Origin of the sequence: Haloarcula limicola, assembly GCF_010119205.1 — an archaeon.
Classification (GTDB): domain Archaea; phylum Halobacteriota; class Halobacteria; order Halobacteriales; family Haloarculaceae; genus Haloarcula; species Haloarcula limicola.
Genome location: NZ_WRXM01000003.1, coordinates 167,331 through 225,001, shown reverse-complemented (window position 1 = coordinate 225,001; position 57,671 = coordinate 167,331). Strand labels below are relative to the sequence as shown.

The window sequence follows — 57,671 nt, the reverse complement described above, 5'->3', positions numbered from 1 at the left end:
CAGTCCGAGGGCGGCCGAGAGGTCCGCCGGGCCGACGAACAGCGCGTCGATGCCGTCGACGCGAGCGATCTCCTCGGCGTTTTCGAGACCCGCCTCGGTCTCTATCTGGGCGATGGTCAGGATGGAGCCGTTGGCGTTGTCGACGTACTCCTGGAAGTTCCGGCCGTACCCGGTCGCGCGGCTCCCGGCGATACCGCGGATGCCGTCCGGTGGATAGCGCAGCGACCGGACGAGTTCGCGGGCCTCCTCCGCGTCGTCGATCATTGGGACCATGACACCGGCGATGCCGATGTCGATGACCCGCTTCAGTCGAACCGGATCGTTCCACGGGACCCGCACGACCGCGTTCGTCTCGCTCTCCGCGGCGTCGACCGCGCGGGCCATGCTCTCGACGGTTTCGAGGGACATCGTCGTGTGTTCCATGTCGACCAGGAGGAAGTCGAGGTCGAGCTGTGCCAGTCCTTCTGCGACCGCCGGGTGTCCGATGGAGGTCCACGTGCCGAAGGGGTAATCGCGGCCCTCGATCGCGTCCTTGATATGTGTCATAGTTATCGCGTGGGGCCAGTCCCGCCAGTCACCCGCGTGAGAGCAGGTCTGGCAGTGACTGCCTCTCTACAACGAACGATTCATTCGAAGCCATAAAAATATACGGGCCGGATCGCTGTCGGTACGGTGTCGTTCTCGAGCCGGCCCCGTGTCCGAACCGAGTGCTTCCGAGTGAAGGCCAGTCGCGTGCGACCAGTGTCCAGAGAGCCGCCGAACGACGACATGTCTCCGAGTTAACCACATATTTTATAACAGAGGAAAACAACAGTCGGCGTATGGCGTCTGAGAGCCAGCCAAGTGTAGATAGTGATTCGGCCAGAGAAAAGAGTCGGTCGACGCTGAGTCGGCGTCGCTTCATCGCCAGTACCGGCGTGGCGTCGGCGGTCGCACTCGCCGGTTGCGGCGGCGGTGGCGGCGACGGTGGTGACGGCGGCGACGGGGGCGGCGGGTCGACCGGCAGCGGGACGAACCAAGCGGCGAGCGAGCTCTCGGTGGCGGCGGTCGAGGGGTCCGGGCGGCTGTTCAAGCGGCTCATGGACGAGTACGTGAGCGACGACACCGGAATCGACGTCAGCGTCCAGCTGTTCCCGTACGCCAACCTCTTCGAGAAGACAAGCAGTATCCTCTCGGCTCAGAGCGACGCGTACGACATCATGTTCATGGACGACCCGTGGTTCCCGCAGTTCGCGGCAAACATGGACCCGCTGCTGGACTGGCTCCCCGGCGAACTCCCGTCGGACGCGCTCATCGACCAGGTCGAGAAAATCGCTCAATGGCCGACGCCGGGCGCGCCGAAGGTCCCGTCGGCCCAGGGCAAGGAGTCGACCGTCAAGGGGCAGGTCATCGTCGGCAACACGCAGCTCTACGCCTACAACAAGGGCTACTACGACCAGGTCGGTGCCGACGCTCCGGAGACGTGGGACGACGTCCTCAGCGCCGGCAAGAAGATCACGGAGCAGGTCGACGGCGCGAACGGGTACATCATCCGGGGGAAGCGCGGTAACCCCGCGATGGCGAACTTCTTCTCGCTGGGGAACGCCATCGGGGGGGACATGTTCAACAAGGACTGGCGGTACAACTGGGCCGGCGAGTCCGGGACGGCCGCCGTCGAGTTCTGGGCCAGACAACTGCGGGAGATCAGTCCCGACGGCGTCACCTCGTTCAACAGCGACGCCGTGCTCAACGGGCTCGGAAGCGGGTCGGCCGCGCAGGCCCCGGCGTGGCCCTCGGCCGCGTCGCTGCTGCTCGACCCCGAGAAGTCCAAGGAGGCCGACAACCTGGAGTTCATCCCCATTCCGAAAGGGCACACCGGTGCGAAGCGACAGGCACCGACGCAGGGGAACTGGATCATGGGGATCAACAGTTTCGTCTCCGACTCGAAAAAGAAGGCCGCCGGCGAGGTCATCCAGTCGGCGATCTCCGCGGAGGCCCAGTCGAAGTACGTCGAGTTGGGTGGCGTCCCGTTCCGTCACGACACCTTCGAGAACCACATGGACGCACAGACGTGGTTCCCGGCGCTCTACGAGAGCCTACAGAACGCGCAGTGGCGACCCCGGACGCCGCTCTACTCCGAGTTCGGCGTCAGCCACGGCCAACTGCTCAACTCCTGCCTGGCCGGCGACCTCTCGCCCAGTGAGATGACCAGTAAGGCGAAGAACCAGATCGAATCGACGCTCAGCAACGCCGGCTACTACGAGTAACTCGATATGACCCGAAGACGCACCCGTCGATCACGGCGACCAGCGGCACCGGTACCGAGCCGCGCTCACGCTATAGAACGGAGGCCCGACGTCGATGGCCACTGAGACGGAGGCGGACCGCGAATTCACGACGACCGACGTCAGTCACCTCGAAACCGAGCAGTCGACGCGAGAGAAGACCCTGTTGTGGGTCGACGACCACCTGAAGTGGTTGATGACGCTGCCGGCGGTCCTCATCCTGTTCGCGCTGACGTTCTACCCGCTGGTGCGCGCGCTGCAGATGTCGACGATGCAGTTCCTGCCGACGGGGACGACGTTCGTCGGCGCACAGAACTACGTCGACCTGTTGAGCAACGAGGCGTTCATCAACTCACTGGTCGTCACCGCCCAGTTTGTCGGCATCGCCGTGGGCATCGAGTTCCTGCTGGGCTTCGGCATCGCCCTGCTGTTGAACAAGAAGATCAAGCTCCGCGGGCTCTGGCAGACGCTCATCCTCATCCCGATGATCCTCTCGCCGACGGTCATCGGACTCATCTGGCGGCTGCTGTACGCGCCCAACGGCCTGCTCGACTACATCGTCGCCCCGCTGACCGGCGGTGCCAACGTCGGTTGGGTCAGCGAGACGAGCGTGGCGCTGTACTCGGTCATCCTGACCGACATCTGGCAGTGGACGCCGCTGGTCGTCCTCGTGTTGTTCGCCGGCCTGCAGTCGGTCCCGGACAACATCAGCGAGGCGGCCGTCATGGACGGGGCCTCGCGCTGGCAGCGTTTCCTCCACATCACGCTGCCGTACCTCAAATCGCTCATCGTGCTGGTCCTGATCATCCGCCTCGTGGACGCGCTGCGGGTGTTCGCGAAGGTGTTCGTCCTGACCCGCGGCGGTCCCGGGAGCGCGACGAACGTGATCAGCATGCAGATGTACCGGACCGCGTTCCGGTTCAGTAACTTCGGCGAAGCCTCGGCGATGGCCGTCTCGCTGCTCGTGGTCGTGCTGATCCTCGCTATGAGCTTCGTCAAGATCGCAAACGTGGAGTTCGGCTCATGACGACGAAACAAGACACGACGACGGACGCACTGCCCTACGAACAGCCGTCGGGATTCGAGAAGTTCCGAGAGACGCTGGACGAATACGGCGTCTCGAAGGCGGTCACCTACGGGCTCTTGGGGGTGTTCCTCGTCTGGACGCTGTTCCCGATATACTGGCTCGTGACGGCGACGCTGAAGACCCGGCAGACGCTGCTGTCGTTCCCGCCGATGTGGATCCCGTGGAACTTCCACTTCGAGAACTACGTGCAGTTGTTCGCCCAGCGGCCGGACTTCATCCAGTTCATCATCAACAGCGCGATCATCACGATCACGACGACCGTCATCGCGACGACCATCGGCGCGATGGCGGCCTACGCGTTCGTCACGTTCGACTACCCCTACGACCTCGACTTCCACCTGCCGTTCTACATCCTGTCGACGCGGTTCATGCCGCCTATCGTCACCGTCATCCCGCTGTTCGTCATCTTCCGCGGCATCGGGCTGGTGAACACGCTCCCGGGACTCATCCTCGTCTACACCATGTTCAACATCCCCTTCGCGGTCTGGATGATGAAGGGGTTCTTCGAGGAAGTGCCCGACAGCCTCATCGAGTCGGCGATGATCGACGGGCACACCCACCTGGGCGCGTTCTTCAAGATCGTCGTCCCGCTGGTGAAGCCGGGGCTGATCGCCTCGGCGATCTTCACGATCATCATCACGTGGAACGAGCTGCTGTTCGCCGTCATTCTCGCGCTGAACAGCAACGCGATGACCGTCCCGGTCGGACTGGCGTCGTTCGTCACGAAGTTCTCGGTGCAGTGGATCAACATGAGCGTCGGGGCGACGATCGCCCTCGTGCCGGTGTTGCTGTTCGCGTTCGTCGCGCGCCAGCAGCTCGTCCGCGGGTTCAGCATGGGGGCAGTCGGCAAATGACGCGACGGTCGTTCCAGCGACGCACCGCTTCCCCGGTCGGCCGACCGGCGGCGAGAGACGCGGCTACGGAGGGACGATAACTATGGTTACAGTCGAATACGACTCAGTCAAGAAGCAGTACGGCGACACGATCGCGATCGAGGACGTGAACCTACACGTCGACGACGGCGAGTTCACGATCCTGCTCGGACCGAGCGGGTGCGGCAAGACCACGACGCTCCGGTGTCTGGCCGGGCTGACCCAACCCACCTCCGGGACGATCACGCTCGACGACCACGACATCACGGACGTCCACCCGAAGAACCGGAACATCGCGATGGTGTTCCAGAACTTCGCGCTGTACCCGCACATGACCGTCCGCGAGAACATCGGCTACCCGCTGAAAGTCGCGGACGTGAACAAGGAGGACAAGGAACGGCGCGTCGAGGAGGTCGCCGAGATGCTCGAAATTCCGGAGCTGCTGGACCGCGACATCGCGAACCTCAGCGGCGGTCAACAGCAGCGCGTCGCGCTGGGCCGGGCAATCATCCGACGGCCGGCCGTCTTCCTGATGGACGAGCCGCTCGCCAATCTGGACGCGAAGCTCAAAGTCAGCATGCGCAGTCGGATCAAGGTCCTCCAGCGGGAGATGGATATCACGACGCTGTACGTCACCCACGACCAGGAGGAGGCGATGTCGCTGGGCGACAAGCTCGTCGTGATGGACGACGGGAACATCCAGCAGATCGGCTCGCCCGACGAGGTGTACCACGAACCGGCAAACATCTTCGTGGCCGGCTTCATCGGCAGTCCGTCGATGAACTTCGTCGAGGTCGAGACCGACGGGGACCGCATCCGCGCGAAGCGCGCGCCCGACGCGTTCGACGTCGAACTCCGCCCGTCGGTCGCGGAGCGATACCGCGACTACGACGAGTTCACGCTCGGCGTCCGCCCGCAGTACTTCGACGTCCACACGGAACCGACCGACAACGCGATCGAAGCGGAGGTCGAAGTGACCGAGCCGCAGGGCGACGAGCAGATCATCGACGTCCACGTCGGCGAGGACATCGAACTGACCATCGTCGCGCCGAGCACCGTGGAAGCCTCGCGCGGGGAGACCGTCTGGCTCGGCATCGACGAGCAACTCGCCCACGGATTCGACCCGAAATCCGGGGACCGAATCGCCGAGACCGACTCCATCGAGCGAACGAAGCGCGCGACCTCCTCCGCCGAGACGGAACCGCAGTCGCAGTAACCCAACCTCACGTTCCCGCTCCGCTTCCTTCAATAATACTGCCGTCGTTCAGAAAGATTAATGTCGACGCATTTCATTATCAACGGTCATGGGACTCGGTTACACGACGATCATGTACGATCCCAGTGAAGTGATCGAGACCGGTATCGGCGACGTCGCCGCCTGCCGATACGACGGGCTCGAAATTGGCCTCGGGAAGCTCCGAGAGGCCGGACCCAACAGGATAGCTGGTCTCCTCGACGAGTACGACCTCGACCTCTACTGCGTGATGGCCGGCTGGTTGTTGACGGAGGACGACGCGGAGGACGCCATCGACGGGGCGGCGCTCGCCGCCGACCTCGGGGCGGACTTCCTCGGCATCCTGCCGCCGCCTCGCGGACAGGTCTCCGACGACGACTTCGAGACGTGGCTCCACGACATCGCCGCGGCCGCCGAAGACGCGGGCATCACCGTCGTTCTCCACCACCACGGCGGCGCGCACATCGAGCAGCCGGACGAGATACGCGAGTGGCTGGACCGAACGCCCGATAACGTCGAACTCCTGTTCGATACGGCTCACTACCATCCCTACGGCGACGTCGTCGAGGGCATCGAACGGTACGCCGACGATATCGCATACGTCCACCTCAAGGACATCGCATCCCCGGCAGGCTTCGAGACGCACGTCGAGAACCTCACGGCGGGGAAGGTCGACTTCGACAGCATCATCAATTTCATCTGGGCGTTCAGGGACTTGGGCGAGGGCGAACTCGACTTCGAAGCCATCGACGAGGCGCTCGCGGACGCCGGCTACGACGGCCACCAGACCATCGAGATCGAGAACCGGCGAGAGCGCCCGCTCGTCCACGCGAAACAAAACATCGACTCCCATCGAAACGCGACGGAATGATGCCCGACCGGACGGAGATCACCGGAGTCGCGACCGTCGGTTCCCACGCTAACGCGGGCGTAGAACGCCCGATCCATCGGAACTTATAACTGACCGAGCGTGGATATGACGGACGATGCGATTCGGCACGGACTGGGGTCGATGCGGCGATACGTGCCATCCCTACCCCGCCCTTGCCGAGTTGCCGAGAAAGCGCGGTACACCGGCGCGTCCCGCTCCGACGCGGGACCGGGGCCGGTGCCACTGAACACAGGATACGAATCATGTACGAGGACTTCGCTTCAAAACTCGCAGCGACGATGTGGGCCGACTTCGACGAGATGCCTCGCCGGGCGGACGGCCCCGCGGCAGAGATAACCGACCTGAATACGATCGTCGTCGACGGGAACTTCCCGTGGACGATCGTCACCGTCGAGACCGACGAGGGCGTCACCGGCATCGGCGAGGCCTACCCCTCGCCGGGCGTCCACGAGATCATCACCGACTATCTCCGGCCAGTCTTAGTCGGCGAGAACCCGACCGACGTCGAACGGCTGTACAACCTCATGCGCGGGAGCCTCTCGGGTCGGGGCTCGCAGGAGGGCGTCGGCACCATCGCCATCAGCGGCGTCGAGATCGCCCTGTGGGACGCCGCCGGGAAACTGCTGGACCAGCCGGTGTATCAACTGCTGGGCGGGAAGACCCGCGAGGAGGTCGCCGTCTACGCCGACTGTCACGCCGGCGAGGCGATGGTCGAATCGGCCGAGGAGGGACAGGAGGACTCGACGTACGAACCAGAAGCCTACGCGAAAGCCGCACGCGCGGCCGTCGGGGACGGCTTCGATATCGTGAAGTTCGACCTCGACGTGCCCTCGGGCCGCGAGGTCGACACGCTCTCGCGGCACTTCGACCCGCCCGAGATCGACCACAAGAAGCGCGTCGTCGAGGCCGTCACCGAGGAGATCGGTCACGACGCTGAGGTGGCCGTGGACCTCCACTGGAACTTCAGTCCCGAGACCGCAGAGCGCCTCTGCCGGGCGCTCGAACCGTACGACCTCGCGTGGATCGAGGACCCCCTGCCGCCGGAGAACACCGACGCGATGCGGGAGCTGAAGCGCCGCGTCGACGCGACCATTCTGACCGGCGAGAACCGCTACGGCCGCCACGGCTTCCGCGACCTCATCGAGGACCAGGCGGTCGACTTCCTCGCGCCGGACGTGCCCAAGACGGGCGGCATCGCCGAGACGAAGAAGGTCGCCGAGATGGCCGAAGCGTACTATCAGGCGCTCGTCCCACACAACATCGGGAGCCCGGTCGCGACCGCCGCGACGGCCCACGTCGGGGCGACGGTGCCGAACTTCGTCGCCCTGGAGTACCACGCCCGCGAGGTGCCATGGTGGGAAGACCTGCTCGCCCGCGAGGAGGACTTCATCCAGAACGGCCGCATTCGGGTTCCCGACGCGCCCGGGCTGGGTATCGAACTCGACTGGGACGCCGTCGAAGCGCACCGCAAGGAATAGCGTCGAGCCCGTTTTTTCGAGGGGAAGTGCAGACGCGACGAGTCAGTCCGCCGAGCGAGGGCTCTCGCCGCGGTACGTCCGGAACAGGTCGACGATGACCTGCAGGTCCTCGCGCGCCTCGGCGAACGTCGTCCGAACGTCGCGCTCCCCGTCGACGCAGTCGACGAAGTACGAGAGTTCGCGCTTGAACGGCTCCTCGTAGGACGGCGTCTCCACCGAGTCGGTCAGGTCTTCGAGGCCCCGCTTGACCCGCAGCTCGGTCGGCGTGTTCTTGATAAAGGGATTCGAGAAGTCGACTTTCACCATCCCGTCGGGCGAGTCGACGCGGACGAACTCCTCGAACCACTTGCGGTCGGAGTCACCCGTTTCGAGGACGCACTCCACGCCGTCCTCGTAGGTGAGGTGGGCGGTCGCGTACCGGCCTTCGGCGAAGATGTTGACGTGGTCGATACTCTTTACGGCCCCGAACAGCCCTCGGAGAGCGTTCACGTCGTGGCAGACGTGCTCTAACTGGAAGTCGTAGGCGTCGAGGAGCATCTCGTCGTCCGTCCCGATGGCGGCTTCCATGTCGCTTCGCCGCTCGGCGACGCTCTCCTCGATCAGGTCCTCCGGCGGCATCCCCTCGACGAGGTCGTAGACCTCCTTGACGATGCGGAAGTGGTCGGGGTCCACGTCGTAGGCGGTGACGAGGTCGATCTCCTCAAGGTCGGCGACGACCTCCTGTGCGCGTTCGTAGGAGGGGTCGTACCGCTTCATGTACGCGACCATCGCCGTCGCGTCGCTTTCCTCGGCCGCTTCGACCATTCGGTCGGCGTCTTCGAGGCTCGTCGCGATCGGTTTCTCGACGAGCGTGTTGACGCCGGCGTCCAACGTGTCGACGGCGACGTCGGCGTGCGTGTGCGACGGCGTGAGGACGACCACGGCGTCGAGGTCGTCGCCCACTTCGGCGAGGAGGTCCTCGTGTCCCGCGTAGACGTGCGGGACGTTGTATCGATCCGCGAGTGTCTCTGCCCGCCCCTCCGCGGGGTCGGCGAAGGCGTGTAGCTCCGCCTCGGGGAGCTCCGCGAGGTAGGGGATATGCATGACTTGTGCGACGAGGCCACAGCCGATGATTCCGAATCGCATCACCCGAACTTTCTTGCAATGCCTGTTATAGCTTCTGGTGGTCGCCGACTACCAGTTGACGAGGCGTCTCGGCCGCCGCGGATGCTCAGCGGGATAACCGCTCTCACCGTTGAAACGACAGTCACGTAACTACCCTGCACCGCGACGGAAACGACGCGACCGCCGAGACGGTATTGAGCTCAGATCCGTTCGGGAGATGCGAACGCCTCGTCGGAATGGTGGTTTACCGGTCTTCCTTGGGCCGGATGTCCCGCCAGTAGTCGTAGTTCTCCTTGGCGTGGACGAGCGGTTTCTCCGTCCGGTTCTCGATCTCGATGGTGATGTCGCCGTCGTAGCCCACGTCCTCCAGCGTCTCACTGACCGCCTCGAAGTCGATTTTGCCGCGCCCGAGGTCGGTGAAGGAGCGGAAGTAGTTGATCACGTGGTCGAGGTGGAAGTCGCCCGCCGAGAGACTGTCGCGCATCTCGTCGAACCCGGTCGGTGGGGCCACGTCCTTCAGATGGACGTAGCCGATGTCATCGGCGAACGTCTCGATGCCGTCGGTGACGTCACCCTCGGGGAAGTTCTCGCCGTAGGGGTAGTAGTGGGCGGTGTCCCACAGGAGTTCGAGTCCGTCCACCGCGTCGAGAAGTTGTCGCACCTCGTCGTTCCGTTCGACGTGCGTCGCGCCGTGGTGGTGGACGAGCGGCGTCACGCCCGCGTCCGTCGCCGCGTCGGCGAGGCGCGTGAACCACTCCTCGACGGTCGCGTCGTCCTGCCGGTTGCGCTGTGGCGGAAGCAGACCGACGTTGTCGACGTCGAGGTCAGAGAGCATATCGAAGTCGGACGCAACCCTGTCTACCGCGGCTTCCGTCTCCAGCCACTCGCTCATCACGCAGTAGAGGTCGAGGTCGTACTCGTCGACCAGCGCGTCCACCCTGTCGGGACCCGCCTCTCGAACCTTTTCCAGGCCGATCTCGACGCCGTCGTACTGGCACGCGGCGACGTCGCCGATGCCCGCTGCTATCTCCGAACTGTCGTACATCATGGTCGTATACCCGAGACCCATACCAGTTCACGCGCGGGCAACGGTCAAATAGTTTCGGCCGTTTCGCCGGGGTCCCGAACTCACGACGGTTCGTCCGGAACCCTCGCTGTCCACCCCTTCTCGTGCTATTCTTTCGGAAGAGACGAACGGCACCACGCGTGAAATGACAAAAGTACGCTCGTTATTTTAACTGACGTTCCGTGATCCTTGGTAACTGTACGATAGCCCTCTCTGTGCGAGGAGAAATGAAACGCCGTTTCCGCTTTGCCCCGTGCGCGCTACGGCCCGCTCGGACCCGATTCGTAAGGGCCGAACGGCTGGTTAGTGGCATCGACGAACGAACGGCTGGCCTCGTCAGTCCGCGACTCTGCGGGCCGCGCTGTTGCTAGGCGCCTGATTTCCGACATGGATGTCGAGAAACCGTCTGTCACGCGCTTTATGTATGACTAGAAATACCCAATCTGAGAACAAAATAGACTAATATATAATATATAGCTAGAAGATAGAACCTGATATTCAGATTCGAGAGAAAAATAGAGAATATGTGTATACTCGATGCTATTCGGCAAATATATCTCCTTATTGATGGACTATACGGGAAGAAGTATCGATAAGAGTCAAAATAGGGACAATATATGGGTGGATATCTCTGGTATTGAAAGATATTAGCGGTGATGAAAATGCGGACACGGAGAATCGACCGAACGATATGAGCGACGCGAGCGAGTCGGCGGGTATCGCGTCGCCGGTTTGCAGAGTCCGTATTCCACCGACGGCGGGACCGCGATAATCTACCGTGTACGACTGCACTAATACGTAGTGATAGATAAACTCTGCATTCGGCAAACTACAGCAGTTGCGGACGCTAAACCCACTGAAGGCAAACCGGCTCTGTGACCGCCAATCGCTCGTCGATTCGAGTCAGCTCGCCAGTTTCGATGTCGATATCGAAGACGACGATCCCGTTAGTGTCCCTATTCTCGACGAAGAGAAATTCGCCGGTCGGACTGACGCTGAAGTGCCGAGGCCACGCACCGCCGGTCGGTATCTCGCCGATGTGACGCAGCTCGTCTCCAGCAACGGCGAACGTCACGATAGTATCTCGGCCTCGATTCGAGGCGAACACGTATCGACCGGAGGGGTGAACCTCGACCTCCGCGGTCTTGTTTTCGCCCTCGAAATCGGCGGGAAGTGTAGATATCTTCGACTGCTCGCTCAGATCCCCATCAGGGGCTCGCTCGAAAACAGTAACTGTCGAATCGAGTTCGTTGATGAGATATCCGTACTCGCCATCGGGCCCGAACGAGAGGTGGCGTGGACCCGACCCGGGTGCAACATCTACCGTTCGGTGTACGGTGATATCGTCCTCTGCGGGACGAATCTCGTAAACGATGACTTGGTCGGTTCCGAGGTCTGGTACGTAGAGGTAGTCGTTAGCCGGCCCGGGATTAGCCGAGTGCGGGTGTGGACTCGTTTGCCTGTCGGGATCGATACTGTCGCCGCTGTGTTCTACTACCGCAGTTGGTGCAGCCACGGTACCATCGGATCCGAGCGGGAGCATCGACACGGACCCACCCTCGTAATGAGCGACGAACAGATACTCTCCGGTCGCGTCGACGCTACAATGGCACGGGCTAAGCGCCCCACTCTCGATACTACTCACGAGAGATAACTCGCCGGTATCGTTGTCGACTTGGAAAGCCTTGATCAGGCCCTCCGGTTCAGTCCGAACTGCGGCGTAGACGTACTCATCGTGTGGATGCGAGGCGACAAATGTGGGGTTCGGGCCGGCGACGACGGAGTCGAGTTGGGTCAATGCGCCGGTGTCCGGATCAACTGCGACCGTGTGGACTCCCGTACTGGTTGCTGCGCTATACGTTCCGATAGCCGCCACGTGAGATCTACCCGTCACGTGTCCTAGTATCGAACCGTCGTATTCATCTTTTCTGGTTCGGGCGTTAGGACTCGATGTCGCCCTGCTCGGTCGCGGGGGGTTCGTCCCACGTTTCGCCGTTATCCTGGGGTTGATAGCCGAGTCGTTCGCGTGCGTTCTGGATGGAGAACCAGCGGCGGTCGTTGTCGCTGACGCCGTTGAATATCCCGTAGGTCACGTCGGAGTCCTGCAGGCAACAGTCGATCAGATGAGCGAAATCCCGCCGGGAGTGCCACGTGGCTTTCGTTCGGTTCACCGATCGCTGATACGCGGCTCCGCCCCGAGCGATCTCCCCGTTCTCGACGCGTCGCTCTGCAGGGCCGTATGGAGAGTCGAACGCGGCCGACTGGACAGTACAGATCCGTAGGGCGTAGAACCGACGTGGCCACTCCATCGCTTCCGCGTAATATCGGCCGATATCTTCCCCGAAGGATTTCGTCGCACCGTACAACGAATCCGGTCGGACGGGGTCAGTATGGTCGAGTACTAGCGGGTGGTCCTGCTCGTAGAGTTCGGGTGCCAGTTCGGCCTCGTAGAGCCCCTGTACGTGGTTCGTAGACCCAAATACGAAGGATTCGATCCCCGCGTCTCGGGCAGCCTCTAAGACGTTGTACGTTCCGAGCACGTTCGGTTCGAAGACGTCCGACCAGTCTCCGTCGGTGTAGGGATAGGCCGCCAAATGGATAACAGCGTCCTTCCCGTCGAAAGCGGGCCGAATTGCGTCGTAGTCGGATACGTCGGCTACGTACGTCTCGAAGGCACCGTACCGGTGATCGTCTGGCCGGTCAGACCGGTTCAGATACGTGAAATCGTAGTTCGGATTCTGGTGCAGGTGGTCGATTATGGCGGTTCCGCACCGACCGTACGCACCGGTGACCAACACGTTCATAGAACACACCTCGGCTGAGCTATCAAATAAACTTGCGATATGTTCCCACGAATCTCTTCACCGTCGACCGATCACCTTCGGATGCGGCCCGCCAACGGCCGTTACTCCCGTTGGGAGCACGCGAGCAGACCGTTGAGATATGCGATGGCGTGGGCACGAGAGCGGTGGCCCCACTCGGTGTCGTCGACGATCTCCGGGACGTGATCTGGGACCATCACGCCGTCGAACCCGACTTCCTGTAGCGCTTCGATAGCGTCTAGCGCATCGAAGTTGCTCTGGTCGTCGTCGACGAACGTCTCCGTGAAATTCGGCCAGGTACCGATGACGTCTCGGAAGTGGACGAAGACGATGTCGTCGTTGGCGCCGAAGTGCTCTATCACTTCGGTGACGTCGGTATCAGGCATCTCGGAGAAGCATCCGAGACAGAGCTTGAGCCCGTGATTGTCACTGGGAACGAGCTCCATCGCTCGCTGGAACGCCTCGAAGTTACGGAACAGGCGGGGAATACCGCCGAGCTGTTCGACTGTCGGTGGGTCGGCCGGGTGAAGCGCCAGCCGGACACCCGCCTCCTCGGCGACGGGCAGAACCGCTTCGAGGAACCGTTCGTAGTTCTCCCAGAGTTCCGCCTCTTCGTACTCCCGCTCCACGCCGGGGGCCCGCTCGTACGGGTCTGCGATATCTTCGATGTCGAACCCCCTCCCTCGCGCGTCGCCGCGCAGGCGGACGGTCTGTGAGGTACGCATCGGTACGACGCCCCGCGGGTTCCACTGGTACCCCAGTATCGGGATATCCGCCTGTCCCACGTTCCGGATGAGGTCCTTTATCGTCTCCAGCTGGGTCTCTTGCCCGTCTTTCCCGAGCATGATCTTGCCGTAGACGTTGTAACTCAGCGACTGGATCCCCATCAGCCGTAGCCCTGCGTCTTCTGCTCGCCGGCGTGCCTGTACCAGTTCGGAAACGGACGGGACGACGCCCTCGTCGATGGTGATCGTCTCGCTGTCGTCGCTACCTTCGTCTTCGAAGACGTCTCCACGCGGGTCACGGTGGTCGAGGAAGATATCTTCGACGCCGATCTGTCGACAGAAGCGGAGTCGTTCGTCCGAGAGCGTTCGCGTTCTGAGTCCACTCCGCAGCGGGAGCGAGTCCGTGTCAGTCGTTTCGTTTCGTGCCATGTGTTAACTTACGTATTTCGTCTGTCTTAGTTCTTCGTCTCGAACTCTCTCAGGCTATCAGCCGGGCGATATTGTCGTCCAGTTCGTTGTAGATGTCCGTCGCTTCCTGCACTTCCGACGAGGAGAGCGGGCGAATCGGTTCACGCACGCTCCCGCCGTGCATCCCCGCGAGGTCGAGCCCCTTCTTCACGGCCGGGACGCTGATAGCGCCCGCGATCGAGTTGTCTTGGCCGGTTCGATCGCGGAAGTTCTGATAGGGTAAACAGATGTTTCGCAGCGTTCGGGCCCGCTCCCAGTTCCCGTTCGAGAGGGCTTCGAACAGTTCCAGACCGACCTCCGGTCGGAAGTTGCTCACTCCGGCGGAGAAGCCCTCTGCGCCCTCGGCCCAGTAGGAGACCGCGTAGGGTTCCGCTAGGCCGTCAACCCACACGACGTCGTCAGCACCCCTGCTCGTCGCCGCGCCGAGCTTTATCGGGTCTTCGAGAGCGTACTTGATGCCGGCGATAGCGTCGATTCGAGACAGTTCCACGAGATACTCGACAGACGGGTCGAAGCCCCGGACGTACGGAACCAAGGGTGTTTCCGTCACGTCGGCCAGTTTACGATAGTAGTCCAGCAACCCGCGTTCGTGTAGATACGTGTGGTCCGGGGGCATTACCATCATCGCATCGACGCCGAGACGGTCGTAGGCCCGAATCAGATCACGGGCCGCCGACGTGCTTCCACCGACGCCGGCGAGTACACACGCATCGGACGGGAGCGCGTTCACACTCGCTTCGGTCACGTCGACACGTTCTTCCTGTGAGAGGGAGTGATACTCACTGATGTTCGCGGCCGCGAGGTAGGTGCGGATTCCCTGTTCGTAGTGCGCCTGTGCGTTCTCCTCGATCTTCCAGCGTTCGATCTCACCTTGCTCGTCGAAGGGAGTCAGGAGGCCGACCGCCACACCTCGCAAGCAGTCTTTGACCTCGTCTCTACCGAGTGGCATTATGTAGCCTCAGCAACTGCTGGTATAAATAACTGACTATACGCTCCGTCACAATCTCTCAGCGACGACGAGAGTCGGCGAGGCGGAGCGACTGCCGAATCGCTCGACCGACCGCAGCGAACTTCAGTAGTTCCGGTAGACGGTCTTGGTAGCGGTGAAGAAGTCGAGCCCGGCGTCGCCCTGCTCCCGATACGTGTTCGTCGAGGAGTCCTTGTAGCCGCCGAAGGGAACGTGCAGCTCCAGTCCGGTCGTCTTCTCGTTTACTTTGACGACGCCAGACTCGACGCGGTCGACGAACGCGTCGGCCTCGGAGAGTCGATCGGTCACGATGCTCGCAGCGAGTCCGTAGTCAGTGTTGTTGGCTAACTCCACGGCGTTGTCAAAGTCCTCGGTCTCGATGACAGACAGCACCGGGCCGAAAATCTCTTCCTGTGCGATACGCATGTCGTTGCTCACGTCGGAGAACACGGTCGGAGAGACGTAGAACCCGTGTTCGAAGTCGCTATCGGTCAATCTGGTCCCGCCGGTTTCGAGGGTCGCACCCTCCTCACGCCCGACGTCGACGTATTCGAGCGTAGAGTCGAGTTCGCTCTCCGAGACGTGTGGACCCATGTCCGGGTCGTCTAGACCGGCACCTACATCCACCGCTTCAGCGTGTTCGACGACTTTCTCGACGAACGACTCGTAGACGTCCTCGTGGACGATAGCTCGTGACGCGGCCGTACAGGACTGGCCGGTCGTCCCGAACGCGCCGTTAGCGACGATCTCGGCGGCTTCGTCGATGTCCGCACTCGGCATGACGACGGTCGGGTTCTTTCCGCCCATCTCACACTGGACGCGCTTTCGCTCCGTCGCGGCGGTCTCCGCGATGTCCGTCCCGACTGCGGTACTCCCGGTGAACGAGACGCCGTCGACGTCGTCGTGTTCGACGAGCGGCGTCCCGACTTGGCTTCCGGAGCCCGTGACCATGTTTGCGACGCCGTCCGGCAGCCCGGCCGAATCGAGGCACTCGAAGAGTATCCGCGTCGGCCCGGGTGCGGCGGTCGCCGGCTTGATGACGGCGGCGTTCCCCGCCGCGAGTGCCGGTGCGAGTTTCCAGGCCGGAATCGCGATGGGGTAGTTCCACGGCGTGATGAGCCCGACGGTCCCCAGGGGCTCGACCTTGGTGTAGAGGTCCGTGTCGCGGCTACTGGAGGCTTTGTGCCGCCCACCGAGATCCCGCGCTTTCTGCCCGTAGTACGCGAAGATATCGATGGCTCGCTGTACTTCGCCCGCTGCTTCAGACCGCGCTTTCCCCTCTTCTCGCACCAGCGTCTCGATGGCCTCCTCTTTCCGGTCCGCGAGCGCGTCGCTCGTCTGCTTCAGCACGGTCCCCCGTTCCGGTCCGGGCGTCGACGCCCACGCGTCCTCCGCAGCAGTTGCGGCCGCTATCGCCGTTTCAGCGTCCGCTTCGCTGGACTGCTGATACGTCCCGACGACTTCGTCGGACTGTGCAGGATCGATAACGTCGAACGTCGCTTCTGACTCGGCGGTGACCCACTCACCGCGCACGTAATTCTTGTAGCTCTCCGACATCAACGAGAGATACCCCATACCCACTTACAAATGTTTTGATAAGCCGAGCCGCTCTCTGCCGAGCCCGATTTGAGACGCGAGGTTACGAGTACATCGAATTGACTTCGATGACGTTCGCGGCCTGTGCGATCTCCTCGGAGAGTTCGTTCTCGATTCTGTCCTCGGTCATCCGCTGGGACGGTCCAGAGATGCTGAGCGCACCGAAGACTCCCGCTTCCGGGTCCGAGACGGCCATTCCGATACAGCGGACGCCCGGGATATTCTCCTCGTCGTCGATGGAGTACCCGCGCTCGTGGGTATCGCTCAATTCCGTCAGTAGCGCACTAGAGTCGGTGAGTGTGTGCTCCGTCCGCGCGGTCAGTTCGTGCTGTTCGATGATCCGTTCGGCGTCATCACGCGGCAGTTCGGCCAGTATCGCCTTGCCCAGCGACGTTGAATGCATCGGCATCTGTTTGCCGATCTTCGAGGCGGTCTCGACCGCTGAAGCCCCTTTCGACTTCGCGAGGTAGACCACTCGCCCATTCTCCTCCGCGCCGAAGTGAACGACTTCACCGGTCTCTTCTGCGAGCGTGCGGACTTGCTCTCTGACGATCTCTCGCTTCGCGATCCGATCCTTGACGGACTCGGCGATGTCGACGAACTGCAGGCTGAGATAGTACGAATGTCCCTCTTTCACGACGAGGCCCTCGTCTTCGAGGGTCGCGAGATGCCCGTGCACCGCACTTTTCGAGAAGTCCATTTCCTCGGAGATGTCCGTTATCCCTGCCTCGCCACGTCTCTGGAGGATATCGATGATCCGGCAGGTCTTGTGGACCGCCTCTATCTTCCGCGGCGTGTTCGTTGGCATAGCATACACAACAGTACAGAGTCACTTAGGTCTTGTTCTCCTCTGTCGAATCTTACGTTTCATGGCTTCTAAAGGCTATAAAATTGGGGATAGAAATAACGGAGCGACTTTCCTCGGAATTTTTGCGCCTCGCTCGGCCGATCGTCCGGGCCGCCAAACCCGGGTCGAGCCAGGTAAACTATCGCACCGAAAAGAAATAACGGATGTACTTGCATTATTTAACGGCGGAGATCGTCGTCATCTGGTCTGACGTTCGTATCGGGGTTCGGTCGGATGGGTCACCGCTACGTTCCCGATCGCACTTCCGACCGACTCGTTCGATAAACGAGAAACAGCCGTCCAGCGGGCTGAAAGTGCTGTAATTCTGCGAAGTAGCCTATCGACCCTGACCTCTCGACACCCTATCGAGCAGAGATAGCTTCTCTGAATAACTACTGTACACCTGTCATGCACAGCTCCCCTCGTCCGATTCTCTCCTCGGTTCGACGCTGGCGCCGCCGAATGAGACGGTAATTCGCTCTTCGAGAACACGAGGCTATTTTCAGTATTCGGTTATCGAGCCTGGACCACGAACCGGGTAACGGTAACCGAGAGATCGTACTGTTGAAACTGTTTACTCGGCCCGTGTCACGCGGGCTGCGGTCGATAGGGCTTCTCTGACACCTGATTCGCTGCTGGCGAATCTGTCTGTCGTAGACGAGGGGGATGCAGTCGTCCGGGCTGTCGTTAGATTTTTATGTGCGGATCGGCGAGTCGAATACATGGGCTTCGTTGATGACAGTTACCTCCTCGAGTCGGGGACAGCTGCCGAACTGTACGACGGCATCAGAGACCTCCCGATAGTCGACCCTCATAGTCACGCTGATCTGACCGAAATCGTGACCAACGACGGCTGGGACGACATCTGGGAAGTGGAAGGGGCGACAGACCACTACGTGTGGTCGGTGATGCGAAAGCGCGGCGTCCCGGAGCGGAAGATCACCGGTGACGCTCCGAACAGGGAAAAGTGGATGGCGCTGGCGGATATTTTCCCCGAACTCGCCGGGAGCCCGACTTACGAGTGGATCCATCTCGACCTGCGGCGACAGTTCGGTATCGAGAAGCCGATCTCGTCGGAGACCGCCGAGGAGATCTGGCACGAGACGGAGGCGCAGCTGTCCACCCGCGCCATGCATCCCCGACAGCTACTCGAATCGATGGACGTCGAAGTCCTCTGCACGACGGACGACCCGACCTCCTCGCTCTCGGACCACGAGCGCGCTGCCGAGAATATCGACGGGCTCGACGTGCGGCCGACGTGGCGCATCGACCGCGCGTTCCACGTCGACGATGGGTCGTGGAACGAGTTCGTCGAGGAACTGGCGTCCGCGACCGGCGTGCAGACGGAGACGCTATCGGGTTTCTTGGACGCGCTGGCACAGACGCACGACCACTTCGCCGAACACGGCTGTCGGGCGAGCGATCTCAGCCTGACCGAACCGGTCTCTCGTCCGGTCAGTAGAGAGCGTGCGCGAACGCTCTACCGACGGGCTATCGACGGACAGAATCTGACGGAAACCGGCGTCCGTGACCTACAGGCGTTCATCCTCGAAGAGGTGGGGAAGCTCAACGCCGAGAGAGACTGGGTCACACAGCTCCACATCGGTCCCGTTCGTGACTATCGCGACTCTCTCTACGAAACTGTCGGTGCTGACGCGGGCGGCGACGTCTCGACGCAAGACGTCGAGCTGACCGAGAACCTCCGGCACTTCCTGAACACGTTCGACGACGAGATGGAGATCGTCCTCTACACAGTCGATCCGACACATTATCCGTCCCTTACGACGTTATCACGGGCGTTTCGGAACGTCAGCGTGGGCCCCGCGTGGTGGTTCAACGACAGCCCGTACGGAATGGACGAGCAGCTCCGACAGGTCGGCAGCGTCGACTTGCTCGCGAATCACGCCGGGATGGTGAGTGACTCGCGGAAACTGATATCGTTCAGCTCTCGGTTCGAGATGTTCCGTCGCGTCCTCTCGAACGTGCTCGGAGAGATGGTCGAGCGCGGACAGATGCCGATGACACATGCCGAGCAACTCGCGACGCACCTGGCCTACGAACGGCCGAAGTCGCTGTACGGCTTCGAGTAGTGGCGGCGGGTGCTCTGACCGGGCGATCGGCGCGATCCGCGCCCCGAAGCACCGGGCACGCCGGGGTTTGTCTCCGTTTGTCCGCGTCCGTCGGAAACACAGAACATACATACATCTCCGCTACGATTCGGACTGTAGACCACGATGACTGTCCCAAACGACTTCGACATCGACGGCAAGGTCTGCGTGATAACCGGCGGATCGGGAGTCCTGGGTTCCGAAATGGCGAAAGCGATCGGCGAGAACGGCGGCAAGGTCGCGCTCCTCGCCCGCGGCGAAGAGGAACTCGAGGAGACGCGCGCCGAACTCGCGGAACGGGGGATCGACGCTATCGCTATTCCGGCGTCGGTGCTCGATCGGGCCGAGCTCGACGCGGCCGCCGAGACGGTCGTCGACGAGTACGGGCGCATCGACGTGCTCGTCAACGCCGCTGGCGGGAACCATCCGGACGCGACGACGGGACCGGACACGTCTTTCTTCGATCTGCCGAAGGAGGGACTCGAAAGCGTCGTGAACGTCAATTTCGTGGGGACGGTCCTCGCCTCGCAGGCCTTCGGCGAGTATATGACCGATCAGGGGAAGGGAGCGATTCTGAACGTCTCGTCGATGAACGCGTTCACGCCCCTGACCAAGATCCCCGGGTATTCGGGTGCAAAGGCCGCCGTCTCGAACTTCACGGAGTGGTTGGCCGTCCACATGGCACAGGAGTACTCCCCGGACATCCGCGTGAACGCGGTCGCGCCCGGATTCTTCCTCACCGAGCAGAACCGGTATCTGCTGATCGACGAGGAGACCGGCGAGTACACGGACCGCGGCCAGTCGATCATCGACCAGACTCCGCAGGGCAGGTTCGGCGATCCGGAAGACCTCTCGACGACTGTCCTCTGGCTGCTCGCGCCCGGGGCCGAGTTCGTCACCGGAACGGTGATTCCCGTCGACGGTGGGTTCTCGGCGTTCAGCGGCGTCTGAGGCTATCGTTTTTTCGCAGCGCTATGCTCTAACGCATGGCGTGACGAGCGTATCCGTCGTCGGAAACCGAAGTCAGATCTGAACCTGGGAGCTGATTCCGTTTCTCTGTCGGTAACGACTCTCAGACGACAGTCTAGATGTACGATTGCGCCCTTCGAATACAGCCGAGAGTCACGTCGACCAAAAACTATTAATATTATAGTCTATGTATGTGCCACCGTAGCATGTCCGAAAATAGCGGCGTACATAGGCGACGATTCATCAGAGCAGTTGGTGCGACAGGCGTCGGAGCATCGCTCGCTGGGTGTTCGGGTGACGGCAGCAGTGGGTCGAACGCGAGCGACGGGAGCGGTGGCGGTTCGAACGGTTCGACGACGCTGAAGATGAACTTGCTCTCCCGGACACCGAAGCAGGCCGTGGAACAGTTCGAGCCAGCGTTGCACGAGGCTGGGCTCTCCGAGGACATCAGTATCGAACTTAGCACTAAGACGCCTGGAACGCTGGAAGAGCAGTACCGTCAGTGGCTCAACGCCGGCCGAGGGAGTCCCGACATCCTGACGATGGACGTCGGTTGGTCGATCCCGTTCATCCGACGCGGGCAGTTGCTAAACCTCAGTAAGGCGCTCTCCGATGAGCACATCCAGACTCTCGAGAACGAATTCAACGCCGAGAGCGTCGACTCGAGTCGCGGCCGGAACGGGGACGTCTTCGGCGTCCCGCTCATCATGGACGTTCGCGGAATGTGGTACCGCCGCGACCTCGCGAAAGAGGCGGGGTACGACCCTGACGGCGAGAACTGGGGCACGGAACCAAAGTCTTGGAAAGAGTTCTCTCAGATCGCCGCTGCCGTCCAGAAACAGCAGGGCACCCGGTACGGGCTCACGATGCCGTTCGAACTGTCGCAGACGGTCACCTGCTGTACGTTCAACTCGATTATGTCACAGTGGGGCGGCGCGTACTTCGGCGGTCAAGATTACCTGTTCGGCCCCGTCGGCGATCGACCGATCACCATCGACGAGGAGCAAGTCCTCGATTCGCTCCGGATGCTCAGGACGTTCATGTGGGGACACGACGACCAGCACTCGCTCGACGACGACTCGTTCGTCGGCGGGATCGTCCCCTCTGACGTACTCGGGTGGCGTTATACCAAGGACCTCGACGCCTTCCTCAACGGCAACTCCTTCGCGTACACGGTCGGCAACCCCGCGTTCGCCAAACTCGCGAGTTCGGAGAGCAATTTCGGCGACGCGGTGAGCGAGAAACTCGGGCTGATGCCGAAACCGTACGGAATCCGAGAGACAGATTCGGAGTACCAGAATATCGGCGGGACGATGTCGCCGCTGGCAGGTTACAACCTCTCGGTCAACCCGAACTCTAACAAACAGGACGCGGCGCTCGAGGTCCTTCGAACGGTCATGACGGACGACTTCCTCGTCAAGTGGTTCAAGCTGAGCGGTTTTCTGCCACCGAAACCGAAGCTCCTGCAGACGAAGGGAGTCGCGGACCATCCTCTATTCGGACAGTACATGGACACGTTCTCCGTGATGGCCGACAACGTGATCCCCCGGCCAGTAACGCCGATCTACTTCCAGGAGTCGAAGGTCATCTCACAGGAGGTCCACAACGTGGTTTCCCAGAGCAAGGCTCCCGAAACGGGGATGACCGACGCTAAAAAACAGTTGGCACAGATAGAGGAAAGCTATGGCCAGCAGTAATCGGACCGCGACCCGACAGGAGTCGATGGTTCCGAACAGCCTCCGACGGAGCGGAGCCCGCGTGAACGACTGGGTCGAGAACCTCTCTGAGACCAAGTTCGCGTACCTCGTGCTCGCGCCGACGCTCGTGATATTCACGGCGATCGCGCTGTGGCCGATCCTCTACACCTTCCAGACGTCGCTGTACGCGGACAGCTTCAGTCAGTTCCACGGCGCATTCGTCGGCCTGCAGAACTACGTCGAGATCGTGACCGGACAGCGAGGGGCGATACTCATCCGTCCGTTCTTCGACCTGAGCAACCCGTTCCAGAGCATTCTACCGACGACGATAATCTACACCGTGCTCAGCGTCGTACTGATTACCGCGCTCGGGTTTGTGCAGGCACTGGTCCTCAATAAGACGTTTCGTGGGCGCTCTATCGTCCGGACCGCGGTACTGATTCCGTGGGCCGTCCCCATCGTCATCCAGGGAATGATCTTCTATCTCATGTTCATCCCCGGCGGGTTCGGCACGCAGATTCTCCACGACCTCGGTCTCGTGGGAGCGCGCCCGCTCAGCAACAGCGCCTCGACGGTCGGAATCGTGACGCTTGCGGCCATCTGGAAGCGGTCGGCCTACGTCGCGCTGATCGTCCTCGCGGGGCTCCAGAGCATCGACGAACACCTCTACGACGTCGCGAAGGTCGCCGGGGCCTCTCGGTGGCAGCAGTTTCGCATGATCACCTTTCCGCAAGCGGTACCGACGCTGATGGTCGCGATGCTACTGACCTCGATCGGCTCGATGCGCGTCTACGGTCAGATCGACGCCATCTCGAACTGTAGCACCATGCCATCGATGACGTGTGCCGTCGTCGGGACGTTCAACGGGAGTCTCTACGGGACCGCATCGGCGCTCGCGTTCCTCACGGCGCTGTTGATCGGCTCGGTCTCGATGATCTACCTCGTCGTCCTCAGCAGGTCGCGGGCGGGGGGAATCTGAGATGGCGACCGACTCGTCGCTCTCGGATCGGCTGTTCGCGATCGGTCTCGACGACGACGCCAGTCCGCTCTTCCGGTACACGTTTTACGGGACTACGCTGCTCATCCTGCTCATCTCGCTGTTCCCCTTCTACTACCTCGTGATGCTCGCACTCTCAAAGCCCGGCAACACGACGCAGGCCGGTCTGCTGCCGGCGGGCTTCGATCCGACATCGTTCATCGGCGCGTTTCAGGCGGTGCCGTTCCACCTCTACATGCGTAACAGTCTCCTCATCGCGACGGGCGTGACGGCGTTCGTGTTGGTGTTCGCGAGCCTCGCCGGCTACACGTTCGGGCGGATGGAGTTTCGCGGGAAGCGGCCGCTGTTCCTCTTGCTCATCTCCGTCTCGTATTTCCCCGGTGCGACCTTCATCGTCGGGCTGTTCAAGCTCTTGACGGGGAACGTGACCGTGCTGGGCGTCAGCAGTCCGAACCTGTTCAACTCGCCGGCGGCGGTCGGACTACCGCTGACGGCGCTCTCGCTCCCGTTCGCCATCCTCCTCTTGACGACGTTCTATAGCCAGATTCCGGACGGCCTCGAAGACGCCGCGCGGGTCACCGGTACGACTCGAATCGGAGCGCTCTACCGTATCATCGCGCCGCTCTCCGCGCCGGGATTCGTCACTGCGGGCATCCTCACGTTCATCACGGCCTACAACGAGTTCTTCTTCTCCCAGCTGATGACGACCGGGTCACCCCAGAACTGGTCGCCCATCGTCTGGGGATTGCTGCGTTACCAGACCGAGGTCTCCGTCAGGTACGACCTGATGGCGGCGGCGAGCCTCATCGGCGTCGTGCCCGTCGCGCTCATCGTCCTACTCGCACAGCGGAAGATAGTGAGCGGGCTCACGTCGGGCTCTATCAAGGGATAGATCGCTACACGATTACCAACGACGTAGAACAACCATGACCCATCTCAAACTCGACGGTGTGACGAAGCGGTACAGCGACGTCGTCGCGGTAGACGACGTGAACTTAGATATCGAAGACGGCGAGTTCGTCTCGCTCATCGGGCCATCGGGCTGTGGGAAGTCCACGACGCTCGAGACGGTGTCCGGACTGACCAAACCGACCAGTGGTCTCATCGAGATCGCCGGGACGGACGTGACGAACAAGCCCCCGAAGGACCGGAACATCGCGATGGTGTTCCAGAACATCGCGCTGTTCCCCCACATGTCCGTCCGGGAGAACATGACCTTCGGACTCCGACTGAAGAACTACCGGGAGTCGGAGATCGACGAACGAGTCGAGCGGGCCGCTGATATCCTCCAGATCAACGGAATGCTTGACCGGATGCCCGATGAGCTTTCGGGCGGACAGCGACAGCGGGTCGCCATTGGCCGCGCGATCGTACTGGACCCGGAGGTCTTCCTCATGGACGAACCGCTGGCGAATCTGGACGCGAAGCTGAAGGTCCACATGCGGACGGAACTCCAGCGACTCCAGCAGGAACTCGGCGTCACGACGGTATACGTCACCCACGACCAGGAGGAGGCGATGACTCTCTCGGACCGCATCGCTATCATCAACGACGGTCGGCTCCAGCAGTTCGCACCGCCCCTACGGTGCTACAACGAACCGGCCAACCTGTTCGTGGCAGGTTTCGTTGGCTCTCCCAGTATGCGGTTCGTCGACGGTCGGATAGACGGTGGTTCGTTCGCCGCTCCCGGGCTCGGAATCGACGTCGACCTCCCGCCGTCCGTCAGCATCGACGATGGCGACGACGTGATCCTCGGCATTCGACCGGAAGATGTCTACCTCGACGCTCACCGTACGACGGCCACTGCGACAGACGTGGTTACGCTGGAGGTCGACGTCGTCCAACCGATGGGTGACGAACTCGTCGTCTATCTACGTCCCGAAGGAACGAACGTGGCTTTCGAGGCTGATCTCGACGAGGGAGAGCCTGCCGATACGCAGACTGACCAACTGTTGATGACTGTCGAGCCGACCATCGACATCGAAGCCGGAGAGACAGTCGATGTCGCGCTCGACCGCGCGCAAATCCACCTCTTCGACGCTACGACGGGCGACGCCCTCACTCACGGTCTCGAACCGCGAGTCGAACGGGCCTCGAACTGACGACGGACCGACAGTCCAGCAGCTACTGCCGACGGCGCTGGTCACTCGATCCGCAGAGAGCGATCGGACGCCGAGTTGGTCTCGGCGTGGACTGGTGGCCGGTCACAAAACTTTTTTATGCGTCTACGTTGTTGGCGTTAGTTGATGCAACTGTTAACGTACCCGCGAGACAGCTACTCGCTCGACGGCGAATGGCAGGCGATCCCCGATCAGTACGAGATGTTCCGGGATTACTTCGACGACTTCGTCGACGACGAAGACGGCGACAGTGCGGCCCTCCCGGACGACGAGGGACAGCCGGCACTGAGCTTCGAGTCGATCTACGAACCCAGCGCGTCGGGCACCGACGACATCACCGACTTCAATATCTACGATGGCTATTCGGTGGCTGTCCCGTCGAGTTGGGGCGAGGAGATACCCGAGTTCCGTCACTTCGAGGGTTGGGTGTGGTTCGCTCGGACGTTCGACCGCGAAGCGATCGACGAACGGGACCGCACGTTCCTCCGCTTCGGCGCGGTCAACTACAAGGCCGAGGTCTGGCTCAACGGCGAGCGTCTCGGGGAACACGAGGGCGGGTACACGCCGTTCAGCTTCGAGGTCTCCGACGAACTCCGGGACGGCGAGAACGTGATCGTTCTCCGGATGGACAACGAGCGCTACGAGGACGGTATTCCGAACGAGAGCACCGACTGGTACAACTTCGGTGGCGTCAATCGGTCCGTCGACCTCGTTTCGGTCCCGGAGACGTACCTGCGGAACTTCAAGGTCGAGACCACCGTCGGCGACGACTCGGTCGACGTCCGAGTCGACGCTTGGCTCGACGGCCCCGACGCGGACGCTGAGGCGTCCGTTACGCTCCCGGAGCTCGGCGTCGACGAATCGCTCACGTCCGACAGCGACGGACGGCTCAGCGCGGAGCTCTCGTTCGACCGCGACGACCTGACGCTGTGGAGTCCCGACGACCCGCGTCTGTACGAGATCGAACTCGCGTACGGCACCGACGCGGTCACCGACCGCGTCGGGTTCCGGGAAGTGGAGGTACGGGGAAGCGATATTCTCGTCAACGGCGAGGAGATCTGGCTCCGCGGCATCGCACTGCACGAGGAGGTCGCCGGGAAGGGGCGCGCGTTAGACACCGAAGACGTCCAGACGCGCTTCCAGTGGATCAACGAACTGAGCTGTAACTTCGCACGGCTGGCGCATTATCCCCACACCGAAGAGATGGCCCGGACGGCGGACGAGGAAGGCATCCTCCTCTGGGAGGAGGTCCCCGCGTACTGGGACGTCAACTTCGGCGACGAGGACGTACAGGAGCTGTACCGGCAGCAGCTCCGCGAGTTAATCCAGCGCGACTGGAACCGCGCGTCGGTCGCGCTCTGGTCGATCGCGAACGAGACCGACCACAACGACGAGACTCGAAACGAGGTGCTCCCCGAGATGGCCGAGTACGTTCGGAGTCTCGACGACACGCGGCTCGTGACCGCGGCGTGTTTCGCCGACGAGACCGACGACGGGATCGTCGTCCGAGACCCGCTGGAGGACGACCTCGACGTGGTCGGTATCAACGAGTACTTCGGCTGGTACTACGGCGATTCCGACGACATGCAGCACTTCCAGGACGACCCCGACGGGACGCCGGTCGTCATCTCCGAGACCGGCGGCGGGGCCAAGTGGGGCAACCACGGGACCGAAGACGACCGCTGGACCGAGGAGTACCAGGCTGCGATCTATCGCGGTCAGACGGAAGCGGCCGCGGCAAACGAGCAGGTCGCCGGTATGTCCCCGTGGATCCTCTTCGACTTCCGGGCACCGATGCGTCAGAACGAGTACCAGCGGGGATACAACCGGAAGGGCGTCGTCGACCAGCACGGGCGCAAGAAGAAGTCGTTCCACGTCCTTCGGGACTTCTACACCTCGAATCCGCGGCAGTGAGGACGCTGTAGGGGACAACAGGACGTATTCCAGAAACACCGGTTATCGACGGCAGAGCGTTCGGTCGGGGCGGCTGTCGTCGACCGCGCGACGGCTATTCTCTCATTCGACCGAGTCCAGCAGACCGCGCATGTACCCGATAGCGAACAGTCGCCCCTTCGTGTGATAGCCGGGATTGGAGTTGTCCTCGCCGGCCATCGTCGGGACGTGGTCGGGGCGCATGGGGACATCACTGTCGACGGCGTCCTCGTAGGCTGCCATCGCCGCGTGCATATCCGTCGGACCGTCGTCGTGCCAGGTCTCGACGAACTGGTCAGCGTCGCCCTCGACGTCTCGGAAGTGGACGAAGTTGATCCGCTCGCCGAAGTTCCGGATCGCGTCCGGGACATCTGCTTCCATCGCAGCAAAGTTGCCCTGACAGAAGGTGACGCCGTTGTGTTCGCTGTCGACGACGTCTAAGATTCGCTCGTAGTTCTCGACGCTATTGGCGACGCGGGGGACGTCGCGGACGGACTCGCGGGGCGGGTCGTCCGGGTGGAGTCCGAGTTTGACGCCCGCCTCCTCGGCCACGGGAACGACCTCCTCGAGGAAGTACGCCAGCGCCTCGAAGATCTCCTCGCGGCTCCGCTCGGAGGCCGGGACGGTCGGTCCACCCCGCATCTTCTCGTCGTCGTAGCCGGTCACGTAGGACCCGCCGCGGGACTCGACGTGGGCCGCGGTCCGAGCCCAGCGGACGCCGGCCATCCAGTCGTAACAGACGACGGAGATGCCGAGAGCGCCGCAGTCCCGGAGGAACTGTTTGAACTCCTCGATGTCCTCGTCCCGTCCGTCGAGCCCGAGGCGGACGCGATCGGTCAGCGGGACGCTGCCTTCTAGCACGGTGAAGTTCAGCCCGGCGTCTTCGAGCCAGTTCCTGAGTCCGCGGAGTTCGTCGTAGGTCCACGTGCTCTTGTCGTCGCCGATCTCCAGGGGATGGATCACGGCGTCGGTGACGCCCATCTGCTTGGCCAGTTGCCACCGCTCGTCGGGCTCCGGAGGGAGCACTAAGGCTGGTCGAACCATACGAAGTCGATGCTTCCGGAAGCGTATATACATTATCGTTTCGGGGCCGTTACGGGCCTGACTGCCCGCGCTGCCGCTCGCAACAGCTCGAGACAGCCGCTGTGGATGTGGATATGCCTTCGGCAGGAGCGGTCCACGCTCGCCTCGCGCCCACCGGGCACGATCCCGAGTCGGACGCACCCACGTCGAGCTCCTCCGCAGCTCGGACTGCCCGAGACTGCCATGGAAAGATATTTATAATGGTTGTAGTGATATATGACTGTATGCCACGGCATCTCTCAGGGACCACACTGAGGACTATGCACTGCCCGCGAAACAGAAGGAAATCCGGTGAGTGAGCATGTCCGGAGACCACTCGAAGTCGTTCCACTGGTCGGTGCTCGTCACGCTGGTGCTGATCGGCGTCATTCCGTCGTTCTCCGGGGCGCTGATCAACCCGACCATTCCGGCGATCCAGGAGACGTTCTCGCATCTGCCGAACTCGGTGACGCTGGCGCAACTGGTCAGCACGACCTCCGCGTGGGTCGTCATCGTCGTCGCACCGCTCACCGGGTATCTGCTCGATAAATACGCGCGTAAGCCCATTCTGATCGCCGCGGTGATTATCTACGGGGTCGGGACGAGCGTCGCGTTCTTCCTCGACTCGATCTACCTGATTCTCGCGACGCGTATTCTCGACGGCATAGCCGTCGGTGCGCTGATGGTCACGGTGCCGACACTCATCGCAGACTACTACTCGGGTAATCGCCGCGAGTCGGTCATGGGGTACTACGGCGCGGTGCAGGCCGGTGGCGGTGCCGTCGCAGCCACTCTCGGAGGCTATATCGCGGCCAGCTTCGGGTGGCGGTACATCTTTCTCGTCTTCGCCGGAGCGCTCTTGTTCGTCCCACCGATTCTTCGGTTCCTGCCGGAACCCGATGTGAAGGAGTCCGCAGCAGACGACGAACTAGGTCGACTCGAGGCGGCTGCCAAGATCGTCCGGGAGGCACCCGCAAAGCTGGTGGCCGGCATCTACCTATTGGTGCTTCTGGGAATGATGTCGACCAACCTCGTGATGATAGAGGTCCCGTACTACCTCCAGGGTTCCCTCGGCGTGGGCGGTTCACAGATCGGACTGATAATCTCGGGCGTGATGGTCGCCGGCGTCGTCGTCGCTACGCTGTACGGTCGCATCAAACAACACGTACGGCACGTTACGGTGATAGCGAGCGCCTTCGCCGTTGGAGGGGCCGGCTTCATCCTGTTCACGACCGCGAGCGCTCCCGCGCTCGTGATCGCCGGCGTCGTCGTCGCCGGTGCGATGGGATTCGGCATCGTCATGCCCACAGTGAACGACTGGGTCGCATCGATCGTTCAGGAGGAGGTCCGGGGCCGCGCCCTGAGCGGCATCACGATGATGACTTACGGCGGGTTCGCGCTCTCGCCGTTCGCCCCGATGCCGCTCGTCGACGCGTTCGGGCGCGTGGGGATGCTTCGGATCGTCGGGTACGCGCAACTCGCCGTCGCAGGCGTCATCGTCGCGGCCTGGTTCCTGACTCGATCCACCGCCGACTCGACGCTGAGTAAGACGCCCTCCAACGACTGACCGGTAACGATAGCCCGACGGGAACGGCGACGATCAGCCACGGGAGTACGGCCCTCGTCCAAGTAGGCGACCTCACGTATCGAGCTACGTGCTTTACAGCCAATACCGCCGTTCGAAATGTGAATATTGATATATCTGGCGATCACTGGTACAGACGTGACAATCGAGACGATACTGCTTCCCGTTAGCGACTCTGACGGGGAGAGAGTTCACCGCCTCGCCGATATCGCTGCGGAAATGGCCGCCCCGACCGGTGCCACCGTCGTAGTGGCTCACGCTATTCCCAAAGACACGGACGGCGTTACACCGACCATTCCACCGATATCCGGAGGGAGCTACCCCCAGCTCCTTTCAGAACCGGAGTACAACGACCTGCTCGACGAGTATTCCGCAGATGAAATTGCCGCTAAACACGAGACGGTCCAGTCAGTGCGTTCCCGTTTCGAGGATAGGAGGATCGAATACGACATTCGCGGGGCAGTCGGCGAACCCGACGAGGCGCTACTCGCCCTCGCATCGGAGATCGACGCCGACCAGATCGTGGTCGGCGGGCGTCGCCGGACTCCGGCTGATAAAGTCGTCTTCGGTAGCCTGGCACAGACGTTGCTACTGCAGGCGCCGTGTCCCGTCACGTTCGTCCGAGATAGCTGAGAGCACTATCGCGTGCGCTGGTCCTCCGAGGTCGGTCACTATCAATAGTCTCGCGCTCAACCGCTTTCGCTCTGGCGGCGAAGCTTCGGTTCGAGAATCGTGTTTCGCCGCTGGAGAGGCTCGCTCGCAAGTTCGTCGTTTCGCCTGGTCGCGTTCTTCGGGAGGCGCGATAGCGGTGAACGACGGCTGGACAGCCTGTGTGAGAGATTCGTTTACGGGCGCTCTATCGAGTTCGCTCCAGAAAATATTCTGTCAGCATGACCGGCGTGACCGGGTAGATAGTATAGTTTCGCTACGCTTGAATTTGTTATAAGGTGTTCGTGTCACGATAACGTTTACGTATCGGTCGTACGGGCGCGTCTCCTCCCCTTGAAGTCCGAGTTAATATTCGACTTCGCCAGACGCCGACGACGTTCAGTAAGAGTCCGATTTCCAGCAGCGCTCAGGTATCAGTCGAACCGCCGCAGACGAGTACCGGCAGGTTCGTTCCGAGAATGACCGCCTGTGTGACGCTTCCGAACAGCGCCTTTCCGGTGGGGCTTCGTTTTCTGCCGCCGACACAGATCTGATCGACGTCGTACTCCTCAGCGTGCCGCAGTATCTCGTTCTGCGGGGATCCGCTCGCCTCTAGGAGTTCCACCTCGACCCCGAGTTCTTCGAGGCGGTCCTTGGTCTCACGCACCGCTTCGACCTGGCTGACCGAAGCGCCCTCGGGGTTATCGTCGAAGACGTGCAGGAGATAGGCCTCCATCTCCTGTCCTGACTGGACCATCTCTTCGATCGCGGCGGCCTGTGCATTGGCTTGTGGGAGCGCGGTATCAAGCGCGACTAGTTCACGGAGCATGCCTCCCTGTTCTTCCCAATCATGCTTATATCCTCTGGGGAAGACTGGCGTCTACAGGCTGGACCTTTCGGTCACCGAGGGGACGACGAAACGACGGAGACGGCGGCACTAGCTCTCTCGCTGTGCCGGAAACAGCTGGACGCGGTCGACGATGGGCTCGTCCATCGAGAGTTCCATCGCGATGTCGGTCTTCGTCCGCTCGGTCTCGTCGAATCCGATGTTCTCGTAGACGGTGATCGCGCGGCTGTTTCCACACGAGACGTTGAGCGTCAGTCCGTCGTGATTCTCGTCGTCGGCGTGTGCGATGAGGTGTTTGAGCAACTCCGAACCGATTCCGTTGTTCCGGACGGACTGGTGGAGAAAGATGACGAGTTCGGGCGCGGACGCAGAGAGCGGAACGGCCGCAGCGTGGCCGAGGATGCGCCCGTTACCTTCGACCACGAGGTTCAGACCGTTCTCGACGAGCGACGAGACCCAGCTCTCTATCCCCGACCGCGTCGCCGGCGGGATTCCCTGGGTTCGACTGTAGCTATCGAGGTCGTCGTACATGTCGACGACGGCGTCGAAGTCCGTCGGTTCGTAGCGGCGAGCGATCCGCGGGACGCCGGCTCGATCGACGAAACGGGGACAACGGGGTGGACAGTACTCCGTCCCCTCACACGACGAGTTGTTCCACCCGGTACAGGCCGCGCCCTGTTCGTCTACGTCTCCGTTCATACGTAGAGTGTTCGACGCGGATCGGCGTATAGCTTTTCTCGAATCCCAGCGGCTGAGAATCCCGGGCAAAAGCCCACAGTCGTCACTCTCAGTCCGGCATCTGCGTCTCGACGAACGTGTCCCCCGCAAACGGACACAGCTCGTTGAAAAGGCAGAGAATGCACGCCTATTCGGAAGAAGCCTGGAAACTGGAAAAGATTTAACATGCATTAGTGACCATGATAGTTTGCATGGTTCATGACTTATGTTATCTACCAGCAACCGAACTAGCATCACGGATCAAACGAGGGGACCTTTCACCAGTCGAGGTGGTCGATGCCCACTTAGAACGTATCGAAGAACGAGAAGACGACCTCAATGCGTTTATCACTCTACTCGAAGAGGAAGCACGGGAGGAAGCAAAAGAGGCAGAACGGGCTGTTCGAACGGACGCTAAACTAGGTCCACTTCACGGTGTACCGATCGCAGTCAAGGACCTTCTCGGGAAGATCGAAGGCGTTCCAAACACCCTAGGCGCGAAACCACTCGAAAACGTTGTCGCTAATGAAACAGCAATCCTTGTCCAACGGCTCAAGGACGCCGGAGCAATCGTCGTTGGTACGACAAATACCCCTGAATTTGCTCATAAGGGTCAAACAGACAATCTCCTCATCGGTGAAACGCCGACTCCATTCGACCTCAACCGGACATCCGGAGGCTCCTCAGGTGGGAGTGCAGCAGCTGTGGCGTCCGGGATGGTACCGATCGCAACTGGATCAGACGCCGGCGGATCATGTCGGATTCCGGCGGCCGCCTGTGGTGTGTTTGGATATTGTCCCTCGTTCACGCGTGTACCGAACAAACATCGTCCGAACATGTTTGTCGCCCCTCCGTTCTTCCAAGCGGGGGCGCTCTCCCGGTCGGTGTCAGATGCTGCAGTTATGCTCGATGTAATGACCGGCCCGCACCCACAAGATCCGTTCGGACTTCCGGATGACGGCATAGATTACGTCGAGGCTACGAACCGATCTATCGAAGATCTCGACATCGCGTATAACCCCGATCTGGATGGTCTTTTCCCGATTGACCCGAAGGTCAAGTCCGTCTTAGAAGATTCGCTAGAAGCGTTCGAGACGTTAGACGCGAACGTTGAAGAAGTAGAGATTGGGATTGAGCAAACGTTCGACCAACTATGGGACGCCTTCATGGATCATTGGAGCGTCACCATGGCCGGCATCAACGAAGGTGTAAAGATAGAACATGGAATCGATATGTACGCCGATCATCGCGAGGAGTTGCCGGAGTCCATTGTTGAGAAGGTCGAAGAAGGGCAAGAGATGGGTGCACTTGAACTTGGTGCACACCAAGCCCAGATCACAGACTTCTACGAAACCATTCATCGATTGTTTGAGGAGTACGACTTGCTCGCCACTCCGACGCTGGCCATCGAACCCCCGTCCACCGAATACGTATCCGGTCCGCCAGAGATCAACGGCAAAGAACGCCCCAGCGCACTCGGCTGGTTCCTAACGTGGCCGTTCAACTTCACAGCGACGCCGAACGCGTCACTCCCTGCTGGGTTCACAGAGAACGGCTTGCCTGTTGGTCTCCAAATAATTGGGCCACGTTACCATGATGAACGGGTGTTCGCGGCGAGTGCGGGATTTGAACGAGTCAATCCATGGTCTGACGCATATCCGCCTCAATGAATATCGGTGATGTCTCCTGGAGTAAATTACCAACCTTCTGTTAGTAATAGATCCCAGACTCCCACCGAAAGCTTTTTTATTAAATGATATCGAACGCAAAACGGGGAGCGACTCTATCCGAGAGTTCAGAACTCATTCTATCTCCCCACATCTCGTAGGGTAGTATCTCCAGTGAGCGGCGGAACTAGCTCGATAGAGTATATTCCGCTATATTTTTCCCGGAATTAAATGTACGTGGGTTATTCCATATATCGACCTCCCGCAACCGAGAGAAAAGTTCGCCGGACATCGACTCTCCCGTCGACTCCCGAACCAGCGTCTGTCGACATATGGACGGCCGCCAGGTCCGGGCGTAGGGAGTGGGCCGCCGTTCCGCGGACCGATTAACAGCCGTCGGTATCCCCTTCGGAAGCGAACGGCTCGACGAGCTCGCTGACGGTGTGTAATCGACCGTCCTTCATCGTCATTCGCACGTTCATCGCGTCTTCGATCCGGTCCAGAGGGTTGCCCTCGATGAAGGCCATATCGGCCAGTTTCCCCTCTTCGAGCGTCCCGAGGTCGTCTTCGACGTCTTGGTGTTCGGCCGGGAACCGCGTAGCGGTCAGAAGCGCTTCGTGCGGCGAGAACCCGCCGTATTTCACCAGGGGGCGGAGGTTCCCGTGTACGCCCACTCCGAGGTAGTCGAGCGGCGCGTCGGTACCGGCGAGAACCGTTCCACCGCTCTCGACGATGCGCTTGAACGTCTCCATCTTCTTACAGAGCGACGTCTCACAGTCCGGGTCCGTGGGAAACTCGTCGTTGCCGCCGACGGCGTCCGCGAGGCTCGTGCGCCGCCACGGCGCGAAGAGCTGTGTGCGCGGGTCGTCCGCCACCTCGTCGGCGAGGACGAATCTCGAGGTGAAGACCGTCGTGACGAGCCACTTCTCCCCCTGGCCGTAGAGCTGCACGACGTCGTCGTACGTCTCACCCGATACCGTCTCCGTCCGGGCGAAACCGAGACGCTGGGTCGCGGAGATGTGGGTCGTTCCGTCTTGACCGACGAAGGCACCGGGCGCGAGGAAGTGCGACGCGGTCGGAACGCCGAGCTTCTCGTGGACGGTATCGGCGACCTGGCCCATGAGTTCGGCGTTCATGCGGACGTACGTCTTGACGAAGTCGTAGTCGAGTTCGATCGCCCGCTTCAGTTCCATCTCGACCTGCTCGGGACTCGTGACCGAGCGCATGCTGTTGTAGTAGATGCGAGAGCCGTCGAGCAGTTCGCCCGACGCGAAGTAGCGCGCGCCGAGACGAGCGCCCGATTCCAGCGCTTCGCGCTGTTCGAGCGACCGATAGACGAGGTCTCCCCTGGAGACGGTCGACGTGACTCCGTACGCGAGATTGAGGCGTCCCTGTCGGTCGCCGAAGGCACCGGTCTCGAACGTCTGGTGCACGTGACAGTCCCAGAGGCCCGGGATGACGGTGAGGTCGGACGCGTCGACGTGCGGTCTCTCCGGCGGTTCGCAGTCGGGGGTGATCCGCTGAATGCGGTTGTTCACCACCTCGATGACGACGTCTTCGTGAACGGTCGGGCTGGTCGCGTCCCACATCTGCCCCGCGTAGATGCGCGTCCGGCCGGTCGGGTGGTCCGGCCGATACTCGAGGTCGAGAGGAACCTCCGTCGTCTCGCTCCCGTCGCGTCTCACCTTCTTCAGCCGGCCGTTGTTCAAGTAGAGCAGCCACCCCGAGTCGCCGCTCCAACTCGGGGAGTCCGTGATCTCGTCCGTGATCTGTCTCGCCGGGCCGTCCGGTTCGCCGTCTTCGGTGACGGGCATGACGCGGAGGGTGCTGTCGACCACGAAGGCCATCCACCGCCCGTCGGGCGACCAGACGGGCCCGTCGTCCGCCCTGGTCGAAATCGACTCGAACTCCTCGCCGGGCGGGTAGTACTCCCGCTCTCCGGTCTCGACGTCGACGGTCAGGATCTGACTCGTTCCCTCGCGGAACCGATCCGAGTACGTCTTGAGCGCCGCCACGGCGAGGGTCGACCCGTCCGCCGACCACGAGGGATTGCTGGGAGCGAACAGCTCTCCGACGACTCGTCGGATCTCGCCTGTTTCGACTCCGTCCTCGCCGATATCCACCTCTACGGTGAAAGTCGCCCCGTTCTGGTCCTGAAACGCGATTTTGGTCCCGTCCGGCGACCACTCCGCCGACAGTGCGGCCTCTCCGTCGCGCGACGTCACCCGGTGGTCGGCTCCCGTCTGCGTATCGTGAACGTACAGGTCCTGTGTCCCGGCCTCGTCTGACGAGTACGCGACGTACCAGCCGTCGGGCGACCAAGCGGGGTCCGTCTGATACGCCGAGTCGTTCGTTATCCGCTTCGAGTCACCGTCGACGTGCGTCACCCAGAGGTCGTTCAGCGCGACGAACGCCACTCGCTCGCCGTCCGGGCTCAAGACCGGCGTCATGATGCCCTTGACTTCCCGTGGGCTCCGCTCGTCGAACTCGTAGGACTTCGAATCGTAGTCCAGCACGGGCAGGTCGAAGTCGGTGCGGAACGGGATATCGGACGTCTCACCCGTTTCCAGATTCGCGACCCGAATGTCCCCGTCGCCGCTGTACAGGAGTTCGTCGGCGGATAGCCAGTCCGGACTAAAGGGGAACACGTCTTGGCCGTCGGTGATCTGTTCCCCGGACACCATCAGATCGACCCGGCTCGCGCTCCCGTCGGCGTCCCGTTCGCGGATGTACCCGACCCGTTCCGCCGCTCCGACCGGCGACCACGACGGCGAGTAGAACTCCGCGTCTGCCTCCGCCGAGTGTAGCGTGCGCCGGTCCCCCTCTCGGTCGACGGCTTCGATCGCATCGCCGTCCGCGACGTAGGCGATCTCCGTCCCGTCAGGGGACCACGTGGGCTGGTAGTTCTCGGTATCGGTGTCGGTCCACTGCCGCAGCTCCCCGGTCGCCACGTCGACCGTCCAGACGTCGTAGCCCTCGCCCCGGTCGGACGAGAACGCTATCTCGGACCCGTCCGGGGACCACTTCGGTTCCCTGTCGTCCCAGAAGTCGTCCGTCAACTGGCGGAGGTCGCTCCCGTCCGGAGCCATCGTCCAGATATCGAAGTTGCCGGCCGCGTACGCCTGGAACGTGATGCGGTCCCCGTCGGGCCCGTAGTCGGGACGCGCCGGCTCCAGTTCGACGTCTGTCAATTGCTCCGCGTCGCCCCCCTCGGCCGGGAGGCGGAACAAGACCCCCGCGTGATCGACGACGATCGTCTCGGCGTCGGGCGAGATCGTGGCCGCGATATTCGTCCCCTCCGTCGCGGTCACCGTCACTTCGCTGACGTCGCCCGCGTCGGCGTCGACGGCCGCCGAACCGCTGCCGGTCAGACCGGCCATCGCTGCGCTCCCCCCGAGGAGACCCTGCAGATAGTTGCGACGGCTGTGCACGAACCGCTCGTCGCCGGGACTGCTGTCGTCCGACATGCCTCTGTGGGTCCGTAACATGGGCTTAAAAATATTATCTAAATATGATTTCACGAACCCCAGTGAACCCCATCATATCCGCATCGTCCTGTGGCGTCGAGGTCCGTCAGAGCTTCAGAGAGTTACTCGCTGGCGAGCGACCTGATGGCCTCCGAAGTCGTCACTCCCAGTCCGGATCGCGCTTCTCGGCGAACGCTTTCAGTCCCTCGTCGAACGTATCGGACTCGCTCGCGTCCCTTATCATGTCCCGCTCCAGTTCGAGATGCTCGTCGAGTCGCGAGTGGAACGAGCTATCGACCAGCGTCTTGATTTTTCCGTAGACGTCCGTCGGGCCCATCGCGAGCCGACTCGCCAGTTCGGACACCTCGTCGCGGAACTCCGCGTTCGACCCGCCGACGATTCGGTCGGTGATGCCGAGGTTCTTGGCTTCGGCGGCGGATATCGGCCGCGGGTCGAAGAGGAGGTCACGCGCCTGATACGGCCCGACGGCGCGCGTGAGGAAGAACGGCGTGGCGTTGTCGGGCGTCAGGCCGATGCGCGCGTACGCCGTGTCTAGGGTCGCCGACTCCTGCATGGCGATCATGTCACAGGCCAGCGCGAACCCGAGGCCGCCGCCGGCGGCGGTCCCCACGACCGCGGCGACGACCGGCGCGTCGAGCGACCGGAGCGTCTGGATGAACCGGTTCGAAGCCGCCGCGGTGTTGTCTATCTTCGGCGGGCGGAGTTCCTGGGGCGTATCCTGTACGTCGATCAGGTCGGCACCGACGGAGAAATCGCGCTCCCCGTAGAGGACGAGGCACTCCACGTCCTCTCGAAGATCGGTCACCGCCTCGGTGAGCGCGTCCACGCTCGTCGCGGTGAACGCGTTCACGTCGTTCTCGTCGGCCTCCATGACCAGCCACGCGACGCCCGTGTCGGTATCTACGTCCGCTCGAACAGTGTCGTGGTATCGTCGAGTTTCTCCGTCGGTCAGACTCATGTTCATCGGACTCCGAGATACGTTTCGAGCACGTCCTGATCGTCCAACAGCTCGTCGGCGGGTGCCGTCAGTTCGATGTGGCCCGTCTCCAGCACGTACGCTCGATCCGCCAACTCCAGGGCCAGGTGCGCGTTCTGTTCGACGAGGAGGATCGTCATGCCGCGCTCGTTCAACTGCTCTATCATGCCGCGCACGTCGTCGACGATCTGCGGTGCGAGCCCCTCCGACGGTTCGTCGAGCGCCAGCACTTCGACCGGGGGGCCGACGAGGGAGCGCGCGATCGCCAACATCTGCTGTTCGCCGCCGCTCATCGTTCCCGCTCGCTGGCCTCGGCGCTCGTCGAGGCGAGCGAAGCTGTCGTACACGTCTTCGATAGTGAACGTCGTTCCCCGGTTCGATCCGTCGCCGTCAGCCTTGACTCGGTTCGCAATCTGAAGGTTCTCGGCGACGGTCAGATCGGGGAAGACGCGACGATCTTCGGGCGTCCAAGAGATCCCTCGCCGTCGAATCTGATTGGGCTTGAGATTCTGTAGGTCGTCCCCGTGGAGGCGGACCGTCCCCTCCTTGGGCGGCGTGACGCCCATTATCGACCGGAGGGTCGTGGTCTTGCCGGCCCCGTTTCGCCCGATGAGGGCGACGATCTCCCCCTCGTCGACGTCCAGGGAAACGTCGTGGAGCACGTGACTCGGCCCGTAGTAGGTGTTCACACCGTCCACTTCGAGCACCGTCACGCCGTCTCACCCCCGAGATACGCCTGCTGGACGCGTTCGTCCTCCCGGACCGTCTCCGGAGGCCCGGCCGTGAGCAGCGACCCGTTCTCCATCACGGCGAGGCGGTCGGCGACGCGCATCACGACGTCCATGTCGTGTTCGACGATGACGATGGTGATGTCCTCGGCGAGGGATTCGACGAGCTCTCGCGTCTCGACGGTCTCGTCCGGGCTCATCCCGGCCGTCGGTTCGTCCATGACGAGGACGTCGGGGTCACAGGCGAGCGCGATGCCGATTTCCAGGTGGCGCTGCTGTCCGTGCGCCAGCGAACTGGCCGGCTCTCGCGCGATGTCGAGGAGATCGAGACGCTTCAGCACCTCCCTCGCCGCGTCGCGCGGTTCCGGGTCGTCGTTGTGGTGGCGCAGTAACGCTCCCGGCGTCAGCCCGGTTCGCTGTGCCTGCGACGCCAACCGCACGTTTTCGAGCGCGGTCAGGTCGGGGAAGAAGTTCGTGATCTGGAACGAGCGCGCGAGCCCCTGTCGGACTATCTGTTGGGGTTCGAGCCCGTCGATCCGCTCCCCGCGCAGTTCGATGTGTCCGTCTGTCAGCCCGTATCGGCCGGTGATCAGATTGAACAGCGTCGTTTTCCCGGCCCCGTTGGGGCCGATGACGGCGGTCACCTCGTCCTCGCGGATATCGAGTGTGACCCCGTCGACAGCTTGGATCTCTCCGAACTTTTTCGAAACGCTGTCCAACGCCAAGAGAGGCGTTGCCATACCAACTACAGACCCTTACGCCTATAAAAATCTATCCCTCCTATAGGCACAGCAGATCGGCTAACGCGATGCTTGACGTAACCGTAACATATATTCATGCAGTATGCGTTCGACACAGTATGCCATCGGAGAGCATGCCTCATGAGACGCGTAGCGAGGGGTACAGTCGTCGCAAATTTCTCACCGGAACCGGCGCTCTCGCGGGCGCATCGGTAGCCGGTTGTATGGGGGGCGGCGGGGGTGGTTCGGACTCGGTCAAGCTCGGATTCGTCCTCCCGTTCTCCGGGACGTACTCGTTCCTCGGAGAGAGTATCGTCAACGGCGTGAAGCTCCGCCTCGACCAGCAGTTGGACGGCGAGATCGACGGGCGGACCGTCGAATACGTCCGACAGGACACCGGCGCGGACCCGTCGACGGGCGCGTCCATCACACAGGAGTTCCTCCAGTCCGAGAACGTCGACTTCATCGTCGGTCCGGTCTCGAGCGCCGTCGCCGGAGCGATGAAACCCGAGATAGCCGGCACCGGGAGCGCCATCTGGCTGAACGCCAACGCGGGCAACTACAAACTCGTACAGGACAACTGCACGAAGTATCACTTCCGCACCTCGTTCAACACGTGGCAGACGAGCGCGCCGCTGGCTTCCTTCGTCAAGAACAACGTCTCGGACAACGTCGTCCTCTCGTACGCGAACTACACCTTCGGACAGCAGTCGAAGAACCTCTTCCGGGAGGAATTCGAAAGCATCGGCGGGACCGTGGTCAGCGAGATCGGCGCTCCGCTCGGAACGTCCGATTACTCGTCGTTCCTCCAGGAGATAGAGAACAGCGGCGCGGACGCCGTGTTCTCCTTTTTCGCCGGAAGCGACGCCGTGAACTACATCAAGCAGTTCAGTTCCTTCGGCCTCAACGAGACGATGACACAGACCGGGAGCGGGTTCCTCCTCTCGGCCGACACGCTACAGGCACAGGGGAAGGCGGCGCTCGGCATGTATTCGCTGCTCCACTACACCCCGACGAAGCAGTCCGACCGGAACCAGGAGTTCGTCGACGCGTACTCGGGACAGTTCGACGCGACGCCGAACGTGTACGCCTGTCAGGGGTACGACTCGGGGCTCGCGGCCGAGATGGCGGTCAAGGAGGCCGGCGGTACCGACGCCGACACCATGGTCGATAGCCTCTCCGGGAAGGAACTGGACAGCCCGCGCGGCTACTTCAAGTTCAGGTCCTCGACGCACGACCCGATCATGGATATGGATATCCGTCAGGTCGTCGAAGCGAACGAGGGCGTCCGGAACGAAGTGGTCGAGACGCTGTCGAAGGTCGAAGGGCCGACTTGGGGGTGCAGTCTGTAAGATGGTGTTCGAGGGAATCGCGAAGACCGCGCTGCTCGGATTCGAGATGGGGATGACCCTCGTGCTCGTCACCGTGGGCCTGACGCTGATATTCGGCATGATGGACGTCATCAACTTCGCTCACGGGTCGCTGTACATGCTCGGCGCGTACTTCGGTCTCGCAGTCGTCGGGGTGACCGGAAACTGGTGGGCCGCGCTCCTGGTCGCGCCGCTACTGGTCGGTCTCCTCGGCGGCCTCATCGAGTACTTCTCGATACGGCCGCTGTACGGCAGGAATCCGCTCTATCACATCCTCTTGACGTTCGGGTTCGCCATCATGCTCCACGGACTAGTCACGGAGATATGGGGCGGGCAGGTACAGAACATCTCGACGCCGGCGGTCCTCGACGGGTCCGTCGACCTGGTGCTGTTCTCGTATCCCCTGTTCCGCCTGTTCGTGCTCGGCGTGAGTATCGCGGTCACGGCGGCGCTGTGGCTGGCGATTCGCCAGAGCGACTTCGGCATCGTCATGCGGGCGAGCGCGCACGACTCGGAGATGGTGGACGCGCTCGGGACGGACGTCAATCGCGTCTTCACCGCCGTCTTCGTCCTCGGCGCGGTGCTCGCCGGACTGGCCGGCGTCCTCCTGGGGACGGCGAGAGCGGTCGACCCGGGGATGGCCGCGAGCGTCATCATCCAGGCGTTCGCCATCGTCGTCATCGGTGGGCTCGGGAGCTATCGCGGTGCCGTCGTGGGCGCGTTCATCGTCGGAATGCTCAACGCGTTCGGACCGATGTTCGCGCCGCAGTTCACCGACGCGCTCCTGTATCTGCTGATGGCGGCCGTCCTGCTCGTGAAACCGGCCGGACTGTTCGGCAACCCGGAGGCGACGTGAGATGGGCGTGAGAGACCTCGTCGGCCGTCGCTTCTCCGCGCACGCGCAGACGGACGTCCTCAGCGGCCGAGTTCGCCTCGGTCTGTTCGGTGCCGGCGTCGTCGCGGTGCTGTTCGCACCGGTCGCACAGGTGGTCCATCCGTTCTGGATGGACCTCGTGACCCACATGTTCATCTTCGCGCTGTTCGCGCTCAGCCTGGACTTCGTCTTCGGCTACGCCGGCCTACTCTCCTTCGGCCACGCCGCCATGTTCGGCGCCGGCGGCTACGCGGCCGCGTTACTGATACAGAACGTGACGGCCAGCGCGTTGCTCGTCCTGCCGGCGGCCATCGTCGTCGGCGCCGTCGTCGCGGCGATCATCGGCTGGTTGAGCGTCTCCGCGCGCGGTATCTACTTCGCCATGCTCACGCTGGCGTTCGCCCAACTGTTCTACACGATCGCGTTCAACGACATCCCCGCGATGCTGCTCGGCGTCGAGGCGGTGACGAACGGCGACAACGGGCTGGTCGGCATCACGTCGCTCACGCTGTTCGGGATGGACACCGGTTCCCTGATGTCGTACTACTACCTCTCGCTCGCCATACTCGCGGGGATGCTGGCAGTCGTGACCCGGCTCGCGAACTCGCCGTTCGGTCGGGTGCTGCAGGCCATCCGCGAGAACGAGGACCGCGTCGCGTTCATCGGCTACAACGTCGACCGGTACAAGATCGTCGCGTTCACTATCAGCGGCGCGATGGCCGGACTGGCGGGCGGGCTCTGGGTGCCGTTCAACAGCACCGCCACCACGTCGATGCTCCACTGGACGACCAGTGGGGAACTGATAGTGATGACGCTGCTGGGCGGCATGGGCACGCTCTGGGGTCCGATAGCCGGCGCGTTCCTCGTCGTGTTCCTCGAGGACTCGCTCTCGGCCATCGGGAACTGGGAGATCTACCTCGGGATCGTCTACATCGTCATCGTCATCTTCGCCCCCCGCGGGCTGGCCGGAATCTTCCAGACGGTTCGAAAGAACCCGCACCCGAAAGTCCTGCTGCGCAGAGCGGGCGACGCGCTGACGACCTATCGGGAGAAGGTCTTCCAGTAGCCCGCCCCCGCATTTTATATGCGACTGCGGAGTTCGGTCGTATATGCCACAGTCGAAGGTGAGAGATCTCTCAGCGGCGGTCGACCTCATCGACTCGGGGAGCTCCGTCGCGTTGGGGCTCGCGCTCGAACACGCGATTCCGTTCGCCGCCGGCCACGAACTCATCCGGCAGGGAACCGACGATCTGACGCTCGTCGGGCCGATCAGCGACCTCCTGTTCGACCAGCTGATCGGCGCCGAGCTGGTCGAGACGGTCCGGGCCGCGTGGGTCGGGAACGTGAGCACCGGCACCGGCTACAACTTCAGACGGGCCGTCGAGGAGGGGAATCTGGACGTGGAGAACCACTCGAACTTCAGCGTCGCGCTATCGCTGAAAGCCGGCGCGATGGGCGTGCCGTACCTCCCGACCCGGTCGCTGCTCGGAAGTGACGTCTTCGCGGAGAGCGAGCGGTTCCGCGAGGCGGAAGACCCCTACTCCGGCGACCGGCTGGCTCTGGTCCCCGCGATCCGACCGGACTGGAGTATCGTCCACGTTCAGCGGGCCTCGCCGTACGGCGACGCGCACTTCTGGGGGAACTCCGGCGTGACGTTCGAGGGCGTCGACGCCGCGACGGAGACGCTCGTCGTCGCCGAGGAGATCGTCGATCCGGCGGTCATCAAGAGCGACCCGAGCCGCACGACGATCACGGGCGATTCGGTGACTGCAGTCGCTGAGGTACCCTACGGTTGTCATCCGTCCCCACTCGCGGGCCGGTACAACCGGGACAACGAACACTACGTCGACTACGCCGAGCGAACGACCGACCGAGCGGGAACCGCCGAGTGGCTGGACGAGTGGGTCCATTCGGTTCCGAACCGGGAAGCGTACATGGAGAGGGTCGAGAAGGACCTGCGACCCACCGAGCGAACCGTCGCCGCGGAGGTGGAGTATGGACGGTGACGCGTACACGGATCGGGAGCTGATGGTCGCCGCCGCGGCGCGCGAGATAGACGACGGCGACGTCGCGTTCGTTGGGATGCGCCTGCCGCTCATCGCGTTTCAGGTCGCGGTGAGCACGCACGCCTCGAACGCGCGCTCGGTCTTCGAGAGCGGCGTCGTGCGCGACACCCCGGCAGACGGCTTCCTGCATACGATGTGCGATCTCCCCAATCTCGATCGGGCCGTCTCGACGACGAGCATGATCGACATCATGTCGCGGCTGCAGCGAGGCGATATCGACGTCGGCTTCCTCGGCGGCGCGGAGATCGACCGCTACGGGAACCTGAACACGACTCGCGTCGCGTCCGATTCCGGGTCGGTCCGCCTGCCCGGGAGCGGTGGGGCCTGCGACATTGCCTGTCTGTCTCAGCGGACGGTCGTGCTGATGGCCCACGAACCGCGTCGGTTCGTCCGAGACGTGACGTACAACACGAGTCCCGGCCACGGCGACGGCGGCGACTGGCGCGAACGCGAGTCGGTGGCGGGCGGTGGACCGGACGCGCTCGTCACGACGAAGGCCACGTTCGGGTTCGACGACGGGGGCGAACTGTACCTCGAATCGCTCCATCCTGGCGTCGACTTCGACGACGTCGTCGCTGACTTTCCCTGGGACCTCCGGACCGCCGCCGACGTCACCGGCGAGAGCGTAGACCGAACCGACCCGCCGTCGCGGCCCGTCCTGGACCTGATACGCGAGTTCGACCCCGACGGCTTCTGGACGCGCTGAGTCGGCCGTCGAATAATGTCTCTGATAAATAGTGCGGATTACCGAAACAAACAAATACGAGGTTACTGTTTATCAGAACGAGCGATGCAGCAAAACGTACCCGAGTCATATCTGCCCGATGCAGCGTACGGCCCGGAACCAGTCAACGCACTGCCCGAAACGGACTATCCGTCCCACATCAACGTAGCGGAGGAGTTGGTCGACAGACACGTCGAGGAGGGACGCGGTGACAACGCGGCCATTCGGTTCCGCGACCGAGAGACGACGTACAGCGAGTTACAGGAGAAGGTCGACAGGTTCGGTAACGCGTTGCGCGACCTCGGCGTCGAACCCGGCGATAGGGTGTTGGTCCGATTCCCGAACCGGCCGGAGGCCGTCGTCTCGTGTCTGGCCGTCCAGAAGATCGGGGCGATCCCACAGCCCTCGATGAAACTTCTCCGGGCCAAGGAACTCACACACATCCTCGACGACGCCAAGATCAAGGTCGCGATCGTCTACGACGACCTGCTGGACGAACTGGAAGACGCGGTGGACGCCGTCGACTGCGTCGAGGAGATCGTCGTCGCCGACGACGTCGGCGTCGAACACGACCATCCGAGCTACGAGTCGCTCATCGACGACGCGAGCGACGACTTGGAGGCCCACGACACGGAAGCGACGGATCTCGGGCTGATGCTGTACACCAGCGGGACGACCGGTCGCCCGAAGGGAGCCGTCCACTCTCACTCGGACATCCTCGCGACGGCCGACGGCTACGCGCGGTACTGTCTCGAACCGACGGCGGACGACGTGTTCGGAGGGAACCCGCCGCTCCCGTTCGCGTACGGGTACGGCGACCTCGTCACGTTCCCGCTCCGATTCGGTGCCACGATCAGCCTCGTCCAGGACGCGTCCCCGGAGACGCTTCTCGAAGCCGTCGAGGACCACGGTATCACCGTGTTCTGCTCCGTTCCCACCGCGTACAATCAGATCCTCTCGAAGTTCCCGGAGGGACACGAGGAGTACGACGTGAGTTCTCTCCGAGTCGGGCTGAGCGCCGGCGAACCGCTGGCACCGCACACGTTCGACGAGATCAACGAGAAGTACGGCATCGACATCCTCGACGGCATCGGCACGACGGAGATGCTCCACATCTTCATCTCCCACCGTCACACCGACGACATCGACGCCAGCGCGACGGGGTTCGCCGTTCCGGGCTACGAGGCCAAGATCGTCGACCCGGAGACGGGTGACGAACTGGAACGCGGTCGGTCCGGCCAGCTCGCGGTCCGCGGTCCGACGGGTATCACGTACTGGAATCGCCCCGAAAAGCAGAGCGAAGCCGTCGAAAACGGATGGAGTTTCCCCGGCGACATCTTTGTCCAGCGAGAGGACGGTCGGTTCGAGTACCAATCCCGAGAGGACGACCTCATCATCTCCAGCGGATACAACATCCCCGGCCCCGAGGTCGAGATGGTGCTAGAGGAGCGAGAGGAGGTACAGGAGGTCGCCGTCATCGGTGCCCCTAACGAGGAACGCGGCGAGATCGTGAAAGCGTACATCGTGGTCGAGGAGGGGCACGAGGCGAACGAAGAACTCGTCACGGAACTCCAGAACCACGTCAAGAACACGCTCGCGCCGTACAAATACCCCCGCGAGATCCAGTTTATCGATGAGCTTCCCCGAACGGAGACGGGAAAGATCCAGCGGACGAAGCTCCGAGACCGGGAACAGGTCGCGTGAGACAGTCGTAGACTTCGCCACCGGCTGCAGTCGCTCTCGAACGAACGCTGCCGACGAACTAAAACCGGTCCCTCTCCCGAGCGTCGTTCCCTTGCTGTCGTAGTTGCGCCACCAGATAGCGTCCATAACCTCGATTTCTCTCGAAATTTCCAGCGGACTTGGGACTCTGGGTTGACATTTACGGGGAGCGAAAACAGTATTGTATACAACTAATAATCGTCAACATCATTCGAGCGTACATAACATATGTACGGATGATATTTACTGAGCGCTACTGAGCGCAAATCGAGTGTTGGACTCCAGCCGCGATCGAGAGAACAGCGGTAGTTCCCGAAGATGAAATAACTAGCGTACTTGTGTTATTAGAAGGCGAGCGACGAAAGAGGGCGAGAATATAAGGAAATATATAAAATAATATTCATACATATTCGAGGCTCACGGGCAGAACTGTAGTCTCTATGTTACGTTCACCGACTCCGCGTTCGCTTCGTGGGGCCATGTATCGAATGCTGTTTACGATATTTGTATACGCCGGATCGGACGACGACCGTCTCGTGGACTTCCATCGAGAAACGAGGCGGAGAGCGGCGCTTAAGGCCCCTCGTTGGACCGTAGCTTGAGATCCGATCGAGGTTTGGCGACGCACGTGAGGACGTATCCCTCCTCTTTCTCGGCCGGCGAGAGGAACATCGCCTCCGTTTGCTGAACCTCGCCCTCCTCTACTAAGAGCGCGCTGCAGACCCCGCAGACGCCCATCCGACACTGGTACGGGAGATCGAGCCCGGCTTCGTCGGCCGCTTCGAGGATGGTCTGCGTTTCGGGCACCTCTATCGAGCGGTCCATATCGACGAATTCGACGGTGTGCGTCGTAACCATCGTTATAGCTCGTATTCGTAGACGTGTTCGATCGGTTCGAAGTCGAGGTCTTCGTAGACCGACATCCCGTCCTCGTCGCCCTCGATCACGTCCACGCGGCAGAACTCTATCCCTCGCGGATGGTCCCGGAGCCAGTCGGCCGCGGCCTCGAGTAACTGCTGTCCGAGCCCCGACTGGCGATACTCGTCTTTCACGAAGTGGCCGTTGATGTATCCGTGGTCCTTCAGGCGGAATATCGGATGGTCACCGACGACCCGCACCTCGAGGACGCCCACGAGCTGCTCGTCCGCTTCGGCGACGAAGACGGTCCCGTACTTCGAATCGAGGAGCTGGTTCTCGAAGTACTGCAGCCAGCGGTCGCCGGCCTCGTCCTTGTGTTTGTACCGGTCGTCGTACTTCGAGAGGTGTTCGGTGAAACCGTGCCAGAGTTCGATGAGTTCGTCGCCGTCTTCTCTCTCGGCTTGCCGTATCTCGGCTTCCATGGAACTCCATAGAGGGGCCTGTGATAAAAAATTCCCTGCTCGGTACGGACGGCTCATCCCGACCTGGGAAAGACTTATTTATGTAGACTCGAACATCAGGATGTAAGCAAATGTCCGTAGACCCAGCTACCCTCTCCGAAGAGGAGTTCAAAGAGCAGCTACAGAACGGGAAGATGGTCGAGTCCGAGGAGGACATGACCGAGGGATACAAGAAAGCGCTAAAACAGATCCTGTTGGTTTCGGCCGACACCGAACTGATGAGCGCGCCGGCGTACTACGAGCAGTCGCTCAACGCGCCGAGTCTCGACGCCCGGGCCTCCTGTGTGAGCGTCATCCAGGACGAACTCGGTCACGGCCACATCGCGTACCGCCTGCTGGAGGACATCGGCGAGGACCGAGAGGAGCTGATCTTCGAGCGCGAACCCCACGAGTTCCGCAACACCTACGGGTTCGACCAGCACATCGACAACTTCGCCGAGCTCGTCTGTGCACACGGCCTGTTCGACCGCGCGGGGATCACCCTCCTCGGTGACATCCACGAGAACACGTCCTACGCCCCGTGGAAACGCGCGCTGACGAAGGTCTCCAAGGAGGAGCAGTTCCACCTCCGCCACGGCGAGACGTGGATGCGCCGCCTCGCCAACAAGAACGAATCGACCAGAGAGAAGGTCCAGGAGGCAGTCGACTGGATGTTCCCCATCGCGCTGGAGTGGTTCGGCCTCCCCGACGACAAGAAGCAGCACGACGACCAGCTCGAATACCGCATCAAGGGCCTGTCCAACGACGAGCTCCGACAGGACTGGATGGATCGGACGGTCCCGTTCCTCGACGAGATCGGCCTCGAATTCCCCGCCCACTACGACGAGGACGCCGACGAGTACGTCATCGACTACGAGTTCCCGGTCGCGTTCGACGAGGAGAACAAGGAGTGGCGCTTCGACGAACCGGTCTCGTGGGACGACGTCATCGACCGCTGGCGAGCCCGCGGCCCGGCCAACGAGAAGTACGTCAACCTGATCCAGTCCGGGAAAGTCGACGTGATGCCCTAACCTCCCACTATGAGCAAGACTTCCGAGACGCAGATCGACGAACTGGGATTCGGTCCGTTCGACATCGGCCCGGACGGCACCGAGACCGAACTGGAAGAGGCGGTCTGGATGAACCTCGACGAGATCCCCGACCCGCATCTCCCGCTGAGCCTGGTCGAGATGGCGATGATATACGACGTCAGCGTGGACAGAGACGGGGTCGCACGGGTCGACCTTTCGTTCCCGTGTATGGGCTGTCCCGCCTACGAGTTCATCCACGACGACATCCGGGGCTGCCTCCGGACGATGGACGGCGTAACCGACGTCGAGATCGACGTCGTCTGGGACCCGGTGTGGTCCAAGGACATGCTGGACGAGCACGCGCGAGAGGAACTCCGAGAATCCGGGATTGCACTATGAAGTACGAAGTATTCGCACGCATCAGAGCCGGCGACGAACTCATCCACGTCGGCAACGTGGACGCACCGGACGACAGACTAGTGAAGTCGTACGCGCGGACGACGTTCGACGAGGAGGACTGGGACCGGATGGTCGCGGTTCCCCGCGACGAACTCATCGAAGTGACCGGGAACCAGAAGGCGGAATCGCCGCCCAGGAGCACACAATGACTGAGAACTGGAGTGACGACGCGGTAGAGTACGTACAGGCGATCGCGGACACGAAGCTGATCCTCTCACACCGGTACACGGAGTGGATGCTCTCCGGGCCGGTCTTAGAGGACGACATCGCGGGCGCGAGTGCCGCCCAGGACGAGATCGGCCACGTCCGCCAGCTGTTCGAGAAACTCTCCAGCCACGGCCGCGCCCTCCCGTGGTTGCAGGGCGACCGGTCGCCCGAGGAGTTCGCCAACGCCGCCTGCCTCGACGAGGAGTTCGACTCGTGGGTCGAGTTCGTCACGGTCGCCGACCTGACCGAGCGCGCCGCCTGGTACCTCATCGACTCCATCGTCCACGAGGACTTCGACGGTCTCGGCGAGCGCATCGGCCAGGACGAGTACTTCCACTTAGAGCACTTGGACGGCAGTCTCGAACGTCACGCCGAAGAGAACGCCGAAGCGGTCGAAGCGGCGCTCGAGGCGGCGGTCCCGGGCGTGCTCGCGTTCATCGGGCCGGCAGCGCTCGACGCCGACTCGGACCCGCTCGTGCAGTCGGGCTTCACCGATCGGTCGGCCGCCGACGTCCGCGACGGGTTCAAAGCGCAGTACGACTCGATGTTCGAGGGGACCGACGTAGATATCTCGGTGGCCGACTGGGAGGCGCCCGACGCGGACGAGTGGGACAGCACGCGCCGCCGCGTCGGCGAGGGACACATCCGCTCTGAACTGATCGACGCGTTGACCGGCGTCAAGAACGCTGAGTTCGCACGGGCCTGACCGATGAGTGCATCCACGAACGACGACTCGGAGATACGGCCGGAGTGCCCGTTCTGCGGGTCCCGGGAGACGGAACGCGAGTCGAAGTTCGGCTCCGAGATCTCCAAGAGCCAGTACTACTGTCACGGCTGTAAGACGGTGTTCGAGCGGCTGAAGTACGACGGGAAGTCCCCCGACGACGGCCGCTGATCGTCGGGCGGCTTCGAGCCGTATCACGCTGAATCGACCCGGAATTTTCCCTCTGAGAGCCGGTGGTCACTCGAACTCACCCGCTTCACTTCCCAAAGGTTTTTTATACTATGCCCGAGTTGTTCTCACTGTACAATGGAGTCATTCGACCAGTTAGACCTGGAGTACTTCCAGACCGAAGTAGAGAACAACGTCGGTATCCTCCGCATCGACCGGCCGCCCGTGAACGCCCACAACATCGACGTCCTGCTCGAACTGCAGCGCGCCGTCGAGGGCGTTCGGTTCGACGACAACGTCCGCGTGTGCGTCTTCGGAAGCGCCAACGAGAGCATCTTCTCGACCGGCTTCGACATCAACGACCTCCAGACGGAGGAGGCCCACCAGATCGGCTACGCCAGCCAGACCTCGAAGGAGATCATCATGAAGATGCGGACGACGGACACCATCTTCATCGCCGCCGTCGACGGGCACTGCATGGGTGGTGGCCTCGAACTGGCGCTGGCCTGTGACTTCCGCTTCGTCGGCGACGACGACGACTACCGTGTCGGGATGCCGGAGGTCCACCTCGGTCTCATCGCCGGCGAGGCCGGGACCCAGCTCCTCCCCCGCTACATCGACCGCTCGGAAGCGCTCCGAATGATGATCACCGGCGAGGAGCTCACGCCGCAGGAGGCCCACGACAAGGACATCTTCGACGAGATCCACCCGCCGGAAGACCTCGAGGACGCCGTCTTCGAGTTCGCCGAGCAGATCGTCGAGAAGCCCGCCGGAGCCGTCGGTCACAACAAGCTGGCCGTCAACGAGGGCCTCGAGATGCCGCTCTGGGACGCGCTCTCTCACGAGCGCGAGCTCCAGAACGCGCTGCTCGGTTCGGAATCCGCGAAGGAGGGCGTCAACGCGTTCCTCGAGGACCGCGAGCCGGACTTCGTCGGCGTCGAAATCGGCGAGAAAGAAGCGCCCGAACCCCAGTCGGACGACTGACTACAGCGAGAGCGATTCGGTCGCGACGGTCGTCTGCTGAATCTCGGTGGTCCCACCGATCAAACTCAGTATTTTTGCGTCACGGAAGTACCGTTCGAGCGGGTAGTCCGTCCGGTACCCCTTGCCGCCGTAGATCTGCATCGCGTTGCGCGTGACGAACTCGGCGACGTCGCTCGCGTAGTACTTCGACTGGCTCGACTTCCGCGTGTTCCCGCCCTCGTCGGCGATCGTCGCCGCCGACTCGTAGACGAGGTGGCGGGCCGCGTCGAGTCGCGTGTCCATCTTGGCCACGAGGACCTGGACAGCCTGATACTCGCCGATGGCGTTGCCGCCCTGTCGACGCTCGCTGGCGTAGTCGACGGCGTCCTCGTACGCGGCCTGTGCGATGCCCGTCCCGATGGCCCCGAGGCCGGTCCTCGCCATGTCGATGGTCCCCATCGCGATGCGGAAGCCCTCCCCGACGCTGCCGAGGAGCGCGTCCGAGTCGACGTGAACGCCGTCGAGCGTCGAGTCGCCCGTGACGTGGCCGCGCATCCCCATGAACTCGGCGCGGTCGAACGAGAACCCGTCCGCCTCGTCGACTCCGGGAGCGAGGAAGACGCTGACGCCGTGGGAGTCCTCGGGCTGTGGCTGCTTCCGCGCGACGACGAGGTGGACGTCGGCGACGCCGGCGTTCGTCCCGAAGGACTTCTCGCCCGACAGGCGGTACCCGTCGTCGGCTTCCTCGGCGACCGTCTCGAGTTCCGTCGGCGAGCTCCCCGCGCCGGGTTCGGTGAGCAGCATCGCGCCGACGGCGTCGCCGGCCGCCATCTCGGGGAGCCACGCCTCCTTCTGCGACTCCGTGCCGTGCCGCGCGATCGGGAGGGCGGCGAAGGTGTGTCCCTGTATGGTCTCGGCGACCGCGCCGCTCGCGCGTGCGACCCGCTCGACCGCGAGCGCGTACGAGATGAAGTCGGAGTCCAGTCCGCCGTACTCCTCGGGGAGTAGAATGCCGAGGATGTCCATGTCACCGGCCGCCTCGATGACGTCTCGCGGGAACTCGTCGGCGGCCTCTATCTCCTCCGCTCGCGGTTCGACGACGTCTCGCGCGAACTCGTCGGCGCGGTCTCGTATCTCACGGTGCTCCTCGGACAGCGATCGTTCTAGAAGCTGCATACGTTGTCACCTCGCCCCGCCCTAATTAAGATTTCGCGCTCCGCTGCGGGACGTATCGCCGTCGAAAACGGAGAGAGCGGGGAGAGAAACGGAAGAGAGGAAGGGCGGGCGTCTACCGGTCGATGTTGACGTTGACGTTCTTCGCCTGCGTGTACTCCTTGATGGCCTCGGTCCCCTGTTCGCGACCGATGCCGCTCTCCTTGAACCCGCCGAACGGCGTCTGCGGGAACGTCTGGGGGTACTCGTTGATGCTGACCATCCCGTAGTCGAGTCGCGCCGCGGTGTCGTGGGCTCTGTGGATGTCGCTCGTCCAGATGCCGGCGCTCAGACCGAACGGCGAGTCGTTGGCGATGTCGATCGCCTCCTCGTCGTCGCCGAACTCGATGACCGAGAGGACCGGCCCGAAGATCTCCTCGCGCGCGATGGTCATGTCGTTCGTCACGTCGGTGAACACCGTCGGCTCGATGAAGTACCCCTGGTCCTTGTCCTCGGGGACGCCGCCGCCGGTCGCGACCGTCGCGCCCTCGTCGACGCCGGTCTCGATGTACTCGAGGACCTCCTCGCGGTGGCTCTCGCTGACCGCGGGACCCATCCGACCGTCGTCGTCGATACCGCTGCCGAGCGGCGTCGCCTCCGCGCGGTCCACGACCCGTTCGACGACCTCGTCGTGAACGTCCTCGTGAACGAGGAGCCGCGACCCCGCCCAGCACATCTGCCCGCAGTTCATGAAGATCCCGTAGTGGACGCCCTTCGACGCCGCTTCGAGGTCGGCGTCGGGGAAGACCATGTTCGGACCTTTCCCGCCCAGCTCCAGCGTGACGCCGGTCACGTTGTCGGCGGCCTCCGACATGATGTGCTTCCCGACGCCGGTACTCCCGGTGAAGGCGACGTGGTCGACCGCGGGATCGGAGACGAGCGCGCCCCCGGCCTCGGAGCCCGTGCCCGGGACGACGTTGAGGACGCCGTCGGGAAGGCCGGCCGCTTCGGCGGCCTTCGCGTAGTAGAGCGCGGACAGCGGCGTGGTGTTCGAGGGCTTGAGGACCGCGGTGTTCCCGCAGGCGAGCGCGGGGGCCAGACTGCGACCGGCCAGCTGGAAGGGGTAGTTCCACGGGGCGATGTGGCCGGTGACGCCGAGCGGCTCCTGCAGCGTGTAGTCGAGGCGGTTACCGGGAACCGGGACCGTCTCGCCCGTCAGCTTGTCCGCCCAGCCGGCGTAGTAGCGGAACGTGTCGACGACCATGTCGATGTCGAGGCTCGCCTCGAACGGCGTCTTGCCGTTGTCGTGGGACTCGACGAGGCCGATCTCGTCGGCCATCGACTCGATCTCGTCGGCCATCGCACGGAGGCGCTGGCCCCGGTCGCTCGGGCTCATCGTCCGCCACTCCGACCCGCGCTCGGCGGCCGCGTCCGCCGCGGCCACCGCGTGGCCGACGTCTTCGGCCGAGGCGCAGGCCACCGTCGCGTACGTCTCCTCGGTCGCCGGATCTACCGTCTCTATCGTGTCGCCGCTCTCGGCTGCCGTCCATTCGCCGTTGATATACAACTCTGTAGGACCGTCGTAGCTCATGCGTGGTCAACTACCATACACGCCCATATAAAAACTTGCCTCGAAGACGACTCACCGGAACTCCGGTCGCTCGTCCCGCAGGAACGCGTTCACCCCGACGTCATGCGCCTCGCTTCCGTACGCGAGCGTCTGTAGGTGCGCTTCACGCTCCAGGGCGTCGCGGAACGGGCGTCCGATGTTCTCGTGGATGCCGCGCTTCGTCAGCCCGAGCGTCTCGGTCGGTTTCCGATCGAGGGTGTCCAGCAGGTCGTCGACGGACTCGTCGAGTTCCTCGCCAGGGACCGCGCGGTTGACGAGCTCCATCTCCGCGGCCTCCTCCGCGTCGAAGAGCCGGCCGGTCATGGTGAGTTCCTTCGCCTTGCGGAGCCCCACGAGCGCCGGGAGCAGGAACGTCCCGCCCGAGTCGGGTATCAGTCCGACGTTGCCGAACACCTCGCCGAAGCGGGCCTCGCTGTCGGCGTGGGCGAAGTCACAGGCGGCGGCGATGTTCGTCCCAGCGCCGACGGCGTCGCCGTTGACCTTCGCGACGACCGGAAACGGAGCGGTCAGCAGCTGTTCGATAACGGCGTTGAGCGTCGACTGCACGCGTTCGAACGACTCGCCGGGCGTCTCATCGCGGTCGGCCATCGCTTGGATGTCGCCGCCGGCGCAGAACGCGTCGCCGTCGCCGGTGATCACCGCCGCTCGGGCGTCCTCGGATTCGGCCGTCTCCAGCGCCTCGACGAGTTGGGTCGCCGCGTCGGCCGTAAAGGAGTTCTTCGTCTCCGGGCGGTCGAACGAGATCGTGTGTACGCGGTCGGCTGTCTCGACTCGGACCATAGTCGACGTGGCCCTCGGAGCGATATAAAACCAGCCGGGTCGGGACGTTTAATAGCGCGTGCCCCGCACTCCGCGTACTGTGCGAACTATCGAGACACACGACGTTCGGTTCGGCGAGCTCGCCGGACAGCTCGTCCACGGGGCGCGGTTCTTCGACTGGGAACTCATCTCGACACAGGTCGTCACCGAGTCGTTCGGCCACGCCTTCGAGGACATCGTCGACGCCGACGGGATCCCCTACGCGCCCGTCGTCGCCGCGACGTCGGTCTATCGCTATCCGGGGTTTCGCGACACGGTGACCGTCGAGACGACGCCGATATCGGTCGGCGAGAGCAGCGTCGAACTGTGCTACGAGATGACCGACGACGCCGGCAACCGTCTCGCGACCGCGCGGATCACACACGTCACTATCGCGCCCGACGGGGGCGCGCAGTCGCTTCCGGCAGAGACGCGACGACAGTTCCGAGAGGCCCTCGAAGAGACGAGCCCCGAAGTCGGCCCCCGTGGAGCGGACGACGACCGGGAGTGGGAGTCCTTCTCGGCGTCGTTCGACGTCCGAAGCCCCCACGTTGAGGGGTCTTCGCTCGCGTACTTCGAGGAGTATCCGCGCTTCGCGGACGTGGCGCTCGAACGCTTCCTCGAATCGAGGGAGACGAGTCCCGAGGCGGCGGGCGGCGGCGACAATCCATTCCGACTGCGCGACTGGCGCTGGGAGTTCGTCTCCCCGGTCCAGTACGAGTCGACGCTCACCGTCGAGTCGGACGTTCGGTCCGTCACCGAAGACACGCTCCGAATCGGGCATCGATTCGAGAGCGACGACCGTGTGAGCATCGAAGGCATCACCGAATACGGCCGCTTCGACGACGCCGGGAACCCGGTTTCGTTCACTCCGCAAGTGCGAGCGCTATTCGCCGCGGAGTGAACTGCCCGATCAGCGCCCGCGCCGCCGAGCGAGCGATTCGCCCACCGAGCGCCATCGCCGACTGAACCCCCGTATCTTATAGTCGCTCATCATCATCTACCGTGTATGACCGATGCGTACATCATCGGCGCTGGACAGTCGGACTTCGGGTCGTTTCCCTCGGAGTCGTACCGATCGCTGTTCGACGACGCGTTCGACGAGGCCCTCGAGAGCGTCGACGGGGAGTTCGACACCAACCGGATCGACGAGGCCTTTCTCGGCACGCTCGGCGTCGGCGGCCGCCAACTGGGGCTGAGCGGGCCGGCCGTGACCGAACACCTCGGGCTCCACGGCATCCCGACGACGCGCGTCGAGAACGCGTGTGCGGCCTCCGGGTACGCGCTCCGACAGGCCGTGATGGCCGTTCGCTCGGGGATGGCGGACATCGCGCTGGCCGGTGGCTACGAAGTGATGACCGACATGAGCGGCGACCACACGAAGTGGTGGCTCGGCGTCAGCGGCGAGACGGAGTGGGAGCGCCTCTCCGGGACGACGTTCGCGGGCGTCTACGCGCAGATGGCGAGCGCCTACATGCGCGAGTACGAGGCGACGAAGGAGGACATCTCCCGCGTCGCGGTCAAGAACCACGCCAACGGAGCCCAGAACCCCCACGCGCAGCTCGGCTTCGAGTGCTCGCTCGAGGACGCGATGAACGCCCCCGACGTCGCCGCGCCGCTGAACCTGTATCACTGCTGTCCGACGACGGACGGCGCGAGCGCGGTCTTCGTCGCAAGCGAGGAGGTCGCCCGCGAGCTCTCGGACGCCCCCGTTCGGGTCGCGGGCGCGGGCGCGGCGAGCGGTCGCGTCGGCCTCTTTCAGCGCGACTCGCTGACGGGTATTCCGGCCTCCGAGACGGCCGCCGAGCGCGCGTACGACGAGGCCGATGTCCGGCCGGACGACCTCGACTTCGCGGAGGTCCACGACTGCTTCGCCATCGCCGAACTCGCCGCCTACGAGGACCTCGGCTTCTGTGACCGGGGCGAGGCCCCCCGACTCCTCCGAGAGGGGGTCACCGACCCGGACGGGGAACTGCCGGTGAACACCTCCGGCGGTCTCAAATCGAAGGGCCATCCCATCGGGGCGACGGGGACCGGACAGGTCGTCGAAGCGTTCTCCCAGCTCCGCGGCGAGGCCCACGTACAGGTCGACGACCCGAGGGTGGGGCTGACACACAACGTCGGCGGCTCCGGCGGTGGCGTGACCGTCCACGTCTTCGAGCGGGTCGACGGGGGTGAACTATGAGCGCCGACCGCGGAATCGTCGCGACCGGCGTCTACCTCCCGCGGTCTCGGCTGGACGGCGAGGAGATCGAAGCGGCGTGGGGGACCGGCGCGCCGGTCTCGCGGGCCGCCGTGCCGACGGCCGACGAGGACGCGCTCACGATGGCCGTCGCGGCGGGCCGAAACGCGCTCGATAGCGGCGACGCGGACGCGAGCGACGTCGACCACCTCGCGATCGGCACGACGACGCCGCCGCTCGAAGAGGAGGAGTTCGCGCCGCGGGCCGCGTCGGCGCTCGGCCTCGATGCGGACTGCGTCTTGGAGGCGGCCACGCAGAGCACGGTGGCCGGCGCGGACGCGCTCCTGTCGGCCGCCGCCGCCCCCGGTCCCGCGCTGGCCGTCGTCTCGGACACCCCGAACGGCGACCCGGCCGAGGTCGGACAGCGCGTCGGTGCCGGTGCCGCCGCGTTCCTCTTCGACGAGGGCGGCGCTGTCGTCCTCGCAGACTCGGCGACGCGCTCGCGCGACGCGCCGGGGCTCCGGTTCCGCGAGCGCGGGG

52 protein-coding genes (2 of these 52 cut by a window edge) are annotated in these 57,671 nt (G+C 62.9%); 31 read left to right on the top strand and 21 right to left on the bottom strand.

The window, feature by feature from the left end; all coding sequences use genetic code 11:
- Positions 1-546, bottom strand: the 5' portion of a protein-coding gene (locus GO488_RS16075) for an HpcH/HpaI aldolase family protein (protein WP_162318862.1). The gene continues 246 nt to the left of window position 1, outside the view; only the first 546 of its 792 coding nucleotides appear in the window; it begins with the start codon at positions 544-546; its stop codon lies off the left edge, out of view.
- A gap of 275 nt (positions 547-821) precedes the next feature.
- On the opposite strand from GO488_RS16075, the gene GO488_RS16070 reads away from it, so the two are divergent.
- The 6 genes from GO488_RS16070 (at position 822) to GO488_RS16045 (ending at position 7,827) form a co-directional block, all read left to right on the top strand.
- Positions 822-2,246: an extracellular solute-binding protein gene (locus GO488_RS16070; RefSeq protein ID WP_162318861.1), complete on the top strand. Its 1,425-nt coding sequence runs from the start codon at positions 822-824 to the stop codon at positions 2,244-2,246.
- A gap of 94 nt (positions 2,247-2,340) precedes the next feature.
- The gene (locus GO488_RS16065) at positions 2,341-3,291 is read left to right on the top strand and encodes a carbohydrate ABC transporter permease (RefSeq protein ID WP_162318860.1); all 951 of its coding nucleotides are present in this window, start codon (positions 2,341-2,343) and stop codon (positions 3,289-3,291) included.
- Positions 3,288-4,205, top strand: coding sequence for a carbohydrate ABC transporter permease (locus tag GO488_RS16060; protein WP_162318859.1), 918 nt, complete (start codon positions 3,288-3,290; stop codon positions 4,203-4,205). Before GO488_RS16065 ends, GO488_RS16060 begins: the two co-directional genes overlap by 4 nt.
- Positions 4,206-4,287: 82 nt before the next feature.
- Positions 4,288-5,439 (top strand): ABC transporter ATP-binding protein, encoded by a 1,152-nt coding sequence (locus tag GO488_RS16055; RefSeq protein ID WP_162318858.1) that lies wholly within the window; start codon positions 4,288-4,290, stop codon positions 5,437-5,439.
- Positions 5,440-5,527: 88 nt separating this feature from the next.
- The gene (locus tag GO488_RS16050) at positions 5,528-6,328 is read left to right on the top strand and encodes a sugar phosphate isomerase/epimerase family protein (RefSeq protein WP_162318857.1); all 801 of its coding nucleotides are present in this window, start codon (positions 5,528-5,530) and stop codon (positions 6,326-6,328) included.
- Between the two features lie 263 nt (positions 6,329-6,591).
- A complete protein-coding gene (locus GO488_RS16045; protein ID WP_162318856.1) occupies positions 6,592-7,827 on the top strand; it encodes a mandelate racemase/muconate lactonizing enzyme family protein in 1,236 nt (411 codons plus the stop codon).
- Positions 7,828-7,869: 42 nt separating this feature from the next.
- Here the strand turns inward: GO488_RS16045 and GO488_RS16040 are convergent, their stop codons facing one another.
- The 8 genes from GO488_RS16040 to GO488_RS16005 form a co-directional block, all read right to left on the bottom strand.
- On the bottom strand, positions 7,870-8,952 hold the full coding sequence (locus GO488_RS16040) for a Gfo/Idh/MocA family protein (protein WP_162318855.1): 1,083 nt from the start codon (positions 8,950-8,952) through the stop codon (positions 7,870-7,872).
- Positions 8,953-9,175: 223 nt separating this feature from the next.
- Positions 9,176-10,000 (bottom strand): sugar phosphate isomerase/epimerase family protein, encoded by an 825-nt coding sequence (locus tag GO488_RS16035; RefSeq protein ID WP_162318854.1) that lies wholly within the window; start codon positions 9,998-10,000, stop codon positions 9,176-9,178.
- An 844-nt stretch (positions 10,001-10,844) separates the two neighbouring features.
- Positions 10,845-11,891 carry a lactonase family protein gene (locus GO488_RS16030; protein WP_162318853.1) on the bottom strand — a complete coding sequence of 349 codons (1,047 nt, stop codon included), beginning with the start codon at positions 11,889-11,891 and terminating at the stop codon, positions 10,845-10,847.
- A gap of 46 nt (positions 11,892-11,937) precedes the next feature.
- Positions 11,938-12,801: an NAD-dependent epimerase/dehydratase family protein gene (locus tag GO488_RS16025; RefSeq protein ID WP_162318852.1), complete on the bottom strand. Its 864-nt coding sequence runs from the start codon at positions 12,799-12,801 to the stop codon at positions 11,938-11,940.
- Between the two features lie 101 nt (positions 12,802-12,902).
- Positions 12,903-13,973 (bottom strand): mannonate dehydratase, encoded by a 1,071-nt coding sequence (locus GO488_RS16020; RefSeq protein WP_164509651.1) that lies wholly within the window; start codon positions 13,971-13,973, stop codon positions 12,903-12,905.
- Between the two features lie 49 nt (positions 13,974-14,022).
- Positions 14,023-14,961 carry a dihydrodipicolinate synthase family protein gene (locus GO488_RS16015; protein ID WP_162318851.1) on the bottom strand — a complete coding sequence of 313 codons (939 nt, stop codon included), beginning with the start codon at positions 14,959-14,961 and terminating at the stop codon, positions 14,023-14,025.
- A 123-nt stretch (positions 14,962-15,084) separates the two neighbouring features.
- Entirely contained in the window at positions 15,085-16,536 is a 1,452-nt protein-coding gene (xacF, locus tag GO488_RS16010; protein WP_162318850.1) for a 2,5-dioxovalerate dehydrogenase, read from the bottom strand.
- Between the two features lie 82 nt (positions 16,537-16,618).
- Entirely contained in the window at positions 16,619-17,383 is a 765-nt protein-coding gene (locus tag GO488_RS16005; RefSeq protein ID WP_162318849.1) for an IclR family transcriptional regulator, read from the bottom strand.
- A 761-nt stretch (positions 17,384-18,144) separates the two neighbouring features.
- Here GO488_RS16005 and uxaC point away from each other — a divergent pair.
- The 7 genes from uxaC to GO488_RS15970 all read left to right on the top strand — a co-directional run bounded on the left by uxaC (position 18,145) and on the right by GO488_RS15970 (position 27,227).
- Positions 18,145-19,512, top strand: coding sequence for a glucuronate isomerase (gene uxaC, locus GO488_RS16000; RefSeq protein WP_162318848.1), 1,368 nt, complete (start codon positions 18,145-18,147; stop codon positions 19,510-19,512).
- Between the two features lie 144 nt (positions 19,513-19,656).
- Entirely contained in the window at positions 19,657-20,481 is an 825-nt protein-coding gene (locus tag GO488_RS15995) for an SDR family oxidoreductase (RefSeq protein ID WP_162318847.1), read from the top strand.
- A gap of 383 nt (positions 20,482-20,864) precedes the next feature.
- Positions 20,865-22,196: an extracellular solute-binding protein gene (locus GO488_RS15990; RefSeq protein ID WP_162318846.1), complete on the top strand. Its 1,332-nt coding sequence runs from the start codon at positions 20,865-20,867 to the stop codon at positions 22,194-22,196.
- Positions 22,183-23,175, top strand: coding sequence for a carbohydrate ABC transporter permease (locus tag GO488_RS15985; RefSeq protein WP_162318845.1), 993 nt, complete (start codon positions 22,183-22,185; stop codon positions 23,173-23,175). The genes GO488_RS15990 and GO488_RS15985 overlap by 14 nt, the downstream gene beginning before the upstream one ends.
- Before the next feature lies 1 nt (position 23,176).
- Positions 23,177-24,085 (top strand): carbohydrate ABC transporter permease, encoded by a 909-nt coding sequence (locus GO488_RS15980; RefSeq protein WP_162318844.1) that lies wholly within the window; start codon positions 23,177-23,179, stop codon positions 24,083-24,085.
- 34 nt (positions 24,086-24,119) lie between these two features.
- Positions 24,120-25,295, top strand: a complete 1,176-nt coding sequence (locus GO488_RS15975; protein ID WP_162318843.1) for an ABC transporter ATP-binding protein — start codon at positions 24,120-24,122, stop codon at positions 25,293-25,295.
- A 144-nt stretch (positions 25,296-25,439) separates the two neighbouring features.
- On the top strand, positions 25,440-27,227 hold the full coding sequence (locus tag GO488_RS15970; protein ID WP_162318842.1) for a glycoside hydrolase family 2 protein: 1,788 nt from the start codon (positions 25,440-25,442) through the stop codon (positions 27,225-27,227).
- 102 nt (positions 27,228-27,329) lie between these two features.
- Here GO488_RS15970 and GO488_RS15965 read toward each other — a convergent pair whose 3' ends face one another.
- On the bottom strand, positions 27,330-28,289 hold the full coding sequence (locus GO488_RS15965) for a mannonate dehydratase (protein WP_162318841.1): 960 nt from the start codon (positions 28,287-28,289) through the stop codon (positions 27,330-27,332).
- A 340-nt stretch (positions 28,290-28,629) separates the two neighbouring features.
- Here GO488_RS15965 and GO488_RS15960 point away from each other — a divergent pair, with 340 nt between their 5' ends.
- Both GO488_RS15960 and GO488_RS15955 read left to right on the top strand, forming a co-directional pair.
- On the top strand, positions 28,630-29,874 hold the full coding sequence (locus tag GO488_RS15960; RefSeq protein ID WP_162318840.1) for an MFS transporter: 1,245 nt from the start codon (positions 28,630-28,632) through the stop codon (positions 29,872-29,874).
- A 156-nt stretch (positions 29,875-30,030) separates the two neighbouring features.
- Positions 30,031-30,525: a universal stress protein gene (locus GO488_RS15955; protein WP_206674424.1), complete on the top strand. Its 495-nt coding sequence runs from the start codon at positions 30,031-30,033 to the stop codon at positions 30,523-30,525.
- A 442-nt stretch (positions 30,526-30,967) separates the two neighbouring features.
- Here the strand turns inward: GO488_RS15955 and GO488_RS15950 are convergent, their stop codons facing one another.
- Positions 30,968-31,369 carry a universal stress protein gene (locus GO488_RS15950; RefSeq protein WP_162318839.1) on the bottom strand — a complete coding sequence of 134 codons (402 nt, stop codon included), beginning with the start codon at positions 31,367-31,369 and terminating at the stop codon, positions 30,968-30,970.
- A gap of 108 nt (positions 31,370-31,477) precedes the next feature.
- Positions 31,478-32,086 (bottom strand): GNAT family N-acetyltransferase, encoded by a 609-nt coding sequence (locus GO488_RS15945; protein ID WP_162318838.1) that lies wholly within the window; start codon positions 32,084-32,086, stop codon positions 31,478-31,480.
- Positions 32,087-32,394: 308 nt separating this feature from the next.
- On the opposite strand from GO488_RS15945, the gene GO488_RS15940 reads away from it, so the two are divergent.
- Positions 32,395-33,774 (top strand): amidase, encoded by a 1,380-nt coding sequence (locus GO488_RS15940; protein ID WP_206674423.1) that lies wholly within the window; start codon positions 32,395-32,397, stop codon positions 33,772-33,774.
- 383 nt (positions 33,775-34,157) lie between these two features.
- On the opposite strand, the gene GO488_RS15935 is transcribed toward GO488_RS15940, so the two are convergent.
- The 4 genes from GO488_RS15935 to GO488_RS15920 all read right to left on the bottom strand — a co-directional run bounded on the left by GO488_RS15935 (position 34,158) and on the right by GO488_RS15920 (position 39,703).
- Entirely contained in the window at positions 34,158-37,238 is a 3,081-nt protein-coding gene (locus tag GO488_RS15935) for a DPP IV N-terminal domain-containing protein (RefSeq protein ID WP_162318836.1), read from the bottom strand.
- Positions 37,239-37,398: 160 nt separating this feature from the next.
- The gene (locus tag GO488_RS15930; protein ID WP_162318835.1) at positions 37,399-38,217 is read right to left on the bottom strand and encodes an enoyl-CoA hydratase/isomerase family protein; all 819 of its coding nucleotides are present in this window, start codon (positions 38,215-38,217) and stop codon (positions 37,399-37,401) included.
- A 2-nt stretch (positions 38,218-38,219) separates the two neighbouring features.
- Entirely contained in the window at positions 38,220-38,948 is a 729-nt protein-coding gene (locus tag GO488_RS15925; RefSeq protein ID WP_162318834.1) for an ABC transporter ATP-binding protein, read from the bottom strand.
- Positions 38,945-39,703 (bottom strand): ABC transporter ATP-binding protein, encoded by a 759-nt coding sequence (locus GO488_RS15920; RefSeq protein WP_162318833.1) that lies wholly within the window; start codon positions 39,701-39,703, stop codon positions 38,945-38,947. Before GO488_RS15920 ends, GO488_RS15925 begins: the two co-directional genes overlap by 4 nt.
- Positions 39,704-39,927: 224 nt before the next feature.
- Here GO488_RS15920 and GO488_RS15915 point away from each other — a divergent pair, with 224 nt between their 5' ends.
- From GO488_RS15915 to GO488_RS15890, 6 genes are all read left to right on the top strand, one after another.
- Positions 39,928-41,055, top strand: coding sequence for an ABC transporter substrate-binding protein (locus GO488_RS15915; protein WP_241692955.1), 1,128 nt, complete (start codon positions 39,928-39,930; stop codon positions 41,053-41,055).
- A 1-nt stretch (position 41,056) separates the two neighbouring features.
- Positions 41,057-41,929, top strand: a complete 873-nt coding sequence (locus tag GO488_RS15910) for a branched-chain amino acid ABC transporter permease (protein ID WP_162318832.1) — start codon at positions 41,057-41,059, stop codon at positions 41,927-41,929.
- Between the two features lies 1 nt (position 41,930).
- Positions 41,931-43,013 carry a branched-chain amino acid ABC transporter permease gene (locus tag GO488_RS15905; RefSeq protein ID WP_162318831.1) on the top strand — a complete coding sequence of 361 codons (1,083 nt, stop codon included), beginning with the start codon at positions 41,931-41,933 and terminating at the stop codon, positions 43,011-43,013.
- A gap of 43 nt (positions 43,014-43,056) precedes the next feature.
- Entirely contained in the window at positions 43,057-43,953 is an 897-nt protein-coding gene (locus GO488_RS15900; RefSeq protein WP_162318830.1) for a CoA transferase subunit A, read from the top strand.
- Complete coding sequence (locus GO488_RS15895) at positions 43,943-44,719, top strand: CoA-transferase subunit beta (RefSeq protein ID WP_162318829.1); 777 nt, start codon at positions 43,943-43,945, stop codon at positions 44,717-44,719. Before GO488_RS15900 ends, GO488_RS15895 begins: the two co-directional genes overlap by 11 nt.
- An 84-nt stretch (positions 44,720-44,803) precedes the next feature.
- Positions 44,804-46,441: an acetate--CoA ligase gene (locus GO488_RS15890; protein ID WP_162318828.1), complete on the top strand. Its 1,638-nt coding sequence runs from the start codon at positions 44,804-44,806 to the stop codon at positions 46,439-46,441.
- A 591-nt stretch (positions 46,442-47,032) separates the two neighbouring features.
- Here the strand turns inward: GO488_RS15890 and GO488_RS15885 are convergent.
- The gene (locus GO488_RS15885) at positions 47,033-47,317 is read right to left on the bottom strand and encodes a 2Fe-2S iron-sulfur cluster-binding protein (protein WP_162318827.1); all 285 of its coding nucleotides are present in this window, start codon (positions 47,315-47,317) and stop codon (positions 47,033-47,035) included.
- Between the two features lie 2 nt (positions 47,318-47,319).
- Positions 47,320-47,799 (bottom strand): GNAT family N-acetyltransferase, encoded by a 480-nt coding sequence (locus tag GO488_RS15880; RefSeq protein ID WP_162318826.1) that lies wholly within the window; start codon positions 47,797-47,799, stop codon positions 47,320-47,322.
- A 173-nt stretch (positions 47,800-47,972) separates the two neighbouring features.
- Between GO488_RS15880 and GO488_RS15875 the strand changes: the two genes are divergently transcribed.
- From GO488_RS15875 to GO488_RS15850, 6 genes are all read left to right on the top strand, one after another.
- On the top strand, positions 47,973-48,848 hold the full coding sequence (locus tag GO488_RS15875; protein WP_162319011.1) for a Phenylacetic acid catabolic protein: 876 nt from the start codon (positions 47,973-47,975) through the stop codon (positions 48,846-48,848).
- Positions 48,849-48,857: 9 nt separating this feature from the next.
- Complete coding sequence (locus tag GO488_RS15870) at positions 48,858-49,247, top strand: metal-sulfur cluster assembly factor (protein ID WP_162318825.1); 390 nt, start codon at positions 48,858-48,860, stop codon at positions 49,245-49,247.
- Positions 49,244-49,456, top strand: a complete 213-nt coding sequence (locus GO488_RS15865) for a phenylacetic acid degradation PaaB family protein (protein WP_162318824.1) — start codon at positions 49,244-49,246, stop codon at positions 49,454-49,456. Before GO488_RS15870 ends, GO488_RS15865 begins: the two co-directional genes overlap by 4 nt.
- Positions 49,453-50,220, top strand: coding sequence for a Phenylacetic acid catabolic protein (locus tag GO488_RS15860; protein WP_162318823.1), 768 nt, complete (start codon positions 49,453-49,455; stop codon positions 50,218-50,220). The genes GO488_RS15865 and GO488_RS15860 overlap by 4 nt, the downstream gene beginning before the upstream one ends.
- A gap of 3 nt (positions 50,221-50,223) precedes the next feature.
- Positions 50,224-50,409 carry a PaaD-like zinc ribbon domain-containing protein gene (locus GO488_RS15855; protein ID WP_162318822.1) on the top strand — a complete coding sequence of 62 codons (186 nt, stop codon included), beginning with the start codon at positions 50,224-50,226 and terminating at the stop codon, positions 50,407-50,409.
- 135 nt (positions 50,410-50,544) lie between these two features.
- Positions 50,545-51,390: an enoyl-CoA hydratase/isomerase family protein gene (locus tag GO488_RS15850; RefSeq protein WP_162318821.1), complete on the top strand. Its 846-nt coding sequence runs from the start codon at positions 50,545-50,547 to the stop codon at positions 51,388-51,390.
- Here GO488_RS15850 and GO488_RS15845 read toward each other — a convergent pair whose 3' ends face one another.
- From GO488_RS15845 to GO488_RS15835, 3 genes are all read right to left on the bottom strand, one after another.
- Positions 51,391-52,545: an acyl-CoA dehydrogenase family protein gene (locus GO488_RS15845; protein ID WP_162318820.1), complete on the bottom strand. Its 1,155-nt coding sequence runs from the start codon at positions 52,543-52,545 to the stop codon at positions 51,391-51,393.
- Positions 52,546-52,657: 112 nt separating this feature from the next.
- The gene (locus tag GO488_RS15840) at positions 52,658-54,112 is read right to left on the bottom strand and encodes an aldehyde dehydrogenase family protein (RefSeq protein ID WP_162318819.1); all 1,455 of its coding nucleotides are present in this window, start codon (positions 54,110-54,112) and stop codon (positions 52,658-52,660) included.
- A 51-nt stretch (positions 54,113-54,163) separates the two neighbouring features.
- Positions 54,164-54,931, bottom strand: coding sequence for an enoyl-CoA hydratase/isomerase family protein (locus GO488_RS15835; protein ID WP_162318818.1), 768 nt, complete (start codon positions 54,929-54,931; stop codon positions 54,164-54,166).
- A gap of 79 nt (positions 54,932-55,010) precedes the next feature.
- Between GO488_RS15835 and GO488_RS15830 the strand changes: the two genes are divergently transcribed.
- The 3 genes from GO488_RS15830 to GO488_RS15820 all read left to right on the top strand — a co-directional run.
- Positions 55,011-55,853: an acyl-CoA thioesterase gene (locus tag GO488_RS15830; RefSeq protein ID WP_162318817.1), complete on the top strand. Its 843-nt coding sequence runs from the start codon at positions 55,011-55,013 to the stop codon at positions 55,851-55,853.
- A gap of 105 nt (positions 55,854-55,958) precedes the next feature.
- Positions 55,959-57,134: a thiolase domain-containing protein gene (locus GO488_RS15825; protein ID WP_162318816.1), complete on the top strand. Its 1,176-nt coding sequence runs from the start codon at positions 55,959-55,961 to the stop codon at positions 57,132-57,134.
- Positions 57,131-57,671 carry the 5' end (the start) of a zinc ribbon domain-containing protein gene (locus GO488_RS15820; protein ID WP_162318815.1) on the top strand. It continues 878 nt past the right edge of the window, so 541 of the gene's 1,419 nt are visible here — the first part of the coding sequence; the start codon lies at positions 57,131-57,133; its stop codon lies beyond the right edge, outside the window. Before GO488_RS15825 ends, GO488_RS15820 begins: the two co-directional genes overlap by 4 nt.

What these genes read in the sequence shown, in the direction of transcription:
- GO488_RS16070 (WP_162318861.1), top strand. Translation starts at nt 822, where the DNA reads ATGGCGTCTGAGAGCCAGCCAAGTGTAGATAGTGATTCGGCCAGAGAA.
- GO488_RS16065 (WP_162318860.1), top strand. Translation starts at nt 2,341, where the DNA reads ATGGCCACTGAGACGGAGGCGGACCGCGAATTCACGACGACCGACGTC.
- GO488_RS16060 (WP_162318859.1), top strand. Translation starts at nt 3,288, where the DNA reads ATGACGACGAAACAAGACACGACGACGGACGCACTGCCCTACGAACAG.
- GO488_RS16055 (WP_162318858.1), top strand. Translation starts at nt 4,288, where the DNA reads ATGGTTACAGTCGAATACGACTCAGTCAAGAAGCAGTACGGCGACACG.
- GO488_RS16050 (WP_162318857.1), top strand. Translation starts at nt 5,528, where the DNA reads ATGGGACTCGGTTACACGACGATCATGTACGATCCCAGTGAAGTGATC.
- GO488_RS16045 (WP_162318856.1), top strand. Translation starts at nt 6,592, where the DNA reads ATGTACGAGGACTTCGCTTCAAAACTCGCAGCGACGATGTGGGCCGAC.
- GO488_RS16040 (WP_162318855.1), bottom strand. Translation starts at nt 8,952, where the DNA reads ATGCGATTCGGAATCATCGGCTGTGGCCTCGTCGCACAAGTCATGCAT.
- GO488_RS16035 (WP_162318854.1), bottom strand. Translation starts at nt 10,000, where the DNA reads ATGGGTCTCGGGTATACGACCATGATGTACGACAGTTCGGAGATAGCA.
- GO488_RS16025 (WP_162318852.1), bottom strand. Translation starts at nt 12,801, where the DNA reads ATGAACGTGTTGGTCACCGGTGCGTACGGTCGGTGCGGAACCGCCATA.
- GO488_RS16020 (WP_164509651.1), bottom strand. Translation starts at nt 13,973, where the DNA reads ATGGCACGAAACGAAACGACTGACACGGACTCGCTCCCGCTGCGGAGT.
- GO488_RS16015 (WP_162318851.1), bottom strand. Translation starts at nt 14,961, where the DNA reads ATGCCACTCGGTAGAGACGAGGTCAAAGACTGCTTGCGAGGTGTGGCG.
- xacF (WP_162318850.1), bottom strand. Translation starts at nt 16,536, where the DNA reads ATGTCGGAGAGCTACAAGAATTACGTGCGCGGTGAGTGGGTCACCGCC.
- GO488_RS16005 (WP_162318849.1), bottom strand. Translation starts at nt 17,383, where the DNA reads ATGCCAACGAACACGCCGCGGAAGATAGAGGCGGTCCACAAGACCTGC.
- uxaC (WP_162318848.1), top strand. Translation starts at nt 18,145, where the DNA reads ATGGGCTTCGTTGATGACAGTTACCTCCTCGAGTCGGGGACAGCTGCC.
- GO488_RS15995 (WP_162318847.1), top strand. Translation starts at nt 19,657, where the DNA reads ATGACTGTCCCAAACGACTTCGACATCGACGGCAAGGTCTGCGTGATA.
- GO488_RS15990 (WP_162318846.1), top strand. Translation starts at nt 20,865, where the DNA reads ATGAACTTGCTCTCCCGGACACCGAAGCAGGCCGTGGAACAGTTCGAG.
- GO488_RS15985 (WP_162318845.1), top strand. Translation starts at nt 22,183, where the DNA reads ATGGCCAGCAGTAATCGGACCGCGACCCGACAGGAGTCGATGGTTCCG.
- GO488_RS15980 (WP_162318844.1), top strand. Translation starts at nt 23,177, where the DNA reads ATGGCGACCGACTCGTCGCTCTCGGATCGGCTGTTCGCGATCGGTCTC.
- GO488_RS15975 (WP_162318843.1), top strand. Translation starts at nt 24,120, where the DNA reads ATGACCCATCTCAAACTCGACGGTGTGACGAAGCGGTACAGCGACGTC.
- GO488_RS15970 (WP_162318842.1), top strand. Translation starts at nt 25,440, where the DNA reads ATGCAACTGTTAACGTACCCGCGAGACAGCTACTCGCTCGACGGCGAA.
- GO488_RS15965 (WP_162318841.1), bottom strand. Translation starts at nt 28,289, where the DNA reads ATGGTTCGACCAGCCTTAGTGCTCCCTCCGGAGCCCGACGAGCGGTGG.
- GO488_RS15960 (WP_162318840.1), top strand. Translation starts at nt 28,630, where the DNA reads ATGTCCGGAGACCACTCGAAGTCGTTCCACTGGTCGGTGCTCGTCACG.
- GO488_RS15950 (WP_162318839.1), bottom strand. Translation starts at nt 31,369, where the DNA reads ATGCTCCGTGAACTAGTCGCGCTTGATACCGCGCTCCCACAAGCCAAT.
- GO488_RS15945 (WP_162318838.1), bottom strand. Translation starts at nt 32,086, where the DNA reads ATGAACGGAGACGTAGACGAACAGGGCGCGGCCTGTACCGGGTGGAAC.
- GO488_RS15935 (WP_162318836.1), bottom strand. Translation starts at nt 37,238, where the DNA reads ATGTCGGACGACAGCAGTCCCGGCGACGAGCGGTTCGTGCACAGCCGT.
- GO488_RS15930 (WP_162318835.1), bottom strand. Translation starts at nt 38,217, where the DNA reads ATGAGTCTGACCGACGGAGAAACTCGACGATACCACGACACTGTTCGA.
- GO488_RS15920 (WP_162318833.1), bottom strand. Translation starts at nt 39,703, where the DNA reads ATGGCAACGCCTCTCTTGGCGTTGGACAGCGTTTCGAAAAAGTTCGGA.
- GO488_RS15915 (WP_241692955.1), top strand. Translation starts at nt 39,928, where the DNA reads ATGGGGGGCGGCGGGGGTGGTTCGGACTCGGTCAAGCTCGGATTCGTC.
- GO488_RS15910 (WP_162318832.1), top strand. Translation starts at nt 41,057, where the DNA reads ATGGTGTTCGAGGGAATCGCGAAGACCGCGCTGCTCGGATTCGAGATG.
- GO488_RS15905 (WP_162318831.1), top strand. Translation starts at nt 41,931, where the DNA reads ATGGGCGTGAGAGACCTCGTCGGCCGTCGCTTCTCCGCGCACGCGCAG.
- GO488_RS15900 (WP_162318830.1), top strand. Translation starts at nt 43,057, where the DNA reads ATGCCACAGTCGAAGGTGAGAGATCTCTCAGCGGCGGTCGACCTCATC.
- GO488_RS15895 (WP_162318829.1), top strand. Translation starts at nt 43,943, where the DNA reads ATGGACGGTGACGCGTACACGGATCGGGAGCTGATGGTCGCCGCCGCG.
- GO488_RS15890 (WP_162318828.1), top strand. Translation starts at nt 44,804, where the DNA reads ATGCAGCAAAACGTACCCGAGTCATATCTGCCCGATGCAGCGTACGGC.
- GO488_RS15885 (WP_162318827.1), bottom strand. Translation starts at nt 47,317, where the DNA reads ATGGTTACGACGCACACCGTCGAATTCGTCGATATGGACCGCTCGATA.
- GO488_RS15880 (WP_162318826.1), bottom strand. Translation starts at nt 47,799, where the DNA reads ATGGAAGCCGAGATACGGCAAGCCGAGAGAGAAGACGGCGACGAACTC.
- GO488_RS15875 (WP_162319011.1), top strand. Translation starts at nt 47,973, where the DNA reads ATGGTCGAGTCCGAGGAGGACATGACCGAGGGATACAAGAAAGCGCTA.
- GO488_RS15870 (WP_162318825.1), top strand. Translation starts at nt 48,858, where the DNA reads ATGAGCAAGACTTCCGAGACGCAGATCGACGAACTGGGATTCGGTCCG.
- GO488_RS15865 (WP_162318824.1), top strand. Translation starts at nt 49,244, where the DNA reads ATGAAGTACGAAGTATTCGCACGCATCAGAGCCGGCGACGAACTCATC.
- GO488_RS15860 (WP_162318823.1), top strand. Translation starts at nt 49,453, where the DNA reads ATGACTGAGAACTGGAGTGACGACGCGGTAGAGTACGTACAGGCGATC.
- GO488_RS15855 (WP_162318822.1), top strand. Translation starts at nt 50,224, where the DNA reads ATGAGTGCATCCACGAACGACGACTCGGAGATACGGCCGGAGTGCCCG.
- GO488_RS15850 (WP_162318821.1), top strand. Translation starts at nt 50,545, where the DNA reads ATGGAGTCATTCGACCAGTTAGACCTGGAGTACTTCCAGACCGAAGTA.
- GO488_RS15845 (WP_162318820.1), bottom strand. Translation starts at nt 52,545, where the DNA reads ATGCAGCTTCTAGAACGATCGCTGTCCGAGGAGCACCGTGAGATACGA.
- GO488_RS15840 (WP_162318819.1), bottom strand. Translation starts at nt 54,112, where the DNA reads ATGAGCTACGACGGTCCTACAGAGTTGTATATCAACGGCGAATGGACG.
- GO488_RS15835 (WP_162318818.1), bottom strand. Translation starts at nt 54,931, where the DNA reads ATGGTCCGAGTCGAGACAGCCGACCGCGTACACACGATCTCGTTCGAC.
- GO488_RS15825 (WP_162318816.1), top strand. Translation starts at nt 55,959, where the DNA reads ATGACCGATGCGTACATCATCGGCGCTGGACAGTCGGACTTCGGGTCG.